The following is a 47015-nucleotide window of genomic DNA, read 5'->3' as shown; positions in this document are numbered from 1 at the left end:
GATGGTGCATCCGGGAGGATTCGAACCTCCGACCGCTCGGTTCGTAGCCGAGTACTCTATCCAGCTGAGCTACGGATGCAAATGGCGGTGAGGCGGGGATTCGAACCCCGGATGCAGCTTTTGACCGCATACTCCCTTAGCAGGGGAGCGCCTTCAGCCTCTCGGCCACCTCACCACGCGCCTCTTACGAGTGCTTCGAAGAACTTGTTTCTGCTCATCGTCGCTGCGTGGCGCACATATTACTTTCTGGGACTTATAAGTCAAACAATTTTTCCCGCGCTTTTATCGTTTGCACACTTCACGCTCAATTAGTCTGCAAAAACGGCAAAAAGGGTGTTTTATCAACAAATAAATCGGCGTGTTACACCGCCTGAGCGCAGGCAGAAAAACAGAATAACCAGGAAAGAGTCTGCCGGCACGGGAAGCGATACGGAAAAAAGTGAAGAAAAATGAAAAAGAGAAAGGACGCGAGGAGCAGGTTGCGCCTCATCGGAAGAGATGAGACGCGAAAACCTTAGTAACTGGACTGCTGGGATTTTTCAGCCTGGATACGCTGGTAGATCTCCTCACGATGGACAGAGACTTCTTTCGGGGCGTTTACGCCAATGCGCACCTGGTTGCCCTTTACCCCTAAAACTGTCACGGTGACCTCATCTCCAATCATGAGGGTCTCACCAACTCGACGAGTCAGAATCAGCATTCTTTGCTCCTTGAAAGATTAAAAGAGTCGGGTCTCTCTGTATCCCGGCATTATCCATCATATAACGCCAAAAAGTAAGCGATGACAAACACGTAAAGTGTAAGCAGTCACGGCATCACATTCTGTTAAACCTAAGTTTAGCCGATATACACAACTTCAACCTGACTTTATCGTTGTCAATAACGTTGATGCAAACGCCGCAGACCGGGGCCTGCGGCGTTAGATAACGCTTATAGTTATTACAGTTTTGCGCTAACCCAGCCTTTCACACTGGCTAACGCTGCTGGCAGAGCAGCCGCATCCGTACCACCGGCTTGCGCCATGTCTGGACGTCCGCCGCCCTTGCCGCCCACCTGCTGAGCGACCATGCCGACCAGCTCCCCTGCTTTCACGCGGTCGGTCACATCCTTCGACACGCCCGCAATCAGAGAAACCTTACCTTCCGCTACCGTTGCAAGAACGATAACGGTAGAACCCAGTTGATTTTTCAGATCATCAACCATCGTACGCAGCATTTTTGGCTCAACGCCCGCAAGCTCGCTAACCAGCAGCTTCACGCCGTTGATATCAACCGCTTTGCTGGAAAGGTTCGCACTTTCCTGCGCGGCAGCCTGTTCTTTCAACTGCTGCAACTCTTTTTCAAGCTGACGCGTACGTTCCAGTACAGAACGGACTTTTTCGCCCAGATTCTGGCTGTCGCCCTTCAGCAACTGTGCGATATCGCTTAAGCGATCGCTTTCAGCGTGCAGCGTAGCAATCGCGCCTTCGCCCGTAACCGCTTCAATACGACGAACGCCTGCCGCAGTACCGGATTCAGAAACGATGCGGAACAGACCGATATCCCCCGTACGGCTGGCGTGCGTACCGCCACACAGTTCGGTGGAGAAATCGCCCATGCTCAGCACACGAACGCGATCGTCATACTTCTCGCCAAACAGCGCCATTGCGCCTTTAGCTTTCGCCGCTTCAAGGTCCATGATGTTGGTTTCGACCGGCAGGTTGCGACGGATTTGCGCATTCACCAGATCTTCCACCGCACGGATTTCAGACGGTTTCATCGCTTCATTATGCGAGAAGTCGAAACGCAGGACTTTGTCGTTAACCAGCGAGCCTTTCTGCGCTACGTGCGTGCCCAGAATCTGGCGCAGCGCCGCGTGCATCAGGTGCGTCGCAGAGTGGTTCAGGCGAATACGCGCCCGGCGAGCGTCATCCACATCAGCCTGCACCGCATCGCCCACTTTCAGGGAACCGGTCGAAAGCGTACCGATATGTCCAATCGCCTGGCCATATTTTTGCGTATCGCTAACCGCAAACGCGAAGCCTGCGCCTTTCAGTTCGCCTTTATCGCCAACCTGACCACCGGATTCCGCATAGAACGGCGTCTGATCCAGCACGACAACGGCTTCCTGACCCGCGCTAATCGCATCTACCGCTTTACCATCCACAAACAGCGCGGTCACTTTACCGTTCAGTTCCAGATGCTCATAACCTTTAAATTCTGACGCGCCGTCAACGCGGATCATCGCGTTATAGTCTGCGCCAAAACCGCTGGCCTCACGCGCACGACGACGCTGTTCTTCCATCGCGGCTTCAAATCCCGCTTCATCAACTTTGATGTTGCGCTCGCGGCAAACGTCCGCCGTCAGGTCAACCGGGAAGCCGTAGGTGTCATACAGACGGAAAGCGGTTTCGCCATCCAGCGTGTCGCCGGAAAGCTTCGCCAGCTCTTCGTCCAGCAGCGCCAGACCACGTTCCAGCGTACGGGCAAACTGCTCTTCTTCCGTTTTCAGAACCTGCTCAACCTGCGCCTGCTGGCGCTTCAGCTCTTCACCGGCAGAGCCCATAACGTCAATCAGCGGCCCAACCAGCTTGTAGAAGAAGGTCTCTTTCGCGCCCAGCATGTTGCCATGACGAACCGCACGACGAATGATACGGCGCAGCACATAGCCACGGTTTTCATTCGACGGAACCACGCCGTCGGCGATCAGGAAAGCGCAGGAACGGATGTGGTCGGCAATCACGCGCAGCGACTTGTTGCTCAGGTCGGTCGCGCCAGTCACCTTCGCAACGGCTTCAATCAACGTGCGGAACAGGTCAATTTCATAGTTGGAGTTAACGTGTTGCAACACAGCGGCAATACGCTCCAGACCCATACCGGTATCGACGGACGGCTTCGGCAGCGGTTCCATCGTACCGTCAGCCTGACGGTTGAACTGCATGAAGACGATGTTCCAGATCTCAATATAGCGATCGCCATCTTCTTCCGGGCTTCCCGGAGGGCCGCCCCAGATGTGATCGCCGTGGTCGTAAAAAATCTCGGTACATGGACCGCACGGCCCTGTATCGCCCATCTGCCAGAAGTTGTCGGACGCGTATGCCGCGCCTTTGTTATCACCAATTCGAATGATACGTTCACGCGGAATGCCGACTTCTTTTTCCCAGATCTCGTAGGCTTCATCGTCAGTTTCATAGACGGTCACCCACAGACGCTCTTTTGGCAGGGCAAACCAGTTTTCACCGGTCAGCAGTTCCCACGCAAACTGAATAGCGTCGTGTTTGAAATAGTCGCCGAAGCTGAAGTTACCCAGCATTTCGAAGAAGGTGTGGTGACGTGCAGTGTAACCGACGTTTTCCAGATCGTTGTGTTTACCACCCGCACGTACGCAACGCTGCGAAGTGGTGGCGCGGGAATAATTACGCTTGTCGAGCCCAAGGAAAACATCCTTGAACTGGTTCATCCCGGCGTTGGTAAACAACAAAGTTGGGTCATTGTTTGGCACCAGGGAGCTGCTGGCAACTACCTGATGTCCCTTACTGTGGAAAAAATCGAGAAACGCCTGACGGATCTCAGCGGTGCTCTTGCTCATAATTATCCTGAAATCAAGCTAACGAAATATCATTACCCGCCTCAGCGCTCATATGCCCTGCCCGGCTGGCAATTGAAAAAAGTGGGAATAAGATAAGTTTTCTTTACGGGGAAGTAAAATCCCGTATGCAGTCAATCGTCAAAATTTCGCCATATCTCCTGAATATCCTCCATCAGATAGCCACGATAAAGCAGGAAACGCTGGACTTTGACCTTTTCCGAAAATGCGGCTGGTAAGGGTTCGCCATATTTGCGGATCGCCTGTTCTCGTGCAAGACGCAACCACTCAATCTCGCATTCACGCATTGCGCGCTCAATCGCCTCACGCGCAATGCCTTTTTGATTCAGCTCCTGCCGAATACGTGCCGGGCCATAACCTTTACGGCTGCGGCTGGCGATAAAGCGCGAAACAAAACGATGATCATCAAGGTAGTTGTGCTCATGGCACCAGGCGATAACCCGTTCATAGTCTTCCGGCGCCGCATCGATCTCTTCCGGCCCGTTTTTTCCCATAACCGGTGCGGAGAGTTTACGCCGCAGTTCCTGTTCACTGTGATCGCGTACCGCCAGAATACGTACCGCGCGATCCAGCAGACGGTTATATGCGGGGCGTCGCGGTGTGGATTCACTCATAACAAACCTTCGGAAAAAGAAATGCAAAAAGGGCCGCAAGATATGCAGCCCTTCAAAGTATAAGCCCGATAAGGCGCCAGAGCGCCGCCACCGGGCAATGCAACGATTAGAAATCTTCGTTGGTTTCTTTCACACCTTCACCGTTGTCATCAACGGAGAAGTCTGGCGTCGAGTCCTGGTTGCTCAGCAGCAGCTCACGCACTTTTTTCTCGATCTCTTTGGCGGTCGCCGGGTTCTCTTTCAGCCAGGCAGTGGCATTCGCTTTACCCTGACCGATTTTCTCGCCGTTATAGCTGTACCATGCACCGGCTTTCTCGATCAGCTTCTCTTTCACGCCCAGGTCAACCAGTTCGCCATAGAAGTTAATGCCTTCGCCATAGAGGATCTGGAACTCTGCCTGTTTAAACGGCGCGGCGATTTTGTTCTTCACAACCTTCACGCGGGTTTCGCTACCCACGACGTTTTCGCCCTCTTTCACCGCGCCGATACGGCGGATATCCAGACGAACGGACGCGTAGAATTTCAGCGCGTTACCCCCGGTAGTGGTTTCCGGGTTGCCGAACATGACGCCAATTTTCATACGGATCTGGTTGATGAAGATCAGCAGGGTGTTGGACTGTTTCAGGTTACCGGCCAGCTTACGCATCGCCTGGCTCATCATACGCGCCGCGAGGCCCATATGAGAGTCGCCGATTTCACCTTCGATTTCCGCTTTCGGCGTCAACGCCGCCACGGAGTCAACAACGATAACGTCTACAGCGCCTGAACGCGCCAGCGCATCACAGATTTCCAGCGCCTGCTCGCCGGTGTCCGGCTGGGAGCACAGCAGGTTGTCGATATCGACGCCCAGTTTGCGGGCATAGATAGGGTCCAGCGCATGTTCGGCGTCGATAAACGCACAGGTTTTGCCTTCACGCTGTGCAGCGGCAATCACCTGAAGCGTCAGGGTGGTTTTACCGGAGGATTCCGGCCCGTAGATTTCTACGATACGCCCCATCGGCAGGCCACCCGCGCCCAGCGCGATATCCAGAGAAAGCGAACCGGTGGAGATGGTTTCCACATCCATGGAACGGTCTTCACCCAGGCGCATGATGGAGCCTTTACCGAATTGTTTTTCGATCTGGCCCAGCGCTGCCGCCAACGCTTTCTGTTTGTTTTCGTCGATAGCCATTAACTACTCCTGTCATGAGCCGGGGTCCGCTTGCGCTTGTACCGGATAGTGAATTCTGTACTGTTAGGTGCGATTATACTGTACAGTCATACAGTATCAAGTGTTTTGTAGAAATTGTTGCCAGAGCGTTTTGAGCGCATATTCCGTCGCCTGGCGACGTACGCTGTCACGGTCGCCGCTAAAGCACTCCCGGCGGGTGATCCCCTCGCCCTGTGCGGTTGCGAAACCAAACCAGACAGTGCCGACGGGCTTCACGTCGCTGCCGCCGTCCGGCCCGGCAATGCCGCTGATAGAAACGGCATAATCCGCGCGGGCCGCTCTGAGCGCGCCAATCGCCATCTCAATCACCACCGGTTCGCTGACCGCGCCGTGCTGCTCAAGCGTCGGTTCGCGCACGCCAATCATTTGCGCTTTCGCTTCATTACTGTAGGTAACAAAACCGCGTTCAAACCAGGCGGAACTCCCGGCGATATCGGTAATCACTTTCGCTACCCAACCGCCCGTGCAGGACTCCGCTGTCGTCAGCGTTGCGCCGCGCTGTTTCAGCGCCAGCCCTACCACTTCGCTTAACTGCATCAATTCATGGTCAGTCATCATCGCTTAAGGCTCCTGAAAAACGTGCAGCACAAGATAGCACTTTCTGAGCAGATATGGGGACGAGGTGCGGATTTTACGAGGAGGCTTCAGAAAAAAGCCGATGCGAAGCATCGGCCAATCGTACGGTTACTTCATGCTGTTGGCGATGGTCTCAACATTGTGGCGAAACGCTTTTACGTAGCTATCCGCCACGCCGCCTTTTGCCGACAAGGCTTCAGGATACAGCTCGCCGCCCGGCTGCGCGCCCGTCGCGCTGGCGATCTGTTTTACCAGACGCGGATCGAGCTGATTCTCCATAAACCAGGTGTTCACCCCATCCGCTTTAATCTGCTTAATGAGCGCGGCGACCTGCGCGGCAGAGGCTTCACTTTCCGACGACAGCCCCTGCGGCGCCAAAAACTCAACGCCGTAGGCGCGACCGAAATAACCGAAGGCGTCGTGGCTGGTCAGCACCTTGCGTTTCTCCTGCGGGATCTGGCTAAAGCGCGCTTTCGCCCACGCGTCCAGTTCAGTCAGCTGTGCGATATAAGGTTTGCCGGAAGCCTCCAGCGCGGCTTTATCCTGCGGGTCGGCGTTGACCAGCCCGGAAAGAATATTCTGCGCATACAGCGCGCCGTTCGCTGCGCTATTCCAGGCATGCGGATCGGTGACGGTTTCGCCGTCTTCATCCAGCGTATGCGTCTTCACCCCGTCGGAAGCCACCACCAGCGTACCTTTGAAACCGGAGGCTTTTACCAGCCGGTCAAGCCAACCCTCCAGTCCCAGACCGTTCACTACCACCACATCCGCTTTGCTCAACGCCGCGCTGTCTTTCGGCGAAGGCTCGAAGGTATGCGGATCGCCATCCGGCCCAACCAGCGTAGTGACGTTGACATTCTTGCCGCCGACCTCCTGGGTGATGTCGCCGAGAATAGAAAAACTCGTCACCACATTCAGCGTTTTCGCCAGCGCGCCTTGCGTCATCAACCCCAGCGCGAGCGCAATCATTACCCCTGTACGTTTCATCTTTTCCCCTTGCATTAAAAAAGCGCGCGCAGACTGTCAGCCAGCCTGCTGCGCGTGCCGAATAAAATGGAAATAAAGAACAGCGCGCTGGCGGTCAGCACAATCGACGGCCCGGCGGGTAAACTCACCGCCCAGGAAAGGCTTAGCCCCAGCCATGCACAGACGACGCCGCTGCCGCCGGCGAGCAATAACAGCCCCGGTAACGTGCGCGCCCAGCAGCGGGCCGCAACGGCAGGAAGCATCATCAGCCCTACCGCCATCAGCGTGCCGAGTACCTGAAAGCCAGCCACCAGATTCAACACCAGCAACGAGAGAAACAGCCCGTGCAGCAGCGAAGGCAGCCAGCGCGCGTTAACCTGCAACCATGCGGTATCAAACGCTTCACTCACCAGACCACGATAGAAAATCGCCAGCATGATCAATGTGAATGCGCATACCCCCGCCACGAACAGCGCGGAATCGCGATCGACCGCCAGAATGGAACCAAACAGAAGATGCAGCAGATCGACATTTGACCCGCGCAGCGACACCAGCGTAACCCCCAGCGCCAGCGATCCCAGGTAGAACCCGGCGAAGCTGGCGTCTTCTTTTAGCGGCGTACGGCGACTCACCATTCCCGCCACCAGCGCTACCGTAATCCCGGCGATAAACCCGCCAATGCTCATTGCCAGCAATGACATTCCACTGAGCAGATAGCCCACCGCCACGCCGGGTAGCACCGCATGCGACAGCGCGTCTCCCATCAGGCTCATACGTCGCAGCAGTAAAAAGACGCCAAGCGCCGTCGTGCTGACCGAAAGCGCCAGACAGACCACCAGCGCCCGCCGCATAAAGCCGTATTCAATAAACGGCTGAAAGAAGATATGCCAGATCATGCCACCCTCACCCGCTCGGTCATCCAGTGAGACACATCCGTATCCAGCCGTAACGTCTGCGGAAAATAGCGCGCCACCCGTTCGCTGTCGTGCAGCACCGCCAGCACCGTTTGCCCTCGCTGATACATCTCCAGCATCAGCCCCATCAGTGCGTTGCAGGTCTCCTCATCCACGCCGGTAAAGGGTTCATCCAGCATGACCAGCGGCGCTTCCTGCACCAGCACACGGGCAAACAACATGCGTTGAAACTGGCCGCCGGAGAGTTCATCAATGGTCATCGTCGCCATTGCCTCCAGCCCCACGCGCTCAATAGCGTGGGCAATACGCAGACGGGTTTTGCGTTGAAATCCCCCCAGCAGGGAAATATCAGGCCAGCACCCCATGCTCACCACGTCCTGAACGGTAAGCGGAAACTGCGTCTCCAGCGCGTGACGTTGCGCCAACCAGCCAATTACCGGGCGGCGTCCGCGCCAGCGAAATGCGCCGCTCACCGGAGGAAGAAAACCGGCCAGCGTTTTCAGCAGCGTTGATTTGCCGCAGCCGTTAGCGCCGATAATCGCCGTCATGCTGCCGCGTTCCAGCGTGCCGGTCAGCGGCGACGTGACTGGCTGTCGCTCGTAACCAGCCACCAGTTGATTCAGGATAATCATGGCAATGCCACCGCCCAGCGCACGGCCAGTCCGATACACAAAACAAGCGCGATAGCCATCAACAGGCGAGTCAGAGCCGAAAGAGAGAAGAGTGAAGCAGACATATTCGCACCACAACAAAATGTTATAACATAACAATAATGAAATACGATGCGGATGTAAATTGCCAGGAAAAAAGGGAGTGTGGCGAAATGTTTCAGATGTGAAATAGCGCAACAGCGGCGCTGCACGCTCCCCTTTCTCTCAGGGAAAAGGGAGCGTAATCCAGACCGGGTAAGCGTAGCCCCCCGGAAAACACACCGCGGCTACTGACTAAACGGCGACGCCGCAGGTACACGCGCCAGCGCGACGGCCTGACCAAGCTGCCAGACCGCCATCGCATAGTGAGTGCTGTGGTTATAGCGCGTGATGGCATAGAAGTTCGGCAACCCGTACCAGTACTGATAGCCCGTACCCACATCCAGGCGCAGCAGGCTGGCCTGCTGATGATTGCCCAGCGACTGCTGCGGCGTCAGCCCGGCGGCCGCAAGCTGAGAAATGCTGTACTGGGTTTTAAAGCCGTTCGCCAGCCCTGGCGCCTGACCGTTGGCCGGAACGGCGACCACATCGCCTTTCACCCAACCGTGGGCTTTGAAATAGTTCGCCACGCTGCCGATGGCATCAACCGGGTCCCACAGGTTGATGTGCCCATCGCCGTTAAAGTCCACCGCGTACTGCTTATAGGACGACGGCATAAACTGTCCGTACCCCATCGCACCGGCAAAAGACCCTTTCAGATCCAGCGGGTCGTCCTGCTCATCACGCGCCATCAGCAGGAACGTTTCCAGTTCGCCGGAGAAATACTCCGCCCGACGTGGATAGTTAAACGACAGCGTCGCCAGCGCATCCAGAATTCGCGTTTTACCCATGATGCGGCCCCAGCGGGTTTCCACGCCAATAATGCCGACGATAATCTCCGGCGGGACGCCATAAACCTGCCATGCACGGTTCAACGCATCCTCATATTGATTCCAGAACGCCACGCCGTTTTGCACATTGTCCGGGGTAATAAACTGCTTGCGATAGCGCAACCATGCGCCATTCGGCCCCGCTGGCGGTTGCGTGGTCGGCGCCTGTCTGTCCATCAGTCGCAGAACGTAGTCCAGGCGCTTCGCCTGCGACAGGATCTCCTGCAACTGCTGGCGATTAAAACCGTGCTTGTTCACCATCTTCTCAATGAACTGCTGCGCGTTCGGATTATTGGCGAAATCACCGCCCATCACCATGACATTGTGCTGCGGCTCAAGCAGGAAACCGCCGGACGGCGCTCCCGTTGTCGTTTGAATTTCTGAAGACTGTGGTTTGCTGCTACAGGCAGCAAGCAACGCAAAGAGAGGAAGTAGTGCTACATAACGACGCTTGAACATGAGACATCCATTAAACAGATTCAGCCAGGGGGAAGTATGGTAAAGCATCCCGCTTCGCACAAGGAAGCGCTCTTCACAGAATACGCACTATTCTCCCGTAACATCCCTGTTTTTTTTCTCCGCAACAAACGCAAACTTTCACTTTAAAATATTTATCTTTCATTTTGAGATCAAAATAACACTTTTAAATCTTTCGATCTGATTAAAATAACTCACCAATTGGCAAGATAACAACAAACCCTACAGGAGAGAACAATGATCGAAACCATTACACATGGTGCGGAGTGGTTTATCGGGCTGTTCCAGAAAGGCGGAGAGGTGTTCACCAGTATGGTGACCGGTATCCTTCCGCTTTTGATAAGCCTGCTGGTCATCATGAATGCCTTAATAAACTTCATTGGCCAGCAGCGTATTGAACGTTTTGCCCAGCGCTGCGCCGGGAACCCGTTATCCCGTTACCTGCTGCTGCCGTGCATCGGTACGTTTGTGTTTTGTAACCCGATGACGCTGAGCCTGGGCCGCTTTATGCCAGAAAAATACAAGCCCAGTTACTACGCGGCGGCCTCCTACAGCTGCCACTCGATGAATGGACTGTTCCCACACATCAACCCCGGCGAGCTGTTTGTTTACCTGGGCATCGCCAGCGGCCTGACGACACTCGGCCTCCCGCTTGGCCCGCTCGCCGTCAGCTATCTGCTGGTCGGTCTGGTCACCAACTTCTTCCGTGGCTGGGTGACTGACCTCACCACATCCATCTTTGAGAAAAAAATGGGCATTCAACTTGAGCAGAAAGTCCACCTGGCTGGAGCAACATCATGACGCGTATTCGTATTGAGAAAGGCACCGGCGGCTGGGGCGGCCCGCTTGAACTGGATGCAACCCCCGGAAAGAAAATCGTCTACATCACCGCCGGGACGCGTCCGGGGATTGTCGACAAACTGGCGAAACTGACAGGCTGGCAGGCGGTGGATGGCTTTAAAGAGGGCGAACCGCCTGAGGAAGAGATCGGCGCGGCGATCATCGACTGCGGCGGCACGCTGCGCTGCGGGATTTATCCGAAGCGGCGCATTCCAACCATCAACATCCACTCTACCGGGAAGTCGGGGCCGCTGGCGCAGTACATCGTGGAAGATATTTACGTCTCCGGGGTGAAAGAAGAGAACATCACGCTGAGCGGCGAGGCGCCTGCAAACGCGCAGCCTGTCGCCTCGCCTGCGGGCCGCGATTACGACGCCAGCAAAAAAATCACCGAACAGAGCGATGGCCTCTTGGCGAAAGTCGGTATGGGGATGGGCTCAGCGGTAGCGGTGCTGTTCCAGTCCGGGCGCGACACCATCGATACGGTGCTGAAAACCATTCTGCCGTTTATGGCCTTCGTCTCGGCGCTGATCGGCATCATTATGGCCTCCGGTCTCGGCGACTGGATCGCTCACGGCCTGGCGCCGCTTGCCAGCCATCCGCTGGGGCTGGTCACGCTGGCGCTCATCTGTTCATTCCCGCTGCTGTCGCCCTTCCTCGGCCCTGGCGCGGTGATCGCCCAGGTTATCGGGGTGCTGATTGGCGTGCAGATTGGTCTGGGTAATATCCCTCCCCATCTGGCGCTGCCCGCGCTGTTCGCGATTAACGCTCAGGCCGCGTGCGACTTTATTCCGGTCGGTTTATCGCTGGCGGAGGCCCGTCAGGACACCGTTCGCGTCGGCGTGCCTTCCGTGCTGGTGAGCCGCTTCCTGACCGGCGCGCCTACCGTTCTCATCGCCTGGTTTGTTTCCGGCTTTATTTATCAATAAGAGGTTCAGAGATGACCGTGATTTACCAGACCACCATCACCCGTATCGGCGAGAGCGCGCCGGACGCGCTCTGCGACAGGATGCTGATTACCTTTCGTGAAGGCGCGCCTGCGGATATCGAAGCGTTTTGCTTTATCCACTGCCACGGCGAGCTGAACGGCACGCTGCAACCCGGCGCACAGTTTGAGCTGGGTGAGCATCGCTATCCGGTGACTGCTGTGGGCAGCGTGGCCGAGCAGAATCTGCGTGAACTGGGGCATATCACCCTGCGCTTCGACGGGCTGAACGAGGCGGAATTTCCCGGCACCGTACACGTTGCGGGGCCAGTACCGGACGACATCGCGCCGGGCTGTATTTTGAAGTTTGTGGCTTAAAGGTTTAAGGAGAGAAAAATGAATCAGGTTGCCGTTGTCATTGGTGGAGGCCAGACCCTGGGGGCCTTCCTCTGCCGTGGGCTTGCAGAGGTTGGTTATCGCGTCGCCGTTGTCGATATTCAGAGTGATAAAGCCGCAAATGTGGCGCAGGAGATTAACGCCGCGTTTGGCGAAGGCATGGCGTACGGTTTTGGCGCCGATGCCACCAGCGAGCAGAGCGTTCTGGCGCTCTCTCGCGGAGTCGATGAAATTTTTGGTCGGGTTGATCTGCTGGTCTACAGCGCGGGCATCGCCAAAGCGGCGTTTATCAGCGATTTTCAACTCGGCGATTTCGACCGCTCGCTACAGGTGAATCTGGTGGGGTATTTCCTCTGCGCTCGCGAATTCTCCCGCCTGATGATCCGCGACGGCATTCAGGGACGCATTATCCAGATCAACTCCAAGTCCGGGAAAGTGGGCAGTAAACACAACTCCGGCTATAGCGCGGCGAAGTTCGGCGGCGTGGGCTTAACCCAGTCGCTGGCGCTGGATCTGGCAGAATACGGCATTACCGTGCATTCGCTGATGCTTGGCAACCTGCTGAAATCACCAATGTTCCAGTCGCTGCTGCCGCAATACGCCGCCAAGCTTGGCATCAAGCCGGACGAAGTGGAGCAGTATTACATCGACAAAGTTCCGTTAAAACGCGGCTGCGATTATCAGGACGTACTGGACATGCTGCTGTTTTACGCCAGCGCGAAGGCGTCGTACTGCACCGGACAGTCCATCAATGTGACCGGCGGTCAGGTGATGTTTTAAGAGGTATGATTGCCCGGTGGCGCTGCGCTTACCGGGCCTACGAATATTATGTAGGCCAGATAAGGCGCAGCCGCCATCCGGCAAAATCAAAGGAGCGCATTATGGTTTCCGCACTGATCACCGTCGCCGTTATCGCCTGGTGTGCGCAACTGGCGCTGGGCGGCTGGCAAATCTCCCGCTTTAACCGGGCGTTTGACAAACTTTGCCAACGAGGACGAGTGGGCGTCGGGCGCTCCGGCGGACGCTTTAAACCGCGAGTGGTGGTCGCCATCGCTCTGGATGACCAGCAGCGCGTTACGGATACCTTATTCATGAAAGGTCTCACCGTCTTTGCCCGACCGGTTAAAATTCCCGCAATACAGGGCAAACATCTTGATGAATTACAGCCTGATGTGATCTTTCCCCATGATTCGCTCTCACAGAATGCACTATCATTAGCGCTTAAACTGAAACATGGGTAATTTCGTTGTGAATGCTAATTGCTTGCGAAATTATCATTTCACAACTTATACATCAGTCAGGGTAATTACGCCTATGAAACCACGTCAGCGTCAGGCTGCTATTCTGGAGCATCTGCAAAAGCAGGGAAAATGCTCGGTTGAGGAGTTGGCCCAGTACTTTGACACCACGGGCACCACCATTCGCAAAGACCTGGTCATTCTGGAAAATGCCGGAACCGTTATTCGCACGTATGGCGGCGTGGTGTTGAATAAAGATGAATCCGACCCGCCTATCGATCACAAAACGCTGATCAACACCCATAAAAAGGCGTTGATCGCACAAGCGGCCGTCCAGTTTATCCACGATGGCGACTCCATCATCCTTGATGCCGGAAGCACCGTGTTGCAGATGGTGCCGATGCTTACCCGCTTTAGCAATATCACCGTCATGACCAACAGCCTGCACATTGTTAACGCCCTTTCGGAGCTGGACAACGAGCAGACCATCCTGATGCCCGGCGGCACATTTCGCAAAAAATCTGCGTCATTTCACGGTCAGCTGGCAGAAAACGCCTTTGAGCAGTTCAGTTTTGATAAACTGTTCATGGGCACCGACGGCATCGATCTCAATGCCGGAGTGACCACCTTTAATGAGGTCTATACCGTCAGCAAAGCGATGTGCAATGCCGCGCGCGAAGTGATTCTGATGGCGGACTCCTCAAAATTTGGGCGTAAAAGCCCCAACGTTGTGTGCAGTCTGGAAAGCGTCGACAAACTGGTTACCGACGCGGGTATCGACCCCGCGTTTCGTCAGGCGCTGGAAGCAAAAGGGATTGAAGTGATCATAACCGGAGAAACCAATGAGTGATGCATTACTGAACGCGGGTCGCCAGACATTACTGCTGGAGTTACAGGAAGCAAGCCGTCTGCCGGAACGCCTGGGCGATGATTTTGTCCGTGCCGCCAATACTATCCTCCACTGCGAAGGCAAAGTGATTGTCTCCGGTATTGGCAAGTCAGGCCATATCGGCAAAAAAATCGCCGCGACTCTCGCCAGTACAGGAACGCCCGCGTTCTTTGTCCACCCGGCAGAAGCGTTACATGGCGATCTCGGCATGATCGAAAGCCGGGACGTGATGCTGTTCATCTCCTATTCCGGCGGAGCGAAAGAGCTGGATCTCATTATTCCGCGCCTGGAAGATAAATCGATAACCCTGCTGGCGATGACCGGAAAGCCAACCTCCCCGCTGGGTCTGGCGGCAAAGGCTGTGCTGGATATCTCCGTTGAGCGTGAAGCCTGCCCGATGCACCTGGCGCCGACCTCCAGCACCGTCAACACCCTGATGATGGGCGACGCGCTGGCTATGGCGGTGATGCAGGCGCGCGGTTTCAATGAAGAGGATTTCGCCCGTTCACACCCTGCCGGGGCGCTGGGCGCGCGTCTGCTCAACAAAGTCCATCACCTGATGCGCCGTGACGATGCGGTGCCGCAGGTTCAGCTCACCACCAGCGTGATGGACGCCATGCTGGAGCTGAGCCGTACCGGATTAGGTCTGGTTGCGGTATGCGACGCGCAGCGCGTTGTGAAAGGCGTCTTTACCGACGGCGACCTGCGCCGCTGGCTGGTTGGCGGCGGCACGCTGGCTACGCCGGTCAGCGAAGCGATGACCCACAACGGCATTACGTTGCAGGAGCAGAGCCGCGCCATCGATGCCAAAGAACTTCTGATGAAGCGCAAGATCACCGCCGCGCCGGTGGTGGATGAAAACGGTAAACTCACCGGCGCAATCAACCTGCAAGACTTCTACCAGGCAGGCATCATCTAACTTTTCAGCCCCAGACGCTTCGCCAGCCGATGCAGGTTGGCGACGTCTGTCTCCAGCGCTCGCGCGCAGGCGGCCCAGTTGTGGTTATTTTGCGCCAGCGCACGGCGAATCATCTCCCGCTGGAAAGCCTCGGTCGCGTCGCGCAGATTGTGATTTGCCGGTAGCGTCGGCGTACTGTCGTCAGGCAGAGCGGGAGAAACCTCCTCCTGTAAGGCAAAATGCTGCGCTTCCAGCACCACCTCATCCCCCGCCCGGGTCGCTCTTGCCAGAACCACCGCACGGTGGATCGCATGTTCCAGTTCGCGAACGTTTCCCGGCCAGCCATAGCTCAGCAGATGGCTACGCGCCCCCGGACTCAGCACCACGCGGGAAAGCCCCAGCCGCAGGCGGCACTGTTCGCAAAAATACCCGGCCAGCAAGACCACATCCTCACCACGCTCACGCAGCGGCGGCACGGAGAGCGGGAACACGCTCAAACGGTGGAACAGGTCGGCGCGAAAACGCCCGGCCAGCACCTCTTCGCGTAAGTCGCGGTTAGTCGCCGCCAGCACGCGCACGTCAACGCGCAGGCTGCGATCGTCCCCGACGCGTTGAATATCGCCATACTGCAAAACGCGCAGCAGTTTCGCCTGCAACGCCAGCGACAGCTCGCCGATCTCATCAAGAAACAGCGTGCCGTTATCGGCCATTTCGAACTTACCGCTACGGTTGCTGATTGCCCCGGTAAACGCCCCTTTGACGTGGCCGAAAAGCTCGCTCTCCGCCACGCTTTCCGGCAGCGCGGCGCAGTTCAGATACACCAGCGGGTTCACCGCCCGTGGCGAGCCTTCGTGAATCGCTTTCGCCACCAGCTCTTTCCCGGTTCCCGTTTCGCCGCTGATCAGCACGTTGAGATCCGACCCCGCGACAATCTCAATCTCTTTTTTCAACTGCATCATATTTGGCGACAGGCCGATCATCTGCGTTTCTTTCACCTGTTCGAAAGAAGCGGAAGATCCCGGCAACATATTCTGGCTTTCTAATTGCTCAATAAGCAGCGCATTGCTCAGCGCCCCCGCCGCCAGCGCTGCGATGAGCCGCAGCTCTTCATCGCTGAAAACATCAAACTGATCGGGTTCCATGCCGTCAAGCGTGAGTGCGCCAATCAGGGTTTGCCCGGCGAACAGCGGCAGCCCGATACAGGCGTGTACCTTCAGGCTCTCCTGATCCGGGATCAGCCCGTCATACGGGTCCGGCAGGTCGCTGTCGGCCGGAAAACGCACCACATCCCCGGCACGGGCAATGGCTTCCAGTCGCGGATGCCCTTCCAGAGTAAAGCGCCTGCCCAGTACATCCTGCGCCAGACCGTCGATCGCCAGCGGAATAAACTGCCGCCCCTCATAGCGCAGCAGCGCCGACGCATCGCACTCCAGCACCTGACGCAGCGTGGTGATCAGGCGCTGAAAGCGGTCCTGATGCCCGATACCACTTTGTAATTCAATGGCGATGCCCGCCAGGACATCAACTGAAAAGCTCATGGCTACCTCATTGTCATTTTGACAATCAATAGTGTCATATTGACAATTAATTGAATAGTCTTTTTGACTACCATTTTATGAGTATAAAATTTTTAATTACTTAAAATCAATCAGTTAAAAAGTTGGCACGCATCCTGCTATTAGCAATACATCTTTCTTAAAAAAACTGTATTTACTGAGGTTGCTATGTCTATTCTGGTTAAAAATAACATTCATTGGGTTGGCCAACGTGACTGGGAAGTTCGTGATTTTCACGGGACCGAATATAAAACACTGCGCGGCAGCAGCTACAACAGCTATCTCATCCGTGAAGAAAAAAATGTTCTGATCGATACCGTAGACCATAAATTCAGCCGCGAATTCGTGCAAAACCTGCGTAGCGAAATCGACCTGGCCGACATTGATTACATCATTATTAACCATGCGGAAGAAGACCACGCGGGCGCGCTGACCGAACTGATGGCGCAAATCCCGGATACGCCGATCTACTGCACCGCAAACGCCATTGACTCCATTACCGGTCACCACCATCACCCGGAATGGAACTTTAACGTCGTAAAAACAGGCGACACGCTGGATATCGGCAACGGCAAGCAGCTGATTTTTGTTGAAACCCCGATGCTGCACTGGCCGGACAGCATGATGACCTACATGACGGGCGACGCGGTACTGTTCAGTAACGACGCCTTCGGTCAGCACTACTGTGACGAACGTCTGTTCAACGATGAAGTCGATCAGACCGAGCTGTTCGAGCAGTGCCAGCGTTACTACGCCAACATCCTGACGCCGTTCAGCCGTCTGGTCACGCCAAAAATCACCGAAATCCTCGGCTTCAACCTGCCGGTAGATATGATTGCCACCTCCCACGGTGTGGTATGGCGCGACAACCCAACCCAGATCGTTGAACTGTATCTGAAATGGGCGGCGGATTATCAGGAAGATCGCATCACCATTTTCTACGACACCATGTCCAACAACACCCGCATGATGGCCGACGCGATTGCGCAAGGCATCAACGAAGTTGACCCGAACGTGGCGGTGAAAATCTTTAACGTCGCACGCAGCGATAAAAACGAAATTCTGACCAACGTGTTCCGTTCCAAAGGCGTGCTGGTCGGTACTTCTACGATGAACAACGTGATGATGCCGAAAATCGCCGGTCTCGTTGAAGAGATGACTGGCCTGCGCTTTCGTAACAAACGCGCCAGCGCTTTCGGTTCCCACGGCTGGAGCGGCGGCGCGGTAGACCGTCTGTCCACCCGTCTGCAAGATGCCGGCTTCGAGATGTCACTGAGTCTGAAAGCGAAATGGCGTCCTGATATTGATGCCCTGGAACTTTGCCGCCAGCACGGCCGCGATATTGCCCGTCAGTGGGCGCTCGCTCCGCTGCCGGAAACAAATGTGAAAGCGACAACCCAGGAAGAAGAGTGCGCCTGTGCCGCCGCCGCTGCGGCTGACCTCGGCCCAAGCATGCAGTGCAGCGTGTGCCAGTGGATTTACGACCCTGCAAAAGGTGAACCGTTGCAGGATGTCGCGCCGGGTACGCCGTGGAGCGACGTACCGGATAACTTCCTGTGCCCGGAATGTTCATTAGGTAAAGACGTCTTTGATGTGTTGGCAACGGAGGCAAAATGAGCCGGGGAATTGTCATTATTGGTTCGGGCTTCGCCGCCCGCCAGTTAGTCAAAAACATCCGTAAACAGGACGCGACCATAGCGCTGACCCTGATTGCCGCTGACAGTATGGACGAGTACAACAAACCCGACCTCAGTCACGTCATCAGCCAGGCGCAGCGCGCCGACGACCTCACCCGCCAGTCGGCGGGGGAGTTTGCCGAACAGTTTAATCTGCGTCTGTTCCCACACACCTGGATTACGGACATTGATGCCGACGCCCATGTGGTAAAAAGCCAGGACAAGCAATGGCAGTTCGACAAACTGGTACTGGCGACAGGGGCATCAGCCTTTGTTCCGCCGGTTGCCGGGCGTGAGTTAATGCTCACACTGAACAGCCAGCAGGAGTATCGCGCCTGTGAAACGCAACTGCGTGACGCGCAGCGCGTACTGATTGTCGGCGGCGGTCTGATTGGTAGCGAGCTGGCAATGGATTTCTGCCGTGCGGGTAAAGCCGTCACGCTGATTGACAATGCCGCCAGCATTCTGGCCTCGCTGATGCCGCCGGAAGTGAGCAGCCGCTTGCAGCATCGTCTGACCGATATGGGCGTACATCTGCTGCTGAAATCACAGTTGCAGGGTCTGGAGAAAACCGCTACCGGTATTCGCGCCACGCTGGATCGCGATCGTCAGGTAGAGGTGGATGCGGTCATCGCCGCGACCGGCCTGCGCCCGGAAACCGCGCTGGCGCGCCGTGCCGGGTTGACCATCAACCGTGGCGTCTGCGTTGACAGCTATCTGCAAACCAGCCACCCGGATATTTATGCGCTGGGAGACTGCGCGGAAATTAACGGTCAGGTTCTGCCTTTCCTGCAACCGATTCAGTTAAGCGCCATGTATCTGGCGAAAAATCTGCTCGGCGGGAACGCGCCGCTGAAGCTGCCCGCCATGCTGGTGAAAATCAAAACGCCGGAATTGCCGTTACATCTTGCAGGCGAAACCCAGCGTTGCGACCTGAACTGGCACATTGCGGCGGAGTCCGAAGGGATGGTCGCCCGAGGCATGAATACCGAAGGTCAGCTTTGCGCCTTTGTGGTGAGCGAAGACCGCATGAAGGAGGCCTTTGCGCTGCTGAAAACGCTGCCCGCGTAAGTTCATTGTGCCGGATGGCGGCTGACCTGCAAATCATGACGCCGTAGGCCTGATAAGCGCAGCGCCATCAGGCAATGTTCGAACATCTTTGCCGGATGGCGGCGTAAACGCCTGATCCGGCCTACGGGAAGCGCCTGTTTGTACGTCGCCATCCGGCGATACTGCCACTGATTTATTAACCTCACGCACACGGAAGTGCGCTGCTGCTTGTCGGTATGCCCCGACACGTTTCGCCCCGCCAGTCCCGGGGCTTTTTTTTATTTTTGCGCCAGCTCGCGCGCTGCGGCGATCGCTCCCTGCCCTAACGACACTCCCCCATCCCCGGCCGGTAAACGCTGTGGGAACAGTAAGGTAAAATCAGCAAGACAGAACGCCAGACGCCTGCACAGCAAGCGGTTATGCAGCACACCGCCGCCGAATACCAGCGTGGTGATCCCGCGTGCGGTCGCTTCCTGACGCAGCAGCGTGGCGAACCCATGCGCCAGCGCGTCGTGAAAGGCCCACGCCCGCTCCTCGGGAGCGGCCTGCCAGTTCAGCCACTGCCGCCAGAACGTGGCTAAATCCAGCTGGTTGTTTTTAACCGGCATCGTCACCGGATGTTCAACGCGATTGCATCGCGAAGCCAGCGCCTCCAGCGCACAGGCCGCTTCTCCTTCATAACTGAGTGTGTCAGGCGCGCAGCCTGATGCGGCGGCGACGGCATCGAACAGGCGTCCGCACGACGACGCCAGCGGGGCGTTGATTCCGCGCTCAATGGCCCGCGCCAGCACGTTCCACTGCTGTTGTTGCAACGCAGCCGTTTCTGGATAGTCCCGCCAGTCAGGAACAAAGCGCAGACACTGCGCCAGCAGGTTGCGCCAGGGCTGCTTCGCGGCGAGATCGCCGCCCGCCAGCGCGACGGCGGGCAGGCCGCCAAGATGCTCGCATTCACGGTAATTAACGCGTAAACACTCTCCGCCCCACAGCGCGCCGCCCTCTCCCATACCGATGCCGTCGAGCGTCAGGGCAATCACATCGCCGCCGTTCAACGGCCAGCCGTGCTCGACCATGCATGCCGCCGCATGCGCATGGTGGTGCAATACCGTTTCGGTCGGAAGCGTCATCTCGCTGGCCCACTGGCTGGAGACGTAGCCCGGATGCGCGTCGCAGACAACGCGTTGCGGCGTAAAATCGTAAATGTTCTGAATCAAACGCAGCGCGTCACGCCACTGCGTTTGAATGCCGTCATCGCTGAGATCCCCCAGATGCTGGCTTACCACCGCCTGCTCGCCGCGCACCAGACAGAAGGTATTTTTCAGATCGGCGCCCAGACAAAGCATCGGCGGCACATCGCGAAATCCCGGCGGCAGCGCGATCGCATCCGGCACATAGCCCCGCGAACGGCGTAGCATTTCGCCGCTGTCACGCACGACCGAGTCATCCATTCGCTGCACGATATCGCGGTTGTGCAACAGAAAACCGTCAGCGATCGCCTTCAGGTCGTCCAGCGCCTGTTGGTTAGTGATGGCCGGCGGTTTACCGCTAAGGTTGCCGGAGGTCATCACCAGCGGACAATTCAGCGCCTGTAAAAGCAGATGCTGGAGCGGATTCGCGGGCAGCATTACCCCCACTTCCGCCAGCCCCGGCGCGATCCCCTCGCACAGCGACGCGACATGCTGTTTATCCACCAGCACGATGGGGGCGGCCGGCGTAGTCAGCAGTCGGCGCGCCGCATCCGGCAAGCCTTCCGTATCCGGCAACATTACCGCCAGCGGTTTCGCAGGACGGTGTTTACGCGCCCGCAGCATCGCCACCGCCTCATCGTTTTGCGCATCGCAGGCCAGATGAAAGCCGCCAATACCTTTGATGGCGACAATGCCCCCCGCTTTTAACATCGCGACGGCAGCCTGTAGCGCAGCGTCTTTTTCCGCCCGTGCGCTGCCAGAACGCCACGCCAGATGCGGGCCGCAGGCCGGGCAGGCAACAGGCTGGGCGTGGAAACGGCGGTCGTACGGATCGCGGTATTCCGTCGCACACTTCCTGCACAACGGAAACGATGCCATCACGGTAAACGGACGGTCGTAAGGCATCGCACGAATGATCGTAAAACGCGGGCCGCAGTGGGTGCAGTTGATAAAAGGGTAACGATAGCGCCGCTCGCCGGGCGTATTCATTTCGGCGAGACAGGCCGGGCATGTGGCCGCATCGGGCACAATTTGCGTATTCATCGTTCCGCCCGCACTCTGGCGGATGGAGAAATCGGCAGGCAGTTGAGACCAGGCAAACGACTCGCTCTCGACGCTGTCAATACGGGCCAGCGGCGGGCAATGTTGATGTAACTGCACAATAAACTCCGCCGGATCTTCCTGTAAGCGCACAACCACACCGTCACCGTCGTTACACACGTCGCCATGCAGTTGTAACCGCTGCGCCAGTTGCCAGACGTAGGGGCGAAATCCGACGCCCTGTACCTTGCCACGAATACGCAGCTGTACGCCGGAGTGGTTGTTTATTGTCATGAAGTCGTTCCCGCAGTCATCTATCCCGGTTTGCCTGATGGCGCTACGCTTATCAGGCCTACGGGGATACGAACAGTAGGCCGGATAAGGCAAGGCCGCCATCCGGCATGAATACCACCGTATTTTACGCGGTTTTTCAGAAATCAGAAAAGCAAAGACGCGGAGGAGTCCAGCGCCGCACGGCGACGTTTTTCCGCGCTCAGTTGTTCAAGTTTGTTACGATCGACGCAAATCAGCGCGTGGGTCGGACAGGCTTCCATACAGGCAGGGCCGGCCTCGCGGTGGTGGCAAAGGTCGCATTTGTTGGCCTCCGCTTTTTCCGCCCGGACGTTCAGGCCCGCGCCGCTGTTGCGAATCACCGGACGCACAACCACTTCCATCGCGCCGTATGGGCAAGCGACCACGCAGGTTTTACAGCCAATGCAACGCTCCTGCATCACATGTACAAAACCTTTATCACGGCTGATGGCGCCGTTCGGGCAGACGTTGGCGCACGGCGCGTCTTCACACTGGCGGCACAGCGTCGCCGTGGAGACATTCACACCTTTGATCACATGGATGCGGGGTAAGAAAGTTTCAGGGGTCAGCGACGCGCAGTCCTGGTTTTCCTGATGAGACACCACACAGGCCACTTCACAGGTACGGCAACCAATGCATTTATTGGCGTCGGCAATGATGAAACGGTTCATCAAATTCTCCAGCAATGACAGATTATGTGCCGAAACATTCATAAATCGTGCCAGTTTTTAACTGATTGTTATTGCTTGATATTTGATGATGATGTTGTGACCAGGCACTGTCATCGTCACGAATGACGATGACAAATGACAATGTAAAGCGGGATCAGCGGGCAGGCAGCGGCGCTGCCGAATCGCGCAGGATCAGCGCACCGGTAAAGGTTTTTGGCGGCGTAAATTCACCGCCGTCCAGCATGAAGATAAGACGTCCAATCGTCTCCTGAATCATCTCCGTGACCGGAATTTTAACGCTGGAAAGCGCCGGGATGGTATAGGGCGCCATCGCGATGTCGTCGAATCCGATGACCGAGGTCTGCGCAGGCACGCTCATGCCACGCTCGTGTAACTGTTTGATGGCGCCAATCGCCATATCATCATTACTGGCTACCAGCGCGGTAAAACTCACCTTGCGCGCCAGAAGCGTATCCACCCCTTCAGCACCGCTGGCGGGCGTCCACTTTCCGTTGACAATCAATTCGTTATTGATAGCGATGCCGTGTCGCGTCAATGCGTCTTTATACCCTGAGAGACGCTCCACGCCGGTAGGGGAATCCATCGAACCGGTGATAAACGCAATCTCGCGATGCCCCCCGGCGATCAACTGTTCCACCGCGTTAAAACTGGTCTGCTTCTGGTCGCAATAAACGCAGTGGCTGCTGTTTCTTCGCAGCCGACGGTTAAGCACCATAATGGGCTGGGCGTGTGAGTCGATAATGTCGTCAATCTCATCCACGCTGAGAAAACGGGGATAAATCATAATGGCGTCGCAGCGCAGATCGAGCAGATACTGAATCGCCTGACGCTCTTCTTCCGCGCTGTGTTTGCCGTCCGCGAGCAGAAGCTGACGCCCCTTATCCTCTGCCATCCGCGCCGTATGAAACAGCAGCTCGCTAAAATAAACGCCGTGGTAAAGGGTGTTCGTCACCACCAGACCGAGGGTCTGCGTTTTCTTCGCCGCCAGACTGCGCGCTAACAAATTGGGTCGATAGCCGCTCTCTTCAATGGCCTGAAACACGCGGTCTTTGGTCTCCTGGCTGACGTAGCCGTTACCTGAAAGCACCCGGGAAACCGTCGCTTTCGACACCCCGGCGCGCTTCGCCACCTCCAGCATCGTCGTCATATTACTCATCCATTAGCACTCAATGACACGCAGTGTACTTCACCGTACCGTTGTTGTCCTTGATGGTAAATCACCGCCCAAAACAACAAGTGATCATTCTCACAATTATAAAAAATGATCAAGTTGTGATCTTGTGTCATTCAGTGAAACTATTCATGATTTTGTGGAACCGGTTTCCTATTTTGCGTTTCATTGCCCACGTTTTTTTAGCGAAAAGGCGTAAGACGATAAAACTACCCTATTGATAAAACAGGATAAAATCCGATGTCTAAGAATTATGCGGCACTGGCGCGCTCCGTGGTGACGGCGCTGGGCGGTGTGGATAACATCACCGCCGTGACACACTGCATGACGCGTCTGCGTTTCGTTCTCAAAGATGACGCGCAGGTCGACAGCGCGACGTTGAAAACCCTCAGCGGCGTTCTCGGCGTGGTTCGCAGCGACAACCAGTGTCAGGTAATTATCGGCAACACCGTTTCACAGGCGTATCGCGAAGTCGTTAGTCTGCTGCCGACCGATATGCAGCCCGCAGCGCCCGTCGGCAAACCTAAACTCACCTTTAAACGCATCGGCGCGGGAATACTTGACGCGCTGATCGGCACCATGTCCCCGCTGATCCCGGCGATTATCGGCGGATCGATGCTGAAACTGCTGGCCATGATCCTCGAAATGACGGGGCTGCTGGAAAAAGGCGCCTCCACGCTGACCATCCTGACGGTGATTGGCGACGGCGCGTTCTTCTTCCTGCCGCTGATGGTGGCGGCGTCAGCGGCAATCAAGTTCAAAACGAACATGTCGCTGGCGATTGCCATCGCAGGCGTGCTGGTTCACCCGAGTTTTATCGACCTGATGGCGAAAGCCGCCGAAGGTGAACACGTTGAATTTGCCCTGATCCCGGTGACGGCGGTGAAATACACCTACACGGTGATCCCGGCGCTGGTGATGACATGGTGTCTTTCATACATCGAACGCTGGGTGGATCGCATTACCCCGGCCGTCACGAAAAACTTCCTGAAACCAATGCTGATCGTCCTGATCGCCGCCCCGCTCGCCATTGTTTTAATCGGCCCAATCGGGATCTGGATCGGTAGCGCCATCTCCGCGCTGGTTTACACCATTCATGGCTATCTGGGCTGGCTTTCCGTCGCCATCATGGGCGCGCTGTGGCCGCTGCTGGTCATGACCGGGATGCACCGCGTCTTTACCCCAACCATCATCCAGACCATTGCTGAAACCGGCAAAGAAGGCATGGTCATGCCGTCTGAAATTGGCGCTAACCTGTCGCTGGGCGGTTCCTCTCTGGCCGTCGCATGGAAAACCAAAAACCCGGAACTGCGCCAGACGGCGCTTGCCGCCGCCGCTTCAGCAATTATGGCGGGGATCTCCGAACCGGCGCTGTACGGCGTGGCGGTACGTCTGAAGCGTCCGCTGATTGCGAGCCTGATCAGCGGCTTTATCTGCGGCGCGGTGGCAGGTATGGCGGGGCTTGCCAGCCACTCGATGGCGGCGCCTGGCCTGTTCACCAGCGTCCAGTTCTTCGACCCGGCGAACCCGATGACCATCGCCTGGGTGTTTGGCGTGATGGCGCTGGCCGTGGTGCTCTCTTTTGTTCTGACGCTGCTCCTCGGCTTTGAAGATATCCCCGTGGAAGACGCAGCCGCACAGGCAAGAAAAAACCAGACCGCGCAACCGACTACTGCAAAAGAAGCCAGCATCTGACTGGCGCATATTGAGGATGACTATGTCTGTATTTCCGCAAGGATTTTTATGGGGCGGCGCACTGGCCGCCAACCAGTCTGAAGGGGCATACCGGGAAGGCGGCAAAGGGCTGAGCACCGTCGATATGATCCCGCACGGCGAACACCGTATGCCGGTCAAACTGGGGCTGGAGAAACGCTTTCAACTGCGGGATGACGAATTTTATCCAGGCCATGACGCGATTGATTTTTACCATCGCTATAAAGACGATATCGCCCTGATGGCGGAGATGGGCTTCACGGTGTTTCGCACCTCGATCGCCTGGAGCCGTCTCTACCCTGACGGCGATGAGCTGACGCCGAACGAAGAAGGCATCGCGTTTTATCGCGCGGTGTTTGAAGAGTGTAAAAAGTACGGTATTGAGCCGCTGGTCACGCTGTGCCACTTCGATGTGCCGATGCACCTGGTGACGGAGTACGGCTCCTGGCGCAATCGCAAAATGGTGGAATTCTTTACCCGCTATGCGCGAACCTGCTTTGAAGCCTTTGACGGTCTGGTGAAATACTGGCTGACGTTCAACGAAATCAACATCATGCTGCACAGCCCATTCTCCGGCGCGGGCCTGGTGTTTGAGGAAGGTGAAAATCAGGATCAGGTGAAGTATCAGGCCGCGCATCACGAACTGATTGCCAGCGCGCTGGCGACCCAAATCGCCCATGAGGTCAACCCGCAAAACCAGGTCGGCTGTATGCTGGCGGGGGGCAATTTTTATCCGTACTCCTGTAAACCGCAGGACGTCTGGACCGCGCTGGAGAAAGACCGCGAAAACCTGTTCTTTATCGATGTGCAGGCGCGCGGCGCTTACCCGGCCTATTCCGCCCGCGTTTTTCGCGAGAAAGGCGTGGTGATTGAAAAAGCCCCGGAAGACGACGCTATCCTGAAGAACACCGTCGATTTCGTCTCGTTTAGCTACTACGCGTCACGCTGCGCCTCAGCGGAGATGAACGCCAATAACACCAACGCCGCCAACGTGGTGAAATCGCTGCGCAATCCGCACCTTGACGTCAGCGAATGGGGCTGGGGGATTGACCCGCTTGGTCTGCGCATCACCATGAATATGATGTATGACCGCTACCAGAAGCCGCTGTTTCTGGTGGAAAACGGCCTCGGCGCGAAAGATGAGCCGGACGCGAAAGGTGAGATCCATGATGATTACCGCATCCGCTATCTGCGTGAGCATATTCGGGCGATGGCCGACGCCATTGAAGACGGCGTGCCGCTGATGGGTTACACCACCTGGGGCTGCATCGATCTGGTGTCCGCCTCGACAGGCGAAATGAGCAAACGCTACGGGTTTGTGTATGTCGACCGTGACGACGCTGGCAACGGCACGCTGGCGCGTACCCGCAAAAAATCATTCTGGTGGTACAAGAAAGTGATTGCGAGTAACGGGGAAGATCTGGCGTAGCCCGTTTTGCCGGGTGGCGGCTTCGCCTTACCGGGCCTACAAAACCGTAGGCCCGGTAAGCGTAGCGCCACCGGGCACCCGCTCAGAGCGGAGAAAATCCCCCGTCGCCAACCCACTCTGCAAGCCTTGAATAAACCACTTCCACCGCCTCTTTCACCGGCGGCGTCATCGGATAATAAAAGCCAACGATATCCGGCTGGATGCCGAGGAAAATCACGTCGCCAACGTCCTCTTTCAGCTGATCCACCAGGTAATTCAACGGCATATTGTGGGTGGTCATCATAAACATTTCGGCGATGTCATCCGGGTCGATGATGCGGATCTCGCCCGGATTCAGCCCCATGTCGGTCGCATCGACAATCAGCAGACGATCCGGGCGCAGTTCGCGGATCGCGACAATATCGTTCTCCGGCGCGCTGCCGCCGTCAATAACAACCCAGTTGCCTTTAGGCTGCGCGGCGCACATTTCGGCCAGCAGCGGACCGGCGCCGTCATCGCCCATCATACTGTTGCCGACGCACAATAAAACGTCAGTCACGGTGTCTCCTCACCATCAGATAGATGGCGCTTTCCTGATGAATATCGTGGAGCATACTCAGCATCAGCTTGCTCCACGCCTGCTGTTGTGGGTTTTGCGCAGCGAGCGCGCCGTCGAAAGCGCGCGCCAGCATTTGCACATGGTTAAAATCGATGACGATCTCGCCGTACTTCGGCACGCCTTCCATTTTACGTCTGGCCTCGCTTCCCTCTTCCAGAGTCGCAATCCACGCCAGATAATCCTCCCACGGGCAGGTTAACGCCGCTTCCAGGCAGTCGATGACCCCAAGGTGGTGGCCAATCGCCAGGCTGTAATAGACAACCTGCTGCGCCTCGGCGGGCGTCGCATCGTTCTCATCAATAAACTTACGGCTCAGTTGACTGAACACCACCGTTTCACTCATCGGATACGCGCCTCTTCAACCACATGATTCAGGTGAGTGACGATCTCGGTCAGACGCGGATCGTTTTCCACTTCCAGCCAGCGCGCCACCTGATGTTCACCCTGCCCCAGTTGGGTCAGGTAATCATCGGCGATCTGACGGCCATAGCGATAACCCGCCAGACGACGCGCCGCGCGATCCACCTTCACGCGCAGCGGCTGCACCATGTCGGGATGCAGAATCTCTGCCGCCTGCTCGTCCAGTTCACCCGGCGCGCGGGCGTGAATTTTCTGCTCCAGCAAACCCAGCGCCATCGCAAAACCGTACAACGTTGCCGCAGGCGTCGGCGGGCAGCCCGGAATGTAGACATCCACCGGTACGATTTTGTCGGTGCCGCCCCAGACGCAGTACAGGTCGTGGAAGATACCGCCGCTGTTGCCGCAGGCGCCGTAAGAGATACAGATTTTTGGGTCCGGCGCGGACTGCCAGGCGCGAAGCGCCGGAGAACGCATCGCGCGCGTCACCGCCCCGGTGAACAGCAGAATATCCGCATGACGCGGCGACGGGACGACCTTGATGCCAAAACGTTCAGCGTCAAACAGCGGAGAAAGGGTGGCAAAAATTTCAATTTCGCAGCCGTTGCAGCCACCGCAGTCCACGCGGTAGACATACGCCGAACGCTTAATGTTTTTCAGCAAAGACGCCTTCATGCTGGCGATGGATTCATCCACCGTCATCGGCAGCGGAATGCCGTTGGCGTCGCGTGGGCCTAATAAATTGCTCATCAGCTGGCCTCTTTCATATGGCGAGTCAGTTCAATACGGTCGGACGGCACCAGGCATTTCTGACGTTTGCAGTCCGGGCAGGTCTCAAAGCTTTCACGGTGATGTTCCGCGCGGCTGTCGCCATTGTGTTTCAGTAGCGCGATGGCGTAATCAATCTCTTTCTGCACCGCGAAAGGACGGTTGCACACGCGGCAATTGCACAGCGTAAAGCGGGACTGTTGCAGAAAGTCCGCTTTCTTCCACACCGCCAGCTCATATTCCTGCGAGAGTTTAATCGCCGCTGTCGGGCACACTTCTTCACAGCGGGCGCAAAAGATGCAACGCCCGAGGTTGAACTGCCAGGCCAGCTCACCGGTAACAAGGCAGGTTTCAACCGTCAGCGCATTCGACGGGCAGGCATTGACGCAGGCTGCGCAGCCAATGCACTGCTGCGGGTTATGCTCCGGTTTGCCACGGAAGTTTTTATCGACCGCAATCGGCTCCAGCGGATACGACGACGTCGGCGCGCCGGTTTTGATAACTTTTTTGATAAAGGTAAACATGGCGATTCCTTATTTCAGCGGCGAGTTTTTACGCTCAATGCTGTAGCGCTCAAGTTCTTTGTACGGCACGACTTTGCTCTTCTTCTTACGCACATCCACCACGGTCATGCGGTCGGTACAGGAGTAGCAAGGGTCGAGGCTACCGATGATCAGCGGCGCGTCGGATACCGTGTTACCGCGCAGCATATAGCGCAGGGTCGGCCAGTTGGCGTAGGTCGCCGCACGGCAGCGCCAGCGGTACAGCTTCTGGTTGTCGCCGGTCATGCTCCAGTGGATGTCATCCCCGCGCGGCGCTTCGGCAAAGCCCAGCGCAAAACGGTGTGGGATATAGGTAAAGCCTTCCACCATCAGCGGGCCGCCCGGCAGGTTGTCCAGGCCGAAATCGATCATGTTCAGCGCGGTGTACACTTCGTTGATGCGCACTTTCAGACGGGAGATGACGTCACAGCCCTGCTCGCTATGCACTTCCATCGGCAGCAGGCCGTAGCCGACAAACGGGTGATCGGCGCGGGTATCGCGCGCGTGACCGCTGGCGCGCACCATCGGCCCCACGTTACTGAAGTCGCGGGCGATTTCCGGGTCGAGGCGCCCAATGCCGACGGTGCGTTGCTCCATGTTCGGCGTGCTGAGCAGCATATCCACCAGTTCCTGCACCTCGCGGCGCATCTGCTGCGCCAGTTGACGGGTCTGGATCATGTCCTCTTTCAGCAGATCGCGACGAATCCCGCCGATCAGGTTCAGACCGTAGGTTTTACGCGCCCCGGTAAGGATCTCCGCCATTTTCATCGACGTTTCACGCACGCGGAAGAACTGCATAAAGCCGGAGTCAAAGCCGGTAAAGTGGCAGGCCAGACCGAGGTTCAGCAGGTGTGAATGCAGACGCTCAACTTCCAGCAGAATGGCACGGATCATCTGCGCGCGTTCCGGCACCACGATGCCCATCGCATTCTCGACGGAGGTGGTATAGGCGGTGCTGTGAGCAAAGCCGCAAATGCCGCACACGCGATCCGACAGGAAGGTGACTTCGTTGTAGCCCATGCGGGTTTCCGCCAGTTTCTCCATGCCGCGATGGACGTAGAACAGGCGGTAATCGGCGTCGATAATGTTTTCGCCGTCAACAAACAGACGGAAGTGACCCGGTTCATCAGAGGTGACGTGCAGCGGGCCGATCGGCACCACGTTGTTTTTCTTGTCACCCAGTTCGTTGATAAATTCGTAGGTTTCGGCATCGGTGGTCGGCGCCGGACGTTGACGGTAATCCATGCTGTCTTTACGCAGCGGATAGAGTTCATCCGGCCAGTCATCCGGCAGCACCAGGCGGCGTTCATCAGGCAGGCCGACCGGGATCAGGCCATACATGTCGCGCACTTCGCGTTCGCCCCACACCGCAGCCGGCACGCGCGGCGTCACGGACGGAAACTCCAGTTTGTTGGCATCGACTTCAACGCGCACGGTTATCCAGCACTTCGTCCCCTGCTCCATCGACAACACGTAGTAAACGGCATAGTGGCCGCACAGCTGGCGTTCGTCGTTGCCAAACAGTACCGAGAGCCATCCGCCCTGTTTGTAGTAGAGAAACTCCACCACTTCCGGCAGGTAGTTCACCTTCACGGTGAGGGTCAGCTGATCTTTGGTCTGCCAGGCTTCGTCCAGCACCACGCCCGGAAAAGCCTGGTGCAGCGCCGCAAGGTATTGTTGACCTAATTTTTCTTCAGACATGCTCAAACTCTCTTAAATCACGCCACCAGCAAGGAGACGAATGCTAAAAACGCAAACCCAAAACCGGCCCAGGTCACGCGTGAAGTGGCGCAAAAACGCAGGCGCGCCATGCTGTTTTCGAACAGGGCAATCACCAGTACGCCAGCGATCAGCTTGACGATGGCAATCACCAGCGCCAGCAGCAGCCCACCTGCGCTGAAGGTCTCCATCTGTCCCCACGGCAGGAATACGCCGACAAACATTTGCAGCACCACCAGCTGTTTCAGGCTGATGCCCCACTTCAGCACCGCGAAGCCGCTGCCGCTGTATTCGGTCAGCGGGCCTTCCTGCAACTCCTGCTCCGCTTCCGCCAGATCGAAAGGCAGTTTGCCCATCTCGATAAAGGTGGCGAACGCGCAGGCGCACAGCGCCAGCATCAGCGGAATGCTGCGTGCTACCGGCCAGTGGTAAATCGTGTCGGTGATATTGCTGATGTGCGTGGAACCGGCCACCTGCGCCGCCACCCACAGGCCGAGCAGCAGGATTGGCTCCACCAGTACGCCGAGCATCGCTTCGCGGCTTGCGCCGATCGCGGTAAATGGACTCCCGGTATCCAGACCGGCAATAGAAAAGAAGAAACGGGCGATCGCAAAGAGGTAGATCAGGGTGATCAGATCGCCCAACTGCGGCAACGGCGAACCAACCGTCACCACCGGCAGCGCGGTGGCGATAGTCAGCATGACACCGACCATCACAAACGGCGTCAGGCGAAAGACCCAGCCGGAATCGGCAGGCGCAACGCTCTGGCGCCCCAACAGTTTGATCAGGTCGCGATACTCCTGCAAAACGCCCGGCCCACGACGGTTGTGCAACCGGGCACGCGCCACGCGGGTAATACCGGACAGCAGCGGCGCTGCGGCGAATAACACCAGCGCCTGAATTAACGGATATAACACACTCATTCTCAGGCTCCTCGTGAAACCACAATCACCACCAGCACCGCCAGCTCAATCAGCGCCAGGCGGCGGAACAGAGCCGGTGCCGCCGCATTCTGCCAGCCCGGAACCAGCGATACCGGGTTAAGCCATTTACGCAACTTAAGTACCAGGGCAAAGGCCTCTTTCACCGGCATGGCGAAACCGTGGGCGGTAATCACCATCGACTGCTCGTGGTCGTAGCCACAGACCCAGGCCGCGCCGCGTGAACGCGACGGCAGACGGTTGCCTTTGAAAATCGCCATGATGATGAACGGCAGCAGCGGACAGGCGATCAGCAGCAGCGCGATCATCGGCTGAGAAACGGTGGTGTTCGCCGTCTCCAGCGGCAGAGGCACGGCGGTGGAGATCAGCGGCAGCAGCCACGGCGCGGCAACGCCGCCCAGCACGCAGCAAATGGCCAGCGCGACGACGCTCACCCCCATCAGGATTGGCGCACAGCAGGTGTTTTCCGCCTCTTTGGTACGCGGCGCGCCAAGGAACGTAACGCCATAGACTTTCGCCATACACATCACCGCCAGCGCACCGGTAATTGCCAGCCCGACGGCCAGCAACGGCCCTAACAGACGGCCAATGAACGCGCCGCTGTTGCCCAGTTTGAAGAAGGACTGATAGATAACCCACTCACCGGCAAACCCGTTCAGCGGCGGCAGCGCGGCCATCGCCATCAGGCCAATCAACATCGCGACAGAAATCACCGGCATACGTTTACCAATACCGCCCAGTTTTTCGATGTCGCGGTGCCCGGTACGGAACCAAATGCTGCCCGCGCCCAAAAACAGCACGCTTTTGAACAGGCTATGGTTGACCAGATGATAGAGACCACCGGTCAGGCCGAGCGCAATCAGCGCCGGTTGATTAAGGGCGATACCGGTGACGCCCGCGCCCAGACCGAGCAGGATAATGCCGATGTTTTCCAGAGTGTGGTACGCCAGCAGACGCTGAATGTTATGTTCCATCAGCGCATACAGACCGCCGACAAACGCGGTGATCATGCCGAGCACCAGCAGCAGAACGCCCCACCACAGCGGCGCATTGCCGCCAATCAGCGATAAAGAGAGAATGCCCAGCAGACCCATTTTCATCACCACGGTAGAGAACAGGGCCGCCGCCGGCGCGCTGGCGTTGGCATGCGCCTGCGGCACCCAACCGTGCAGCGGGATAATCCCGGCCAGCAGACCAAAACCGACTACGCCGAGCAGCCAGATGTCAGAACCGAGCGGCAGCGCCTGGGCGCGCAGATCGAGCAGACGCAGCTCCAGCGTGCCGTAACGCTGCCACACCAGCCAGCAGGCGACAGCCAGCAGCAGCGTACCGATACGCCCCAGCGCAAACCACAGTTTGCCCTCTTTGCTGCAACCGGTAAGAAACACCGCGCACAGCGCCATGATTTCCGCCATCACCACCAGCGTGCCGAGATTGCTGGCGACGACCGCGCAAACTGCCGCCGCCATCAGCAGGTTTACCAGCAGCCCGTTGGCTAACACCTGTGGGTGACGATGCCAGTCGATGTTGTACAGGCTGACGAACAGCCCGCACAGCCCCAGCGTAATCAGCCAGATGGCGTTGAGCGGGGTGATTTGTAAACCATGACCGATCAACGGCATCACGCCGCTGACCGCTGTCGCATTCACCAGGACGGAAACACCCGCCGCCGCGGTATACAGACTGCCGACCGCGCCGCCGACACCGGCGACCCAGCCGCTCAGCGCTTTATGAAAGGAGAACAGAAATGCCAGTACGGCCGCCGCCGCGAACCAGGCCACACCGCTATTGATCAATGAAATTGCGTTCATTTTGCCTCCCCACTTTGCGCCTGCTGAAACAAGGTGAGATCGCCAAAATCGGTGTTGAAGGTCAGCTCACGTTTGCGCTTGCTGGCGCGGGCGATATCCATGTTATTCACCAGGTGTAACGCGTTGGTCGGACACATCCGCACGCAGGCCGGGCCTTGTTCGTCGAAGCTGCACAGATCGCATTTGACCGCGATGGCGCGCACGCCCGGCACCCAGTCCAGCAGCGTGCTGACGCGTGCCGGCGCAGGAGGCGCCGGCGGGGCTTTCGGTGAATTGGCATTCGCCGGAATATGCAGCGGACGGCTGCCGGAAAATTCAATCGCGCCGAACGGGCAGGCAATGCCACACAGCTTGCAGCTTACGCACAGGCTTTCATTCAGCTGTACGGCGCCGTCTACCCGATTGATGGCGTTTACCGGGCACACCACGGCACAGGGCGCATCTTCACAGTGGTGACACAACTGCGGCGCGGATTCTTTTTCATTGAGCATCACTTTCAGCCGCGGCATTGATTGCAGGCCGTGCTGGCGATGCGTCTCTGAACAGGCTGCTTCACAGGTGTGGCAGCCAATACAGAGCGTGGAGTCAGCAATTACAAAACGATTCACCAGGCATTCCTCAGGTGATAGTCATTTTTGACGAAAACATGTCTGAAAAATGTCATTTTCGACACTTATCGACATTCCCATCCCCTCAAACATTCATATGCAGCGTGAAGCGCACGCCGCGAGTAACAACGGGCAGCGCCTCGTGCTTATGCCGCCGGGCTATTTCCCTTTACCAGTTGACGTAAATTCACCGGGCGATTGTTTTCCACGGCGGTGTACAGGCTGTCGTAAACGCTGGCGATTTTTTCGAGATAGTGCTCCAGCACCTGCTCGCGATCGCGGTTACTGACCTTCTCATCAACGAGGCCGTCAATGGTCAATTGCGCTTGTGCAATCAACTGCTTATCTTCACCGTCTTTGGTTTCGACGTAATACTCGATGGTGTGGCTGTTAAAGCCGTCCGCCAGGGTGACGTAAATCGTGAAGTGCTCGAAAAGCACAAAGCACAGATCTTTGTCCGGCGCACAGCTCATGGCGTGATGCAGACGCGCTTTTGATAAGGTGATCCCCTGAACCAGTGAGTTGCAGTAGATTCGCCACTGGTCCAGCAGGCGATGATGCCGCTGCGCGATGTAATCAGCCTTTTCGCTTATTTCCCAAATAGTCATGTCAGGTTACCCGGTTAGCAGAGATAGCCAGCCTTAAGCATTTTCCATGCCAGTTTTTAAACCTTTATTTTTCATGATGATACAAAAACAGCCATCACGTTCGACGCCGTGACGACATGTCATTTCGTCATCGTCGTCATTGTCACAAGCAAGGGAAAAATAACTGGCATATTTATTGCTTATTCAGGGCAATGAATTCGGGAGGCGATATGCACGAAATAACTCTCTGCCAACGGACACTGGAATTAATTGAACAACAGGCCGCAGCGCACGGTGCAAAACGGGTAACTGGGGTCTGGCTCAAAATTGGCGCATTTTCTTGCGTAGAAACCAGCGCTCTCGCCTTTTGTTTTGATCTGGTATGCCGTGGCACCCTGGCGGAAGGTTGTAAACTCCACCTCGAAGAACAAGAAGCCGAATGCTGGTGCGAGTCTTGTCAGCAGTACGTCACGTTACTGACGCAGCGCGTGCGCCGTTGTCCGCAATGCCAGAGCGACACGTTACGCATTGTGGCCGATGACGGGTTGCAGATTCGCCGAATTGAAATAGACAGTAATCCAACGCCGGATAGCGACGCCTGAGCGTCTTATCCGGCCGACAGGAATGGCCTGAGTTGTAGGCTGGATAAGGCAAAGCCGCCATCCGGCAATAGATTTACCGCAAGATAGAGATCAGGAGTGAGCGATGTGTACGACATGCGGTTGCGGTGAAGGCAACCTTTATATAGAGGGAGATGAGCATAATCCCCATTCGGCGTTTCGTAGCGCGCCTTTTGCCCCGGCGGCTCGCCCGGCGCTGAACATCACCGGCGTGAAGACATCCGCCTTTACCCCGAGCCAGACCGCAGAAGGCGATCTGCACTACGGTCACGGTGAAGCGGGAACCCATGCGCCGGGTATGAGCCAGCGCCGGATGCTGGAAGTCGAAATTGACGTGCTGGACAAAAATAACCGTCTGGCCGAGCGCAACCGCGCCCGCTTCGCCGCCCGCCAGCATCTGGTGCTCAACCTTGTCTCCAGCCCCGGTTCCGGTAAAACCACCCTGCTGACCGAAACGCTGATGAAGTTAAAAGACAGCGTGCCGTGCGCGGTGATTGAAGGCGACCAGCAAACGGTCAACGACGCCGCCCGCATCCGCGCGACCGGTACGCCCGCTATTCAGGTCAACACCGGCAAAGGCTGCCATCTTGATGCGCAAATGATTGCCGATGCCGCTCCGCGTCTGCCGCTGGCCGACAACGGTATTCTGTTTATCGAAAACGTCGGCAACCTTGTCTGCCCGGCCAGCTTTGACCTCGGCGAGCGCCATAAAGTGGCGGTGCTTTCCGTCACGGAAGGCGAAGACAAGCCGCTGAAATACCCGCATATGTTCGCCGCCGCTTCGCTCATGCTCCTGAACAAAGTCGATCTGCTGCCGTACCTCAATTTTGACGTTGAGAAGTGCATCGCCAGCGCCCGGGAAGTCAATCCTGACATTGAGATCATCCTCATCTCCGCCACCAGCGGCGAAGGGATGGATCGGTGGCTGAACTGGCTGGAGGCACAGCGATGTGCATAGGCGTTCCGGGGCAAATTCGCTCCATTGACGGCAACCAGGCGAAAGTCGATGTCTGCGGCATCCAGCGCGATGTTGACCTGACGCTGGTTGGCAGTTGCGATGAGAGCGGTGAGCCGCGTCTGGGCCAGTGGGTGCTGGTTCACGTTGGTTTTGCCATGAGTGTGATTAACGAAGCGGAAGCGCGCGACACCCTCGACGCGCTGCAAAACATGTTTGATGTCGAACCGGACGTCGGCGCTTTGTTGTATGGCGAGGAAAAATAATGCGTTTTGTTGACGAATATCGCGCACCGGAACAAGTGATGCAGTTGATTGATCACCTGCGTGAACGTGCCGCGCATCTCCCTTATACCGCCGAACGTCCGCTGCGCATTATGGAAGTGTGCGGCGGTCATACGCACGCCATCTTCAAGTTCGGCCTCGACCAGCTGCTGCCCGACAACGTGGAGTTTATCCACGGCCCCGGCTGCCCGGTGTGCGTGCTGCCGATGGGCAGAATTGACAGCTGCGTGGAGATCGCCAGCCATCCTGAGGTGATTTTCTGCACCTTTGGCGATGCCATACGCGTACCGGGGAAACAGGGTTCGCTATTGCAGGCCAAAGCCCGTGGCGCAGATATCCGCATTGTTTATTCGCCAATGGATGCCCTGAAACTGGCGCAGGAAAACCCAACGCGCAAAGTCGTTTTCTTCGGTCTGGGATTTGAAACCACCATGCCGACCACCGCCATCACGCTGCAACAGGCGAAGCTTCGCAACGTGCAGAACTTTTACTTTTTCTGCCAGCACATCACGCTTATTCCAACGCTGCGCAGCCTGCTGGAGCAGCCGGATAACGGAATTGACGCGTTTCTCGCGCCGGGTCACGTCAGCATGGTGATCGGCACCGACGCCTATAGCTTCATCGCGACGGATTTCCATCGTCCTCTGGTGGTGGCGGGATTCGAACCGCTTGATCTACTGCAAGGCGTCGTCATGCTGGTTGAGCAGAAAATAGCCTCCCATAGCCAGGTTGAGAACCAGTACCGTCGCGTGGTGCCGGATGCCGGTAATCTACTGGCGCAACAGGCTATCGCCGAGGTGTTTTGCGTCAACGGCGACAGCGAATGGCGCGGGCTGGGCGTGATTGAATCATCCGGTGTCCACCTGACGCCAGACTACCAGCGGTTTGACGCCGAAGCGCACTTCCGCCCGGCGCCGCAACAGGTGTGCGACGATCCGCGTGCGCGCTGCGGAGAAGTGCTCACCGGCAAGTGCAAACCGCACCAGTGCCCGTTGTTTGGCACGACCTGTAACCCGCAGACGGCGTTCGGCGCGTTAATGGTCTCCTCCGAGGGGGCATGCGCCGCCTGGTATCAATATCGTCAGCAGGAGTGTGAAGCATGAACAGCGTACAACTTGCCCACGGCAGCGGCGGTCTGGCCATGCAGCAGCTGATTAACAGCCTGTTTATGGAAGCCTTTGCCAACCCGTGGCTGGCTGAGCAGGAAGATCAGGCGCGTCTTGAACTGGCGCAACTGGCGGCGGAAGGCGATCGCCTGGCCTTCTCCACCGACAGCTATGTTATTGACCCGCTTTTTTTCCCCGGCGGCAATATCGGCAAACTGGCGATTTGCGGCACGGCCAACGACGTGGCGGTCAGCGGCGCGATCCCGCGTTATCTCTCCTGCGGCTTTATCCTCGAAGAAGGTCTGCCGATGGAGACGCTGAAAAGCGTGGTGAACAGCATGGCGGCAACCGCGCGCGAAGCCGGTATCGCCATTGTGACCGGTGATACCAAAGTCGTTCAGCGCGGCGCGGCGGATAAGCTGTTCATCAACACCGCCGGGATGGGGGCGATTCCCGCCAATATTCACTGGGGGGCGCAGACATTAAGTGTGGGAGATGTGCTGCTGGTCAGCGGCACGCTCGGCGATCATGGCGCAACGATCCTCAATTTGCGTGAACAACTGGGGCTGGATGGCGAACTGGTCAGCGACTGCGCAGTATTAACCCCGCTTATTCAGACGCTGCGCGATATTCCAGGCGTGAAAGCCTTACGCGATGCGACGCGCGGCGGCGTGAATGCTGTCGCCCATGAGTTTGCCGCCGCCTGCGGCTTCGGTATTGAGCTGTCTGAATCCGCGCTGCCGGTCAAACCGGCGGTGCGCGGCGTTTGCGAACTGCTGGGGCTGGATGCGCTTAACTTTGCCAATGAAGGCAAACTGGTGATCGCCGTTGAGCGCCAGGCCGCAGACGCGGTGCTTGACGCGCTGCGCGCGCACCCGCTGGGCCGCGATGCGGCGCCGATCGGCGAGGTAGTTGAACGCAGAGGCGTTCGCCTGGCCGGTCTGTATGGCGTGAAACGTACCCTTGATTTACCCCACGCCGAACCGTTGCCGCGTATATGCTAGCGCCTGATGGCGCTGTGCTTATCAGGCCTACGGTTCAATGCAGTTTGTAGGCTGGATAAGGCGTTTACGCCGCCATCCGGCAAAGGCGCCTGATGGCGCTGCGCTTATCAGGCCTACGGTTCGACGCAGTTTGTAGGCCGGATAAGGCGTTTACGCCGCCATCCGGCAAAGGTGCCTGATGGCGCTGCGCTTATCAGGCCTACGGTTCGACGCAGTTTGTAGACCGGATAAGGCGTTTACGCCACCATCCGGCAAAGGCGCCTGATGGCGCTACGCTTATCAGGCCTACGGATGGACAGGCCTGCGGTGATACCCAAAATATATTACCTATATCTATAATTTATTTACCGTTTTCGCACCGCATCGCGGTGCTTTTCTGGAAAAGCAACATGTCGTATACACCGATGAGCGATCTCGGACAACAAGGTTTGTTCGACATCACTCGTACATTATTGCAGCAGCCCGACCTGGCGTCGCTCAGTGAAGCGCTTTCGCAACTGGTCAAGCGCTCAGCGCTGGCCGACAGCGCGGCTATTGTGTTATGGCAGCCACAGACACAACGCGCGCGTTATTATGCAACTCGCGAAAATGGTAAACCTGTCGCGTATGAAGACGAAACCGTGCTGGCACACGGCCCGGTTCGGCGCATTCTCTCGCGCCCCGATGCGCTGCACTGCAATCATCACGAATTCAGCGAAACCTGGCCGCAACTGGCGACAAACGGGCTGTACGGTGAATTTGGCCACTACTGTTTGCTGCCGCTGGCCGCTGAAGGGCGCATTTTTGGCGGCTGCGAATTCATCCGCCAAAACGACCAGCCGTGGAGCGAGAAAGAATACGAACGTCTGCAAACCTTCACCCAGATTGTCGCAGTGGTCGCTGAGCAAATTCAGTGTCGGGTCAGCAATAACGTTGACTACGATCTCCTGTGCCGTGAGCGCGACAACTTCCGCATTCTGGTGGCGATCACCAATGCCGTGCTTTCACGACTGGACATCGACGAACTGGTGAGCGAAGTCGCGAAAGAGATCCACCACTACTTTAATATCGATGCCATTAGCATCGTCCTGCACAGCTCCCGCAAAAACAAGCTGAGCATCTATTCCACGCATTATCTGGATGAACATAATCCCGCGCATGAACAAAGCGAAGTGGACGAAGCGGGAACGCTCTCTGAACGGGTTTTCAAAAGCAAAGAGATGCTGCTGATTAACCTGAACGAGCGGGATACGCTTGCGCCGTACGAACGCATGCTGTTCGACACCTGGGGCAACCAGATACAGACCCTGTGTCTGCTGCCGCTGATGTCCGGCAATACAATGCTCGGCGTGCTGAAGCTGGCGCAATGCGAAGAGAAAGTGTTTACCACCGCCAACCTCAAACTGCTGCGCCAGATTGCCGAACGCGTGGCGATTGCCGTGGACAACGCCCTCGCCTATCAGGAGATTCACCGGCTGAAAGAGCGTCTGGTCGACGAGAACCTGGCGCTTACCGAGCAGCTCAATAACGTGGATAGCGAATTTGGCGAGATAATCGGTCGCAGCGAAGCCATGTACAACGTACTCAAGCAGGTGGAGATGGTGGCGCAAAGCGACAGCACCGTCCTGATCCTCGGTGAAACAGGAACCGGTAAAGAGCTGATCGCCAGGGCGATTCATAATCTGAGCGGGCGTAACGCACGGCGAATGGTGAAGATGAATTGCGCGGCGATGCCCGCCGGGCTGCTGGAAAGCGATCTGTTTGGTCACGAGCGCGGCGCCTTTACCGGCGCCAGCGCGCAGCGTATTGGCCGCTTTGAGCTGGCGGATAAAAGCTCGCTGTTTCTTGATGAAGTGGGCGACATGCCGCTGGAGCTACAGCCGAAACTGCTGCGTGTGCTCCAGGAGCAGGAATTTGAACGTCTGGGCAGCAATAAACTGATCCAGACAGACGTCAGGCTGATCGCCGCCACCAACCGCGATCTGAAAAAAATGGTGGCCGATCGTGAGTTCCGCAACGATCTCTATTACCGTCTGAACGTCTTTCCGATCCAGCTCCCGCCGCTGCGCGAGCGCCCGGAGGACATTCCGCTGCTGGTCAAAGCCTTCACCTTTAAAATCGCCCGCCGGATGGGGCGCAACATCAACAGTATTCCTGCCGAAACGCTACGCACGCTGAGCAATATGGAGTGGCCGGGGAACGTCCGCGAGCTGGAAAACGTCGTCGAGCGCGCCGTTCTGCTGACGCGGGGCAACGTGCTGCAACTCTCGCTGCCGGACATAGGAATGCTCACGCCGGGCGCGCCGCCGGTCGCCACCGAAGTCGCCCAGGAGGGCGAGGATGAATTTCAGCTCATTATGCGCGTGTTGAAAGAGACAAATGGCGTGGTGGCGGGGCCAAAAGGCGCCGCGCAGCGTCTGGGGCTGAAGCGCACCACCCTGCTCTCTCGCATGAAACGATTAGGCATTGATAAAGATGCATTGGTATAGCATCTCTGGCTATACTGGCAGATATCTCAACGAAAGGAGGCAGTATGGCGGTATCAGCACGTAATCAACTGACCGGTACGGTTAGCGCAGTCGCAACGGGTGCGGTGAATGATGAAGTTGAACTGACGCTGGCGGGCGGCGCAAAACTGGTGGCGATTGTCACTCACAGCAGCCAGCAGGCGCTGGGTCTGACAAACGGAAAAGACGCCATTGCTTTGATTAAAGCCCCCTGGGTTACTCTGGCAAGCGAAGATTGCGGCCTGAAGTTCTCCGCCCGCAACCAGTTTGCCGGTAGCGTATCTCAGGTGACGGAAGGCGCAGTCAACGCGACTGTACACATCAAAACCGACGCCGGTTTTGAGATTGTGGCCGTTGTCACCAATGAGAGTCAGGAAGAGATGAAACTGGCGCAGGGCAGTCGCGTTATTGCGCTGATTAAGGCGTCAGCGATTCTGATTGCGACCAAAGCGTAATGGTGTTGCCCGATGGCGCTAACGCTTATCGGGCCTACGCAACTGCGATTAACTCCCGCCATCCGGCAAGACACATTTATTTCTTGCGCTGATACTTTTCCGGCAATTCCGGGACGGGGCGTTTGTCATCAATAAGGTGACGGATGGTCAAAATCGGATGGCGCCAGAGCATTCTTGGGCCTGCCCAACGCATGATCTGCTTCATCTCCTCACGCTTCGCGGGCTGATAACAGTGTACCGGACACTGCTTACAGGCCGGTTTTTCCTCGCCAAACACGCACTTATCCAGCCGCTTTTGCGCATAGGCAAACAGCGCATCGTAATGACCTTGCTCGTTTGAGGCCTGCGGGCACTGGCTCTCGTACAGCGCGATCATTTTTTTAATCGTCAGTTTTTCACGAGCAATACGCTTACCGGACATGATGCCTCCACAAATAAGTTGCATAAATAATACACCTTATCTTCTCTCAGGACTATCACCCTAAGGTGACACATCCTTAGCGCTCTACGTAAATAAGAATTATTTTCATTTATCTATGCCTTGTGCTATATAACATAGCAAAGGCTATATTCGATGAATAATTAACCGCATTATGATGAGGGATACTATGCCGCACTTGCTCCGTCTGAAATCCATTCTCCTTGCCAGCGCGCTGGCGATGCTTGCGCTGTCGCCTGCTTATGCAAAAGATAAATTTAAGGTCATCACAACGTTTACCGTCATCGCCGACATGGCGAAAAACGTAGCGGGCGATGCGGCGGACGTCAGTTCAATCACGAAGCCTGGCGCGGAGATCCACGAGTATCAGCCGACGCCCGGCGACATTAAGCGGGCGCAGGGCGCGCAGCTGATCCTCTCTAACGGCCTGAACCTGGAGCTGTGGTTCGCCCGGTTCTACCAGCACTTATCCGGCGTGCCGGAAGTTACGGTATCCAACGGCGTGAAGCCGATGGGCATTACCGAAGGACCGTATAACGGCAAACCCAACCCGCACGCCTGGATGTCGGCGGAAAATGCGCTGATTTACGTGGATAACATTCGCGATGCGCTGGTGAAATACGATCCAGATAACGCCGCAACGTACCAGAAAAACGCCGAAAACTATAAAGCCCAAATCCGCCAGACGCTCGATCCACTACGCGACGCGCTGGCGAAGATTCCTGCCGACAAGCGCTGGCTGGTGACCAGTGAAGGCGCATTTTCCTATCTGGCGCGCGATAACGACCTGAAAGAGCTGTACCTCTGGCCGATCAACGCCGATCAGCAAGGCACGCCTAAACAGGTACGCAAAGTGATCGACGCGATCAGGGAACATCACATCCCGGCGGTGTTCAGCGAAAGTACCGTTTCCGATAAACCAGCCCGCCAGGTCGCGCGTGAATCCGGCGCGCACTACGGTGGTGTGCTATATGTTGATTCTCTGAGCGCTGCCGACGGTCCGGTGCCGACGTATCTGGATCTGCTGCGCGTCACAACTGAAACCATCGTCAGCGGCATCACTGACGGGCTGAGGAGCCAGAAATGAGTCAATCTGCGATTACCGTTGATCGCGTCACGGTGACATATCGCAATGGTCACACTGCCCTGCGGGACACGACGTTTCAGGTGCCTGGCGGCTCGATTGCCGCGCTGGTTGGCGTCAACGGTTCAGGGAAATCGACGCTGTTTAAAGCATTGATGGGGTTTGTCCAACTGGCGAAGGGAGAAATCGCCATCCTGCAACAGCCCGTCAACAAAGCGTTGAAACAGAATCTGATCGCCTATGTCCCGCAATCTGAAGAGGTGGACTGGTCGTTTCCGGTACTGGTGGAAGATGTGGTGATGATGGGGCGCTACGGCCATATGGGGTGGCTGCGCCGCCCCAGCGCGCGCGATCGTGAAAGCGTGGACGCTGCGCTGACGCGGGTGGACATGCTGGAATATCGCTATCGGCAGATTGGCGAGCTTTCCGGCGGGCAGAAAAAACGCGTCTTTCTGGCCAGAGCCATCGCCCAGGACGGGCAGGTTATTCTTCTGGATGAGCCTTTTACCGGCGTTGACGTGAAAACCGAAGCCCGCATTATTGCCCTGTTGCGCGAGCTGCGCGATGAAGGCCGCACCATGTTGGTTTCAACGCATAACCTCGGCTCGGTAACGGAGTTTTGCGATTACACGGTGATGATCAAAGGCACCGTGCTGGCGAGCGGCCCGACGGAAACCACCTTCACCGCTGAAAACCTCGAACTGGCGTTCAGCGGCGTATTGCGTCATGTGGCGCTGAGCGGCGGCGAGGAGCATATCATCACCGACGACGAGCGCCCCTTTATCTCACGGCGCGCGGCAGGCGGAGGAGAATCATCATGAACTGGCTTGTGGAACCGTTCGGCTACCAGTACATGCTCAACGCCATGTGGGTCTCGGCAATGGTCGGCGGCCTGTGCGCCTTTCTCTCCTGCTATCTGATGCTTAAAGGCTGGTCGCTGATTGGCGACGCGCTTTCCCACTCCATCGTCCCCGGCGTGGCGGGCGCGTATATGCTGGGGCTGCCCTTCTCTCTCGGCGCGTTTCTCTCCGGCGGCCTGGCGGCGGGCAGCATGCTTTTTCTCAACCAGCGTTCACGCCTGAAGGAAGACGCGATTATCGGTCTTATCTTCTCCTCTTTCTTTGGCATCGGGCTGTTTATGGTTTCGCTCAATCCGATGTCGGTCAACATCCAGACCATTATCCTCGGCAACGTGCTGGCTATTGCGCCGGAAGATATTCTGCAACTGGCGATCATCGGTACGGTCTCTCTGGTGATTTTGCTGCTGAAGTGGAAAGATCTGATGGTGACTTTTTTCGACGAAAACCATGCGCGATCGATTGGGCTTAACCCCGCCCGGCTGAAGCTGCTGTTTTTCACGTTGCTGTCGGTCTCCACCGTCGCCGCTCTGCAAACCGTCGGCGCTTTTCTGGTGATCTGTCTGGTGGTCACGCCTGGCGCCACCGCCTGGCTGCTGACCGATCGTTTTCCACGCCTGTTAACCATCGCCGTCGCCATCGGCAGCCTGACCAGCTTTTTCGGCGCCTGGCTCAGCTATTGGCTGGATGGTGCGACCGGCGGGATCATCGTCGTCCTGCAAACGCTATTGTTTCTGCTGGCGTTTATCTTCGCCCCGAAACACGGCCTGCTTGCCAACCGCCGTCGTGCGCGCCTGAATAAGGAGACCCCATGCGCTTAACCGCCTTACTGGAACCCTTCCAGTTTGATTTTATGATCAACGCGCTCATGGTCTCGGCAATTGTGGCGATCCCCTGCGCGTTATTGTCGGTGTTTCTGGTGCTGAAAGGCTGGGCGTTAATGGGCGACGCCATGAGTCACGCCGTGTTCCCCGGCATTGTGCTGGCCTATATCGCCGGTATTCCGCTGGCCATCGGCGCGTTTATTGCCGGGCTATTCTGCGCGGTTGCCACCGGCTATCTCGACGATAACAGCCGCATTAAGCGCGATACCATCATGGGAATCGTCTTCTCAGGAATGTTTGGCGCAGGGCTGGTGCTGTACGTTTCTATCCAGTCTGAAGTCCATCTGGATCATATTCTGTTCGGCGATATGCTGGGCGTGTCCATCAGCGATATTCTGCAAACGGCGCTGATTGCGCTGGGTATTGCGCTGATTATCGGGCTAAAATGGAAAGATTTTTTACTGCATGCCTTCGATCCGCACCAGGCAAAAGCCAGCGGCCTTAATACCTCCCTGCTGCATTATGGTCTGTTGTGCATGATCGCGTTGACCATCGTCGCAACGCTGAAATCGGTGGGGATTATTCTTTCCATCTCGCTGTTAATCGCCCCTGGCGCGATTGCGATTTTGCTGACGCGGCGTTTTGCCCGCGCGCTGATGCTGGCGGTCACGCTGTCGGTCGTCACCTCTTTTCTCGGCGTTTATCTGTCGTTTTTCCTCGACAGCGCCCCTGCGCCAACCATCGTAGTATTGTTCACTGCGATCTTCATCGTGGCATTTATTTACGCTACGTTGCGGGAGCGGCGTTCCGAAATGTGGCTCAAACAGCAGTTATAAAAATCAGAAACGGAATAAGGATCGATAAGTCGTCCATCGCTGCTTTCCCTGAAATGCGTATCTCCGTTATCATGTGCCCCTTATGTGATAACAACGAAAAGAAAAAGCATCGCAATCCATTTAAAATCAGGGAACTGGACACGACTCCATGAGTACAATCGATAATCTCGACGCCCATACCCCCATGATGCAGCAGTATCTCAAGCTGAAAGCCCAGCACCCGGAGATCCTGCTGTTTTACCGCATGGGCGATTTTTACGAACTGTTTTACGACGATGCACGCCGCGCCTCGCAATTACTCGATATTTCGCTGACCAAACGCGGCGCATCGGCGGGCGAACCGATTCCGATGGCGGGCATCCCGCATCACGCCGTCGAAAACTACCTTGCGAAGCTGGTCAATCAAGGGGAGTCCGTCGCAATCTGTGAACAGATTGGCGATCCGGCCACCAGCAAAGGCCCGGTTGAACGTAAGGTCGTGCGCATCGTTACGCCTGGCACTATCAGCGATGAAGCGCTGTTGCAGGAGCGCCAGGACAACCTGCTGGCCGCCATCTGGCAGGACAGCAAAGGCTACGGTTACGCCACGCTGGACATCAGCTCCGGGCGTTTTCGCTTAAGCGAACCGGTTGACCGTGAAACGATGGCCGCAGAATTACAGCGCACTAACCCGGCAGAACTGCTGTACGCCGAAGATTTTGCCGAAATGGCGCTGATCGACGGCCGCCGTGGTTTACGCCGTCGCCCGCTGTGGGAATTTGAAATCGATACCGCTCGCCAGCAGCTAAACCTGCAATTTGGTACACGGGACCTGATCGGCTTTGGCGTAGAGAACGCACCACGCGGACTGTGCGCCGCAGGCTGTCTGTTGCAGTACGTCAAAGACACCCAGCGCACTTCACTGCCACACATTCGCTCCATTACGATGGAACGCCAGCAGGACAGCATCATTATGGATGCCGCCACGCGCCGCAACCTGGAGATCACCCAGAACCTGGCGGGCGGCGTGGACAATACGCTGGCTTCGGTGCTCGACTGCACCGTCACGCCAATGGGCAGCCGTATGCTCAAACGCTGGCTGCATATGCCGGTGCGCGACACGAAAACCCTGATCGAACGTCAGCAGACCATTGGCGCGTTGCAGGATGTGACCAGTGAATTGCAACCGGTGCTGCGTCAGGTGGGCGACCTGGAGCGTATCCT

General features: G+C 57.0%; 47 protein-coding genes and 2 tRNA genes (1 of these 49 running past the window's edge). 23 read left to right on the top strand and 26 right to left on the bottom strand.

Annotation, left to right across the window (positions count from 1 at the left end; all coding sequences use genetic code 11):
* Positions 1-2 precede the first annotated feature (2 nt).
* The 11 genes from OGX81_RS09345 to mltB all read right to left on the bottom strand — a co-directional run bounded on the left by OGX81_RS09345 (position 3) and on the right by mltB (position 9903).
* Positions 3-79, bottom strand: a tRNA-Arg gene (locus OGX81_RS09345).
* Between the two features lie 3 nt (positions 80-82).
* Positions 83-175: transfer RNA gene (locus OGX81_RS09340), tRNA-Ser, on the bottom strand.
* A gap of 339 nt (positions 176-514) precedes the next feature.
* Positions 515-700 (bottom strand): carbon storage regulator CsrA, encoded by a 186-nt coding sequence (gene csrA / locus OGX81_RS09335; protein WP_000906486.1) that lies wholly within the window; start codon positions 698-700, stop codon positions 515-517.
* 239 nt (positions 701-939) lie between these two features.
* Positions 940-3567: an alanine--tRNA ligase gene (gene alaS / locus OGX81_RS09330; protein ID WP_104868277.1), complete on the bottom strand. Its 2628-nt coding sequence runs from the start codon at positions 3565-3567 to the stop codon at positions 940-942.
* A gap of 131 nt (positions 3568-3698) precedes the next feature.
* Positions 3699-4199, bottom strand: coding sequence for a recombination regulator RecX (recX, locus tag OGX81_RS09325; RefSeq protein WP_024130885.1), 501 nt, complete (start codon positions 4197-4199; stop codon positions 3699-3701).
* A 106-nt stretch (positions 4200-4305) separates the two neighbouring features.
* Positions 4306-5370, bottom strand: coding sequence for a recombinase RecA (gene recA, locus OGX81_RS09320; RefSeq protein WP_012134806.1), 1065 nt, complete (start codon positions 5368-5370; stop codon positions 4306-4308).
* A gap of 96 nt (positions 5371-5466) precedes the next feature.
* Entirely contained in the window at positions 5467-5964 is a 498-nt protein-coding gene (gene pncC, locus OGX81_RS09315) for a nicotinamide-nucleotide amidase (protein ID WP_024130886.1), read from the bottom strand.
* Between the two features lie 129 nt (positions 5965-6093).
* Positions 6094-6972, bottom strand: a complete 879-nt coding sequence (locus OGX81_RS09310; RefSeq protein WP_024130887.1) for a metal ABC transporter substrate-binding protein — start codon at positions 6970-6972, stop codon at positions 6094-6096.
* A gap of 14 nt (positions 6973-6986) precedes the next feature.
* Positions 6987-7847, bottom strand: coding sequence for a metal ABC transporter permease (locus OGX81_RS09305; protein WP_012134809.1), 861 nt, complete (start codon positions 7845-7847; stop codon positions 6987-6989).
* Positions 7844-8497 carry a metal ABC transporter ATP-binding protein gene (locus tag OGX81_RS09300; RefSeq protein ID WP_104868276.1) on the bottom strand — a complete coding sequence of 218 codons (654 nt, stop codon included), beginning with the start codon at positions 8495-8497 and terminating at the stop codon, positions 7844-7846. The genes OGX81_RS09305 and OGX81_RS09300 overlap by 4 nt, the downstream gene beginning before the upstream one ends.
* A gap of 305 nt (positions 8498-8802) precedes the next feature.
* Positions 8803-9903 (bottom strand): lytic murein transglycosylase B, encoded by a 1101-nt coding sequence (gene mltB / locus OGX81_RS09295; protein ID WP_104868275.1) that lies wholly within the window; start codon positions 9901-9903, stop codon positions 8803-8805.
* A gap of 255 nt (positions 9904-10158) precedes the next feature.
* Here mltB and srlA point away from each other — a divergent pair, with 255 nt between their 5' ends.
* From srlA to gutQ, 7 genes are all read left to right on the top strand, one after another.
* Complete coding sequence (gene srlA, locus OGX81_RS09290) at positions 10159-10722, top strand: PTS glucitol/sorbitol transporter subunit IIC (RefSeq protein ID WP_012134812.1); 564 nt, start codon at positions 10159-10161, stop codon at positions 10720-10722.
* The gene (gene srlE / locus OGX81_RS09285) at positions 10719-11690 is read left to right on the top strand and encodes a PTS glucitol/sorbitol transporter subunit IIB (RefSeq protein ID WP_104868274.1); all 972 of its coding nucleotides are present in this window, start codon (positions 10719-10721) and stop codon (positions 11688-11690) included. The genes srlA and srlE overlap by 4 nt, the downstream gene beginning before the upstream one ends.
* Positions 11691-11701: 11 nt before the next feature.
* On the top strand, positions 11702-12064 hold the full coding sequence (gene srlB / locus OGX81_RS09280; RefSeq protein WP_104868273.1) for a PTS glucitol/sorbitol transporter subunit IIA: 363 nt from the start codon (positions 11702-11704) through the stop codon (positions 12062-12064).
* A gap of 18 nt (positions 12065-12082) precedes the next feature.
* Entirely contained in the window at positions 12083-12862 is a 780-nt protein-coding gene (gene srlD, locus OGX81_RS09275) for a sorbitol-6-phosphate dehydrogenase (RefSeq protein ID WP_012134815.1), read from the top strand.
* 101 nt (positions 12863-12963) lie between these two features.
* The gene (gutM, locus tag OGX81_RS09270; protein WP_012134816.1) at positions 12964-13323 is read left to right on the top strand and encodes a transcriptional regulator GutM; all 360 of its coding nucleotides are present in this window, start codon (positions 12964-12966) and stop codon (positions 13321-13323) included.
* 73 nt (positions 13324-13396) lie between these two features.
* Positions 13397-14170, top strand: a complete 774-nt coding sequence (srlR, locus tag OGX81_RS09265) for a glucitol operon DNA-binding transcriptional repressor SrlR (protein WP_012134817.1) — start codon at positions 13397-13399, stop codon at positions 14168-14170.
* A complete protein-coding gene (gutQ, locus tag OGX81_RS09260; RefSeq protein WP_012134818.1) occupies positions 14163-15128 on the top strand; it encodes an arabinose-5-phosphate isomerase GutQ in 966 nt (321 codons plus the stop codon). Before srlR ends, gutQ begins: the two co-directional genes overlap by 8 nt.
* On the opposite strand, the gene norR is transcribed toward gutQ, so the two are convergent.
* On the bottom strand, positions 15125-16645 hold the full coding sequence (gene norR / locus OGX81_RS09255) for a nitric oxide reductase transcriptional regulator NorR (RefSeq protein WP_012134819.1): 1521 nt from the start codon (positions 16643-16645) through the stop codon (positions 15125-15127). The two genes, gutQ and norR, sit on opposite strands and share 4 nt — an antisense overlap.
* A 186-nt stretch (positions 16646-16831) precedes the next feature.
* Here norR and norV point away from each other — a divergent pair, with 186 nt between their 5' ends.
* The gene (gene norV / locus OGX81_RS09250) at positions 16832-18280 is read left to right on the top strand and encodes an anaerobic nitric oxide reductase flavorubredoxin (RefSeq protein ID WP_012134820.1); all 1449 of its coding nucleotides are present in this window, start codon (positions 16832-16834) and stop codon (positions 18278-18280) included.
* Positions 18277-19410 (top strand): NADH:flavorubredoxin reductase NorW, encoded by a 1134-nt coding sequence (gene norW / locus OGX81_RS09245; RefSeq protein WP_104868272.1) that lies wholly within the window; start codon positions 18277-18279, stop codon positions 19408-19410. Before norV ends, norW begins: the two co-directional genes overlap by 4 nt.
* A gap of 2 nt (positions 19411-19412) precedes the next feature.
* On the opposite strand, the gene OGX81_RS09240 is transcribed toward norW, so the two are convergent.
* From OGX81_RS09240 to OGX81_RS09225, 4 genes are all read right to left on the bottom strand, one after another.
* Positions 19413-19637 (bottom strand): hypothetical protein, encoded by a 225-nt coding sequence (locus OGX81_RS09240; protein WP_123907432.1) that lies wholly within the window; start codon positions 19635-19637, stop codon positions 19413-19415.
* Positions 19638-19667: 30 nt separating this feature from the next.
* A complete protein-coding gene (gene hypF / locus OGX81_RS09235) occupies positions 19668-21908 on the bottom strand; it encodes a carbamoyltransferase HypF (RefSeq protein WP_104869111.1) in 2241 nt (746 codons plus the stop codon).
* A gap of 143 nt (positions 21909-22051) precedes the next feature.
* The gene (gene hydN / locus OGX81_RS09230; RefSeq protein ID WP_024130889.1) at positions 22052-22597 is read right to left on the bottom strand and encodes an electron transport protein HydN; all 546 of its coding nucleotides are present in this window, start codon (positions 22595-22597) and stop codon (positions 22052-22054) included.
* A gap of 154 nt (positions 22598-22751) precedes the next feature.
* Positions 22752-23765 carry a LacI family DNA-binding transcriptional regulator gene (locus OGX81_RS09225; RefSeq protein WP_024130890.1) on the bottom strand — a complete coding sequence of 338 codons (1014 nt, stop codon included), beginning with the start codon at positions 23763-23765 and terminating at the stop codon, positions 22752-22754.
* 264 nt (positions 23766-24029) lie between these two features.
* Between OGX81_RS09225 and ascF the strand changes: the two genes are divergently transcribed.
* Together ascF and OGX81_RS09215 are read left to right on the top strand one after the other, a co-directional pair.
* Positions 24030-25484: a PTS cellobiose/arbutin/salicin transporter subunit IIBC gene (gene ascF / locus OGX81_RS09220; RefSeq protein WP_047461688.1), complete on the top strand. Its 1455-nt coding sequence runs from the start codon at positions 24030-24032 to the stop codon at positions 25482-25484.
* Between the two features lie 22 nt (positions 25485-25506).
* A complete protein-coding gene (locus tag OGX81_RS09215; RefSeq protein WP_060815974.1) occupies positions 25507-26931 on the top strand; it encodes a 6-phospho-beta-glucosidase in 1425 nt (474 codons plus the stop codon).
* A gap of 82 nt (positions 26932-27013) precedes the next feature.
* On the opposite strand, the gene hycI is transcribed toward OGX81_RS09215, so the two are convergent.
* The 9 genes from hycI to hycA form a co-directional block, all read right to left on the bottom strand.
* Positions 27014-27469 carry a hydrogenase maturation peptidase HycI gene (gene hycI, locus OGX81_RS09210; protein WP_047461683.1) on the bottom strand — a complete coding sequence of 152 codons (456 nt, stop codon included), beginning with the start codon at positions 27467-27469 and terminating at the stop codon, positions 27014-27016.
* Entirely contained in the window at positions 27462-27872 is a 411-nt protein-coding gene (locus tag OGX81_RS09205) for a formate hydrogenlyase maturation HycH family protein (protein WP_047461681.1), read from the bottom strand. The genes hycI and OGX81_RS09205 overlap by 8 nt, the downstream gene beginning before the upstream one ends.
* Complete coding sequence (hycG, locus tag OGX81_RS09200; protein ID WP_047461678.1) at positions 27869-28636, bottom strand: formate hydrogenlyase subunit HycG; 768 nt, start codon at positions 28634-28636, stop codon at positions 27869-27871. Before hycG ends, OGX81_RS09205 begins: the two co-directional genes overlap by 4 nt.
* Positions 28636-29178 carry a formate hydrogenlyase complex iron-sulfur subunit gene (locus OGX81_RS09195; RefSeq protein ID WP_012134831.1) on the bottom strand — a complete coding sequence of 181 codons (543 nt, stop codon included), beginning with the start codon at positions 29176-29178 and terminating at the stop codon, positions 28636-28638. The genes hycG and OGX81_RS09195 overlap by 1 nt, the downstream gene beginning before the upstream one ends.
* 9 nt (positions 29179-29187) lie before the next feature.
* On the bottom strand, positions 29188-30897 hold the full coding sequence (gene hycE, locus OGX81_RS09190; RefSeq protein ID WP_012134832.1) for a formate hydrogenlyase subunit HycE: 1710 nt from the start codon (positions 30895-30897) through the stop codon (positions 29188-29190).
* Between the two features lie 17 nt (positions 30898-30914).
* Complete coding sequence (locus OGX81_RS09185; RefSeq protein WP_104868271.1) at positions 30915-31838, bottom strand: respiratory chain complex I subunit 1 family protein; 924 nt, start codon at positions 31836-31838, stop codon at positions 30915-30917.
* Positions 31839-31840: 2 nt separating this feature from the next.
* On the bottom strand, positions 31841-33667 hold the full coding sequence (hycC, locus tag OGX81_RS09180; protein ID WP_104868270.1) for a formate hydrogenlyase subunit 3: 1827 nt from the start codon (positions 33665-33667) through the stop codon (positions 31841-31843).
* Positions 33664-34275, bottom strand: coding sequence for a formate hydrogenlyase subunit HycB (gene hycB, locus OGX81_RS09175; RefSeq protein ID WP_047461668.1), 612 nt, complete (start codon positions 34273-34275; stop codon positions 33664-33666). Before hycB ends, hycC begins: the two co-directional genes overlap by 4 nt.
* A 146-nt stretch (positions 34276-34421) precedes the next feature.
* On the bottom strand, positions 34422-34883 hold the full coding sequence (gene hycA, locus OGX81_RS09170) for a formate hydrogenlyase regulator HycA (protein WP_012134837.1): 462 nt from the start codon (positions 34881-34883) through the stop codon (positions 34422-34424).
* Between the two features lie 209 nt (positions 34884-35092).
* On the opposite strand from hycA, the gene hypA reads away from it, so the two are divergent.
* The 7 genes from hypA (at position 35093) to OGX81_RS09135 (ending at position 41772) form a co-directional block, all read left to right on the top strand.
* A complete protein-coding gene (gene hypA, locus OGX81_RS09165) occupies positions 35093-35464 on the top strand; it encodes a hydrogenase maturation nickel metallochaperone HypA (protein ID WP_104869110.1) in 372 nt (123 codons plus the stop codon).
* A gap of 103 nt (positions 35465-35567) precedes the next feature.
* Entirely contained in the window at positions 35568-36440 is an 873-nt protein-coding gene (hypB, locus tag OGX81_RS09160) for a hydrogenase nickel incorporation protein HypB (RefSeq protein WP_012134839.1), read from the top strand.
* Positions 36431-36703, top strand: a complete 273-nt coding sequence (gene hypC, locus OGX81_RS09155) for a hydrogenase 3 maturation protein HypC (protein WP_047461662.1) — start codon at positions 36431-36433, stop codon at positions 36701-36703. The genes hypB and hypC overlap by 10 nt, the downstream gene beginning before the upstream one ends.
* On the top strand, positions 36703-37824 hold the full coding sequence (hypD, locus tag OGX81_RS09150; protein WP_012134841.1) for a hydrogenase formation protein HypD: 1122 nt from the start codon (positions 36703-36705) through the stop codon (positions 37822-37824). The genes hypC and hypD overlap by 1 nt, the downstream gene beginning before the upstream one ends.
* Complete coding sequence (gene hypE / locus OGX81_RS09145; protein ID WP_047461655.1) at positions 37821-38831, top strand: hydrogenase expression/formation protein HypE; 1011 nt, start codon at positions 37821-37823, stop codon at positions 38829-38831. The genes hypD and hypE overlap by 4 nt, the downstream gene beginning before the upstream one ends.
* Before the next feature lie 389 nt (positions 38832-39220).
* A complete protein-coding gene (flhA, locus tag OGX81_RS09140; protein ID WP_104868269.1) occupies positions 39221-41299 on the top strand; it encodes a formate hydrogenlyase transcriptional activator FlhA in 2079 nt (692 codons plus the stop codon).
* A gap of 44 nt (positions 41300-41343) precedes the next feature.
* Positions 41344-41772, top strand: coding sequence for a TOBE domain-containing protein (locus OGX81_RS09135; protein ID WP_012134844.1), 429 nt, complete (start codon positions 41344-41346; stop codon positions 41770-41772).
* A gap of 76 nt (positions 41773-41848) precedes the next feature.
* On the opposite strand, the gene OGX81_RS09130 is transcribed toward OGX81_RS09135, so the two are convergent.
* Complete coding sequence (locus OGX81_RS09130; RefSeq protein WP_024130896.1) at positions 41849-42193, bottom strand: nitrous oxide-stimulated promoter family protein; 345 nt, start codon at positions 42191-42193, stop codon at positions 41849-41851.
* Between the two features lie 187 nt (positions 42194-42380).
* Here OGX81_RS09130 and sitA point away from each other — a divergent pair, with 187 nt between their 5' ends.
* The 5 genes from sitA to mutS all read left to right on the top strand — a co-directional run.
* The gene (gene sitA / locus OGX81_RS09125; RefSeq protein ID WP_047461652.1) at positions 42381-43298 is read left to right on the top strand and encodes an iron/manganese ABC transporter substrate-binding protein SitA; all 918 of its coding nucleotides are present in this window, start codon (positions 42381-42383) and stop codon (positions 43296-43298) included.
* Positions 43295-44116, top strand: coding sequence for an iron/manganese ABC transporter ATP-binding protein SitB (sitB, locus tag OGX81_RS09120; protein ID WP_104868268.1), 822 nt, complete (start codon positions 43295-43297; stop codon positions 44114-44116). The genes sitA and sitB overlap by 4 nt, the downstream gene beginning before the upstream one ends.
* Positions 44113-44973, top strand: coding sequence for an iron/manganese ABC transporter permease subunit SitC (gene sitC, locus OGX81_RS09115; protein WP_012134848.1), 861 nt, complete (start codon positions 44113-44115; stop codon positions 44971-44973). The genes sitB and sitC overlap by 4 nt, the downstream gene beginning before the upstream one ends.
* Positions 44964-45812, top strand: coding sequence for an iron/manganese ABC transporter permease subunit SitD (gene sitD, locus OGX81_RS09110; RefSeq protein WP_104868267.1), 849 nt, complete (start codon positions 44964-44966; stop codon positions 45810-45812). The genes sitC and sitD overlap by 10 nt, the downstream gene beginning before the upstream one ends.
* 148 nt (positions 45813-45960) lie before the next feature.
* Positions 45961-47015, top strand: partial view of a DNA mismatch repair protein MutS gene (mutS, locus tag OGX81_RS09105; RefSeq protein WP_012134851.1) — the 5' portion only. Its footprint extends 1507 nt past the window's final position; the window shows 1055 of its 2562 coding nt (coding positions 1-1055); its start codon is at positions 45961-45963; its stop codon lies beyond the right edge, outside the window.

It is taken from the genome of Citrobacter sp. CK206, from assembly GCF_030333125.1.
Taxonomy (GTDB): Bacteria; Pseudomonadota; Gammaproteobacteria; order Enterobacterales; family Enterobacteriaceae; genus Citrobacter_B; species Citrobacter_B koseri.
This window is presented reverse-complemented; position numbering and strand designations above follow the sequence as displayed.

Bases quoted from the DNA above. Each gene is read 5' to 3' on its own strand.
- csrA (WP_000906486.1), bottom strand. From the start codon at position 700: ATGCTGATTCTGACTCGTCGAGTTGGTGAGACCCTCATGATTGGAGAT.
- alaS (WP_104868277.1), bottom strand. From the start codon at position 3,567: ATGAGCAAGAGCACCGCTGAGATCCGTCAGGCGTTTCTCGATTTTTTC.
- recX (WP_024130885.1), bottom strand. From the start codon at position 4,199: ATGAGTGAATCCACACCGCGACGCCCCGCATATAACCGTCTGCTGGAT.
- recA (WP_012134806.1), bottom strand. From the start codon at position 5,370: ATGGCTATCGACGAAAACAAACAGAAAGCGTTGGCGGCAGCGCTGGGC.
- pncC (WP_024130886.1), bottom strand. From the start codon at position 5,964: ATGACTGACCATGAATTGATGCAGTTAAGCGAAGTGGTAGGGCTGGCG.
- OGX81_RS09310 (WP_024130887.1), bottom strand. From the start codon at position 6,972: ATGAAACGTACAGGGGTAATGATTGCGCTCGCGCTGGGGTTGATGACG.
- OGX81_RS09305 (WP_012134809.1), bottom strand. From the start codon at position 7,847: ATGATCTGGCATATCTTCTTTCAGCCGTTTATTGAATACGGCTTTATG.
- OGX81_RS09300 (WP_104868276.1), bottom strand. From the start codon at position 8,497: ATGATTATCCTGAATCAACTGGTGGCTGGTTACGAGCGACAGCCAGTC.
- mltB (WP_104868275.1), bottom strand. From the start codon at position 9,903: ATGTTCAAGCGTCGTTATGTAGCACTACTTCCTCTCTTTGCGTTGCTT.
- srlA (WP_012134812.1), top strand. From the start codon at position 10,159: ATGATCGAAACCATTACACATGGTGCGGAGTGGTTTATCGGGCTGTTC.
- srlE (WP_104868274.1), top strand. From the start codon at position 10,719: ATGACGCGTATTCGTATTGAGAAAGGCACCGGCGGCTGGGGCGGCCCG.
- srlB (WP_104868273.1), top strand. From the start codon at position 11,702: ATGACCGTGATTTACCAGACCACCATCACCCGTATCGGCGAGAGCGCG.
- srlD (WP_012134815.1), top strand. From the start codon at position 12,083: ATGAATCAGGTTGCCGTTGTCATTGGTGGAGGCCAGACCCTGGGGGCC.
- gutM (WP_012134816.1), top strand. From the start codon at position 12,964: ATGGTTTCCGCACTGATCACCGTCGCCGTTATCGCCTGGTGTGCGCAA.
- srlR (WP_012134817.1), top strand. From the start codon at position 13,397: ATGAAACCACGTCAGCGTCAGGCTGCTATTCTGGAGCATCTGCAAAAG.
- gutQ (WP_012134818.1), top strand. From the start codon at position 14,163: ATGAGTGATGCATTACTGAACGCGGGTCGCCAGACATTACTGCTGGAG.
- norR (WP_012134819.1), bottom strand. From the start codon at position 16,645: ATGAGCTTTTCAGTTGATGTCCTGGCGGGCATCGCCATTGAATTACAA.
- norV (WP_012134820.1), top strand. From the start codon at position 16,832: ATGTCTATTCTGGTTAAAAATAACATTCATTGGGTTGGCCAACGTGAC.
- norW (WP_104868272.1), top strand. From the start codon at position 18,277: ATGAGCCGGGGAATTGTCATTATTGGTTCGGGCTTCGCCGCCCGCCAG.
- hypF (WP_104869111.1), bottom strand. From the start codon at position 21,908: ATGACAATAAACAACCACTCCGGCGTACAGCTGCGTATTCGTGGCAAG.
- hydN (WP_024130889.1), bottom strand. From the start codon at position 22,597: ATGAACCGTTTCATCATTGCCGACGCCAATAAATGCATTGGTTGCCGT.
- OGX81_RS09225 (WP_024130890.1), bottom strand. From the start codon at position 23,765: ATGACGACGATGCTGGAGGTGGCGAAGCGCGCCGGGGTGTCGAAAGCG.
- ascF (WP_047461688.1), top strand. From the start codon at position 24,030: ATGTCTAAGAATTATGCGGCACTGGCGCGCTCCGTGGTGACGGCGCTG.
- OGX81_RS09215 (WP_060815974.1), top strand. From the start codon at position 25,507: ATGTCTGTATTTCCGCAAGGATTTTTATGGGGCGGCGCACTGGCCGCC.
- OGX81_RS09205 (WP_047461681.1), bottom strand. From the start codon at position 27,872: ATGAGTGAAACGGTGGTGTTCAGTCAACTGAGCCGTAAGTTTATTGAT.
- hycG (WP_047461678.1), bottom strand. From the start codon at position 28,636: ATGAGCAATTTATTAGGCCCACGCGACGCCAACGGCATTCCGCTGCCG.
- OGX81_RS09195 (WP_012134831.1), bottom strand. From the start codon at position 29,178: ATGTTTACCTTTATCAAAAAAGTTATCAAAACCGGCGCGCCGACGTCG.
- hycE (WP_012134832.1), bottom strand. From the start codon at position 30,897: ATGTCTGAAGAAAAATTAGGTCAACAATACCTTGCGGCGCTGCACCAG.
- OGX81_RS09185 (WP_104868271.1), bottom strand. From the start codon at position 31,838: ATGAGTGTGTTATATCCGTTAATTCAGGCGCTGGTGTTATTCGCCGCA.
- hycC (WP_104868270.1), bottom strand. From the start codon at position 33,667: ATGAACGCAATTTCATTGATCAATAGCGGTGTGGCCTGGTTCGCGGCG.
- hycA (WP_012134837.1), bottom strand. From the start codon at position 34,883: ATGACTATTTGGGAAATAAGCGAAAAGGCTGATTACATCGCGCAGCGG.
- hypA (WP_104869110.1), top strand. From the start codon at position 35,093: ATGCACGAAATAACTCTCTGCCAACGGACACTGGAATTAATTGAACAA.
- hypB (WP_012134839.1), top strand. From the start codon at position 35,568: ATGTGTACGACATGCGGTTGCGGTGAAGGCAACCTTTATATAGAGGGA.
- hypC (WP_047461662.1), top strand. From the start codon at position 36,431: ATGTGCATAGGCGTTCCGGGGCAAATTCGCTCCATTGACGGCAACCAG.
- hypD (WP_012134841.1), top strand. From the start codon at position 36,703: ATGCGTTTTGTTGACGAATATCGCGCACCGGAACAAGTGATGCAGTTG.
- hypE (WP_047461655.1), top strand. From the start codon at position 37,821: ATGAACAGCGTACAACTTGCCCACGGCAGCGGCGGTCTGGCCATGCAG.
- flhA (WP_104868269.1), top strand. From the start codon at position 39,221: ATGTCGTATACACCGATGAGCGATCTCGGACAACAAGGTTTGTTCGAC.
- OGX81_RS09135 (WP_012134844.1), top strand. From the start codon at position 41,344: ATGGCGGTATCAGCACGTAATCAACTGACCGGTACGGTTAGCGCAGTC.
- OGX81_RS09130 (WP_024130896.1), bottom strand. From the start codon at position 42,193: ATGTCCGGTAAGCGTATTGCTCGTGAAAAACTGACGATTAAAAAAATG.
- sitA (WP_047461652.1), top strand. From the start codon at position 42,381: ATGCCGCACTTGCTCCGTCTGAAATCCATTCTCCTTGCCAGCGCGCTG.
- sitB (WP_104868268.1), top strand. From the start codon at position 43,295: ATGAGTCAATCTGCGATTACCGTTGATCGCGTCACGGTGACATATCGC.
- sitC (WP_012134848.1), top strand. From the start codon at position 44,113: ATGAACTGGCTTGTGGAACCGTTCGGCTACCAGTACATGCTCAACGCC.
- sitD (WP_104868267.1), top strand. From the start codon at position 44,964: ATGCGCTTAACCGCCTTACTGGAACCCTTCCAGTTTGATTTTATGATC.